Below are 56,732 nucleotides of genomic sequence, written 5' to 3' on the forward strand. Positions count from 1 at the left end.
CGCTCATGGTCAAGGCCGGCGTCCAGTGGGGGCTGTTCGGCGGGGCGATCGAGAACCTCGGCACCGCCGCACACCACGAGAAGTACATACCCGGCCTCATCAACCTGGACATCCTCGGCTGCTTCGCGATGACCGAGACGGGTCACGGCAGCGACGTCCAGAGCCTCGAGACGACCGCGACCTTCGACCCCGCGACGCAGGAGTTCGTCATCCACTCCCCGACGCCGTCGGCGCGCAAGGACTACATCGGCGGCGCCGCGGCACATGCCCGGGTCGCGGCCGTGTTCGCCCAGCTCATCACCAAGGGTGAGGGCCACGGCGTGCACTGCTTCATCGTCCCGATCCGCGACGAGGACGGCAACGACCTGCCCGGCATCACGACCTCCGACGACGGGCACAAGGGCGGTCTCGGCGCGGTCGACAACGGGCGCATCGTGTTCGACCAGGTCCGCATCCCGCGCGAGAACCTGCTCAACAAGTACGGGCAGGTCGACGAGGGCGGCACGTACTCCTCCCCGATCGAGAGCTCGAACGCCCGCTTCTTCACGATGCTCGGCACGCTGATCCGCGGACGCATCAGCGTCGGCGGCGCGGCCAGCGCAGCCACCGAGGTCGCGCTGAGCATCGCCGGCCGCTACGCCCTCAAGCGGCGCCAGTTCGGCCCGGATGCCGAGCACGAGGTGCTGCTGATGGACTACCGGATGCACCAGCGGCGCCTGCTGCCGCTGATCGCCAAGTCGTACGCCATGCGCTTCGCCCAGAACCAGCTCGTGGCCCGCATGGACCGGGTCCAGAGCTCGGAGGAGCCACCTCCCCCGCACCAGCAGCGCGAGCTGGAGAGCCGGGCCGCCGGCCTCAAGGCCGCCCAGACCTGGCACGCGACCAAGGCCATCCAGGAGGCCCGGGAGGCCTGCGGTGGCGCCGGCTACCTCGCCGAGAACCGCCTGACGACGCTGAAGGGCGACACGGACGTCTTCACGACGTTCGAGGGCGACAACCACGTGCTGTTCCAGCTCGTGGCCAAGGAGCTGCTGACGTCGTACGCGCAGGAGGTCGGCGGCCTCGACCCGGTGGGCATGGTCCGGTTCGCCGCGAGCACGGTCGCCGACGTGGTCAAGGAGCGCACCGCCGCGTCCCAGCTCATCCAACGGCTCATCGACGCCCGCCCGGGCAACAGCGACGACGACCACGACCTGCTGGACCGCGGCACCCAGCTCAACTTGTTCGAGGACCGCGAGCAGCACGTCCTGGAGACCGCCGCGCGACGCCTGCGCCGCGCCGGCAAGGACCCCGTCGAGGCCTTCGAGGTCTTCAACGCCGCGCAGGACCACGTCATCCGCGCCGGGCGCGTCCACATCGAGCGCATCGTCCTCGAGGCCTTCACCGCGGGCATCGCCCGGTGCGAGGACCCGGAGGCACAGGAGCTGCTGCGGGACGTCTGCTCGCTCTACGCGCTGTCCGCGATCGAGGAGGACCTGGCCTGGTTCATGGGCCACAACCGGTTGTCGGACACCCGCGCCAAGACCGTCACGGCCCTGATCAACGACCTGCTCGACAAGCTGCGGCCGCACACGCTGACGCTGATCGAGGGCTTCGGCGTGCCCGAGGAGACGCTCAACGCGGCGATGCTGCTGACCGAGTGAAGCCGGTCGCACGACCACGTCACACCCCCGCTTGGGGCCACCTTGCGGCCTTGACGATGTCTGGTTCACTGGGGAGCGCCGATAACAGCGGCCACCCACGATCCACCACCTCCAGGGGGAAACACACCATGAAGAATCTCTTGCGCTCAGCGGCCATCGCCGTCGCGTCCACCGCTCTGGTCGCCGGAGGCGCCACGGCCGCCACGGCCCAGGGCTCGTCGCCCGCCGCCACCAGCGCGTCCAACGTCTCGACCACGGCGAACGTGTCCACCGCCGTCGCGCCGTACCCGATCGACTACAAGTCCAAGATCCGCGTCAAGAAGGTCGGCAAGAAGCTGACGTTCCGCTTCACGGCCCGCTACCGCGATGACGCCGGCCGCCCGGTCGGCATCCGCAAGGTGACGCTGCAGGTCCTCAAGAAGGGCAAGTGGCGGACGCAGAAGAACGTCAAGCTGAACCGCAAGGGCACCGGCACGTACAAGCGCACCGACGGCAAGAAGCGCAAGTACCGCATGGTGATCAAGCCGACCAGCCTGTACCAGGGCGGTCGCACCGTCTCGGTCAAGATCTGACCTCGTAGCACCCGCGAGACCGGCCCCCGACCCGTATGGGTCGGGGGCCGGTCCCTTTGGTTGAGACACTGTGTTGCGACTCAGGGACGATCTGCTTGAATGTCGCCACGAATCCAACACCATCCAGGGGGAAACACCACATGCGAGCTCTGTTGCGCGCAGCGGCCGTCGCCGTTGCATCCACCGCCCTTGTCGCGGGCACCACGACGATGGCCTCCGCTGCGCCGGGTGACACCGCCACGGTGACCACCGCGGTCATCCAGCCCGTTGCGCTGAGCGGTTTCAAGAACTCCACGTCGACCTTCGTCCCCGGCACCTTCGCATATGCCGCGCCGGGCTCGACGTCCACTCCGTACGGCCTCAAGGCCAATGTCAACGTCAACGGCCGGCTGGTGGCTGCGGGCGTTCGCATCAACTCGAACGGCTTCTACTACGAGCGCGCATGGGGCGCCGGTGCCGTCACGCTGACCAACTTCACCCTGTCCGGGTACGACTCGCGTCCGGCCCCGCACCGTGGCGCCTACACCGACCGTCCGGTGGCGGGGGCGTCCAACGCCGTCCAGATCCGTTACGGCGTCGAGTACCGCTCGGGCCTCCAGGTGCGCAAGAAGGGCAAGAAGCTCACCTTCAAGATCAAGGCCCGCTACGTCGACAGCCGCGGCAAGAACGTCGGCATCCGCAAGGCGACCATCCAGGTCAAGAAGGGCAGCAAGTGGAAGACCCTCAAGAAGGTCAACCTCAAGAAGAACGGCACCAAGACGTTCACCCGCAAGGACGGCAAGAAGCGCTACTACCGCCTGGTCATCAAGACCACCAGCGTGTACGAAGGCGGGCACACCAAGGGTATGAAGATCTGACCTGAACCGACCGCTCCTCGCGCCGGCCCCTGACCCCTGCGGGTCGGGGGCCGGCGTCGTCCTGGACTGCGCGACAGCCCGTCTTGCGGCGCCGACCAGGTGTGATTCACTAGGGCCCAATTCATCACGATCCGGGGGAACAACGTATGCGTACATCCACTCTTGCCCGCGTCGGCGCCGTCATCACGGCCTCGGCGCTTGCTCTCAGCCTCGGCGCAGGGCCGGTCTCGGCCGCCGAGACCAGCACCGCCGCCGCGGCCGCCGCTCCCAGTGCGGCGCCGTCGGCCACCTCGTTCGGCACGACCTCGAACGTCGACGCAGCCGGTGTCATCACGGCGCTGCGGCTCGGCTCGGGCGTCATCACCGACCGCGCCACCACCCAGTTCCTCGGCAACGTCGCCGGCCAGGCGCCGAGCAACAACGTCCAGACCCAGGTCACGATCAACGGACGGGTCAAGGGACGGGTCATCCTGTACCCCGGCCAGGGCAATGGCGGCGTCGAGATCCCGCGTGGCTGGGGCTCCGGCAAGGTCCAGCTCGGCCCGACGTTCTTCTCCGACGGGACGGTCGACCAGAACCGCAGCAACGTCTTCTACGCCCGCAAGCACGTGACGTCGAAGGCCACGTACCCGCTGAAGATCCACCGTCGCAACAGCAAGGTGACCTTCAAGGTCTACGGCGTCAAGATCATCAACCCGTCGAACGGCAAGTACCAGTCGGTCAAGCGGGTCAAGCTGCAGCGCTCCAAGGGCGGGAAGTGGCGCACCGTCAAGAACATCAAGCTGAACTCCAAGGGCAACGGCTCGTACAAGATCACGAACCGGACCAAGTACCGCTACCGCCTGTACATCACGCGCTCGGCGACGCAGGAGAAGTTCTCGACCCTGAAGACGGGCAAGATCTGATCCGCAGCACTGCCTGATCGCAGGGCCCTCGTCCTCTCGGGACGGGGGCCCTCGTGGTTGGCGGTGCGGACGGATCTTTCTGCCTTTCGGTAGCTCCGGCAGCGCGAACGTCGAAAGATGCGTCCCCCGCGGGGTCAGGCGAAGTCGCCGGCGGCGGAGCGCAGGTGGCGCAGGAGCTCGTAGGCCTGGTCCTGCTGCTCGGGGGTCATCCCCGGCACGGCGAAGTCGATCGCGTTGATCGCCGCGGTGGCCTCGGCCATCACCCGCCGACCCTCCGGGGTCAGCTCGGCGAAGGTCCGGCGGCGGTCCTTCTCGTCCGCGACCCGGCGCACCAGACCCTGCGACTCCAACCGGTCCATCGCATTGGTCACCGAGGTCGGGTGGACCATGAGCCGCTCCCCGATCTTGCTCAGCGGCAGCTGACCGGTCGCGCTGAACGACAGCAGCACCAGGACCTCGAAACGGGCGAAGGTGATGCCGAGGGGCTTGAGCACGGCGTCGAGCTCGGAGCTGATGAGCTGCTGGACGCGCATGATCGAGGTCGCGAACCGCATCGAGGTGGGATCACCGATGCGCTTGGACCAGATCTCCCCGGCTCGCTCGATCGGGTCGAACTCGAGGCGGGGTGCGTCGGACATGCGCCCATCGTAGGGGGCGGATGCCGAGGGGTGGCAATTAGTTGGACATGCGACTATTTTAGATCCAAGTAATTTGCTGCCGCCGACGTCGGAGGACCTCATGCCCCAGAACGACCTGCACGTCCCCGTCAACCCGGTGCGCTTCGTGACCGCGTCCGCCCTGTTCGACGGACATGACGCCTCGATCAACATCATGCGGCGCATCTTCCAGTCGCAGGGCGCCGAGGTCATCCACCTGGGCCACAACCGATCGGTCAAGGAGGTCGTCGACGCCGCGATCGAGGAGGACGTCCAGGGCATCGCTGTCTCGTCCTACCAGGGCGGCCACGTCGAGTACTTCGAGTACCTCGTCGAGTCGCTGCGCGAGCAGGGCGCCGGCCACATCCACGTCGTCGGTGGTGGCGGCGGCGTCATCGTCCCCGAGGAGATCACCCGGCTGCGCGGCAGCGGCGTGACGATCTTCTCTCCCGAGGACGGCCAGCGACTGGGCCTGGTCGGCATGATCAACTCGGTCGTCGCGGACTGCGACTTCGACCTGACCTCGCTGGGCGAGCTGGACCTGGATGCTGTCGTCGCCGGCGACCGCGCCGCGATCGCCCGTGCCATCACCCACGCCGAGGCAGGCTCGCTGACCGACGCCCAGCTCGAGCGCATCCGCGCTGCCGCCGCGACCCACTCCTCCCCCGTGCTCGGCATCACCGGCACCGGCGGATCAGGCAAGTCGTCGCTGACCGATGAGCTGGTGCGCCGCTTCCGTGTCGACCAGCAGGACAAGCTGCGCATCGCGGTCATCGCGGTCGACCCCACCCGCCGGCGCGGCGGCGGCGCCCTGCTCGGCGACCGCATCCGGATGAACTCCCTCGACGGTGAGCGTGCCTACTTCCGCTCGTTGGCGACCCGCGGCTCGCACGAGCTGCCCGAGACGCTCGCCGATGTCATCGACGTCATCAAGGCGGCCGGATTCGACCTGGTCATCGTCGAGACGCCCGGCATCGGGCAGGGCGATGCGGCGATCGTCCCGTTCGTGGACTCCTCGATGTACGTCATGACGCCGGAGTTCGGCGCCGCCTCGCAGCTGGAGAAGATCGACATGCTCGACTTCGCCGACACCGTCGCGATCAACAAGTTCGAGCGCCGCGGGGCCAAGGACGCCCTGCGGGACGTCGGCCGGCAGATGGTGCGCAACCGCGAGGCCTTCGGCAAGAAGCCCGAGGACATGCCGATCTTCGGCACCTCGGCCGCGACGTTCAACGACGACGGTGTCACCGCGCTGTACCAGCACCTGCGCGACACCCTCGGCGAGCAGGGGCTGCCGGTCGAGGACGGAATCCTGCCGCACGTCGACGTGCGCTTCTCCAGCGGCATCCAGCAGGTCGTGCCGACCGATCGCGTCCGCTACCTGGCCGAGATCACCGAGACGATCCGCGGGTTCCACGCCGAGACCGAACGGCTGGCCGACGCCGCCGACCGCGCCCAGCGTCTCGAGCTCACCGCGGCCGAGCTCGCCGACGCCCAGCTCGACGGCGCGAGCGTCGACGAGCTGCTGACCGCCGCCAGGAAGGCCGTCCCGCACGAGATCTCCGACCAGATCGCAGCGTGGCCGGCCGTCGTCGAGTCGTACTCCGGCGACGAGCAGGTCGTGAAGGTCAGGGACAGGGAGATCCACACCCAGCTGACCCGCGAGACGCTCTCGGGCAACAAGGTCCCCCGCGTCTCGCTGCCGAAGATGACCGGCCACGGCGAGCTCGTGCGCTTCTGGCGCCGCGAGAACCTGCCGGGCTACTTCCCGTACACGGCCGGCGTGTTCCCGTTCAAGCGGGACGGCGAGGATCCCGCCCGCATGTTCGCCGGCGAGGGCGACCCGTTCCGCACCAACCGCCGCTTCAAGTTGCTGTCCGAGGACGGCGACGCGACCCGCCTGTCGACGGCCTTCGACTCGGTGACGCTGTACGGCCGCGATCCCGACCCGCGTCCGGACGTCTACGGCAAGGTCGGCACGTCCGGCGTGTCCGTCGCGACGCTCGAGGACATGCACGCCCTGTACGACGGCTTCGACCTCGTGTCGCCGTCGACCTCGGTCTCGATGACGATCAACGGGCCCGCGCCGACCGTGCTGGCGTTCTTCCTCAACACGGTCATCGACCAGCAGGTCGACAAGTTCCGCGAGAAGGAGGGCCGCGAGCCGTCCGAGACCGAGTACGCCGAGCTGCGCTCCTACGCCCTGCAGAACGTGCGCGGCACCGTGCAGGCCGACATCCTCAAGGAGGACCAGGGCCAGAACACCTGCCTGTTCTCCACCGAGTTCAGCCTGCGGATGATGGGTGACATCCAGCAGTACTTCATCGACGAGGGCGTGCGGAACTTCTACTCCGTCAGCATCTCGGGCTATCACATCGCCGAGGCCGGGGCGAACCCCATCAGCCAGCTGGCGTTCACGCTGTCCAACGGCTTCACGTACGTCGAGTCGTACCTCGCCCGTGGCATGGACATCGACGACTTCGCACCGAACCTGTCGTTCTTCTTCTCCAACGGCATGGATCCGGAGTACTCGGTGCTGGGCCGCGTCGCCCGCCGCATCTGGGCGATCGCGATGAAGGAGAAGTACGGCGCGAACGACCGCTCGCAGAAGCTGAAGTACCACGTGCAGACCTCCGGTCGCTCCCTGCACGCGCAGGAGATGGACTTCAACGACATCCGCACGACGCTGCAGGCACTCATCGCGATCTACGACAACGCCAACAGCCTGCACACCAATGCGTACGACGAGGCCGTCACGACCCCGTCGCAGGAGTCGGTGCGCCGCGCGCTGGCGATCCAGCTGATCATCAACCGCGAGTGGGGCCTGGCGATGAACGAGAACCCGTTGCAGGGCTCGTACATCATCGACGAGCTGACCGACTTGGTCGAGAAGGCCGTGCTCGCCGAGTTCGACGCGATCAACGAGCGCGGCGGTGTGCTGGGCGCGATGGAGACCGGCTACCAGCGCGGACGCATCCAGGACGAGTCGATGCTCTACGAGCACAAGAAGCATGACGGGTCGCTGCCGATCATCGGCGTCAACACGTTCCGCCGCCCGGTCTCCGAGGGCGAGGAGGAGCACACCGTCGAGCTCGCCCGGGCGACCGAGACCGAGAAGGAGTCCCAGCTGGCCCGGGTCCGCGCCTTCCACGACGCGCACTCGAGCGAGGCGGCCGAGGCACTGGATCGCCTGCGGCTCGCGGCGATCAACCACGAGAACGTCTTCGCGGTCCTGATGGAGGCGGCGCGGGTCTGCTCGCTGCAGCAGGTCACCGAGGCATTCTTCGAGGTCGGCGGGCAGTACCGGCGCAACGTGTGACCGTGCCCCGGTCTGACCGCGTGAGCGTCAGACCGGGGAAACGGGGTACAAGGCCCACCGGGTCGCGGACGGTCCGCCCGGACCGTGATGGAGCGGCCGGAGGGAGAACAACATGTCCGACATCGACTGGTGGGTCTGGCTCATCATCGCGCTCGTCGCGGTGGCCGTCATCGCGGGGCTCGTCGCAGCCTCGAAGGCGGCGAGCCGCAAGAAGGAGCAGGAGCGCATCCGGCGGGAGGACGAGCAGCGCGAGAAGGCTGCGCTGCTGCGTGAGGACGCCAAGCAGACCAGCGTCGACATCAAGCGCCGTGAGGCCGAGGCGCTGGCCGCCAAGGCGGACGCCGAGGAGGCGCGCCTGGCCGCCGAGGAGCTCGAGCGCAAGGCGGAGGCGCACCGCGCCGAGGCCGACAGCACCCGCAGTGCCGTCGACGAGCGACTGATGGAGGCCGATCGCATCGACCCGGACGTCCAGGTCGACGCCGACCGCAAGGCCGACGCCAAGGATGTCCGCAGGACCGACATCCCCGACGACGGCCGCCACCGTCAGTGACGCCTGCGGTCAGGCCCGCTTCGGGAACTGACTGAAGTCGGGGGTGCGCTTGGCCTTGAAGGCCTCGCGCCCCTCCTGCGCCTCGGCGCTGCCGTAGAACAGCAGGTTGGCGTCGTGCGCGAGCTGCTGGATGCCCGCATATCCGTCCTCGTGGGCGTGGAAGCTCAGCTTCGAGAGCCGAAGCGCCCACGGGGACAGCTGCAGCATCTCGCGGCACCACTGCACGGTCTCGGCCTCGAGATCGGCCAGCGGGACGACGGTGTTGACCAGGCCCATCTCGAGGGCCGTCGGCGCGTCGTACTGACGGCACAGGAACCAGATCTCCTTGGCCTTCTTGGGGCCCACGAGATCGGACAGGATGCTCGCGCCGTAGCCGCCGTCGAACGAGCCGACCCGCGGCCCGACCTGGCCGAAGATCGCGTTGTCGGCCGCGATCGTCAGATCGGCCACCAGGTGCAGCACGTGGCCGCCACCGATGGCGTATCCGGCGACCATCGCGACGATCGGCTTCGGGCAGCGGCGCATCTGCACGTGCAGGTCGGTGACGTGGAAACGCCCGGTTGCGTTCGCATCGGTCTTGTAGCCACTGTCGCCGCGGACCCGCTGGTCGCCGCCGGAGCAGAAGGCCCGGTCGCCGGCGCCGGTCAGGATGATGACGCCGACCGACTCGTCCTCGCGGGCCTCGTCCAGGGCGTGCGACACCTCGATGAGCGTCTGGGGGCGGAAGGCGTTGTGCACCTCGGGACGGTTGATCGTGATCTTCGCGATGCCGTCCTCGGTCGTCGCGTAGAGGATGTCCTCGTAGTCGCCAGAGGGGGTCCAGGTGATGTCGGCGGTGTCAGTCATGGGCTCATTGTCTCGCAGCCTCGTCGTCGTGCCGGCGCAGGTGCCGGCCGATACCGTGGGCTCATGGCGACACCCGAGTTCATCCTTGCCCTGCGCGAGAAGGTCGGGACCGATCCGTTGTGGCTCTCGGGTGTCACGGCCGTCGTCGTGCGCGGTGACGACCTGTTGCTCGTTCGCCGCGCCGACAACCAGGAGTGGACCCCGGTCACCGGCATCATCGACCCCGGCGAGGAGCCGGCGGTTGCTGCCGCCCGCGAGGTGGTCGAGGAGGCGGACGTCCATGCCGTCGTCGAACGCCTCGCCTGGGTGCACGCCACCGGCATGCGCACCTATCCCAACGGCGACCGGACCAGCTACATCGACATCGTGTTCCGGTTGCGGTGGGAGTCCGGCGAGCCCCGTCCCGCCGATGGCGAGAACACCGAGGCGCGCTGGTTCCCCCGCGACGCACTGCCGCCGATGTCGCGCGACACCGCCCAGCGCATCGAGGCGGCGCTGGACCCCGAGCCCGCGGCGCGATTCGTCCCCTTCGACGACTGACCACCTCCCCGACCCCTGCAGGAGAGATCATGACCGACCCCCTCGACCGATGGCACGAGATCGTGCGGACGCAGGACGCGAGCCTCATCGGCCCCCTGCTGGCCGATGACGTCGTGTTCCGGTCCCCGGCCGTCCACACCCCGCAAGAGGGCCGCCCGGTGGTCACGGCCTACCTGACGGCCGCACTGACGGTGCTCGGCCCGGGCCTGACCTACCACCGGCAGTGGCGCGAGCCGTCGTCGGCGGTGCTGGAGTTCACGACGCAGATCGACGGGATCGACGTCCACGGCGTCGACGTCATCGAGTGGGACGACGAGTCGCGCATCGTCGACTTCACCGTCATGGTCCGCCCCGTGAAGGGCCTGCAGATCCTGATCGAGCGCATGGGCGCCGAGCTGATGAGGGGCCAGGCATGAGCGTGCCCACCTACGAGCAGGTGACCGAGCTGCCGGCACAGACGGTCACGGTGGTCCCGTCGGAGTACATCGACGAGAACGGCCACATGAACATCGGCCGCTACTTCGAGCTGGGCGGACGTGCCCTGTGGGACCGGTGCATCGACGAGCTCGGGATGGACGAGGACTACCTCACCGCGCGGGGCATGTCGACGTTCACCGCCGAGCACCACCTGCGGTACTTCGCCGAGATCCTGCAGGGGCAGGAGGCATCGGTGCACGTGCGGCTCATCGCCCGCTCCGACAAGGTGCTGCACGGCACGTCGCTGATCGTCAACCGCACCACCCGCCGCTTGGCCTGCACGATGGAGTTCACCGTGATCCACATCGACATGGGCACCCGCCGCCCCACGCCCTTCCCCGAGGACGTCGCGGGCCTGCTCGACACGGCCCTCAAGGCCGACGACCTGGCCTGGCCCGCACCGGTGTGCGGCGCGATGGGCGTCCGGGCGCCGTGAAGGACGATCTCGGCCACCCGGTCGACACCGCCGGCCCGGTGCGCCGGGTCGTGTCGCTCGTGCCGTCGCTCACCGAGGCGATCGCCGCGACCCGGCGGGACGCGCTGGTCGGGGCGACCGACTGGTGCACGCATCCGGCCGACCTCGACGTCGCCCGGGTCCGGGGCACCAAGAATCCCGACCGGTCGGCGGTCGTGGAGCTGGCACCCGACCTGGTGATCGCCAACCGCGAGGAGAACCGCGAGCTGGACATCACCCGGCTTCGCGAGGCCGGTATCCCGGTGTGGGTCACGGTGATCGAGACCGTCGACGGGGCATTCGCCTCGATGCGGCGGATGTTCACCGAGGCGCTGGGCTGGGACGTCCCCGGGTGGCTGGACGAGGCCGAGCAGGTGTGGGCCGCACCCGCCCGCGTCGACGGGCGACGGGTCGCGATCCCGATCTGGCGCGATCCGTGGATGGTCGTGGGGGCCAGGACGTTCACCGGTGACCTGGTCGAACGGCTCGGACTCGTCAACGTCTTCGGTGACCCGGGGGTGAATCCCCGCCAGGAACGCTATCCCCACGTCGAGCTGGCCGACATCGACGCCGACATCGTGCTGTTGCCCGATGAGCCCTACGTCTTCACGGCCGACGACGGACCGGAGGCGTTCGCCGCCGACACCCGGCTCGTGCCCGGACGCTCACTCACCTGGTACGGGCCGTCGATGGTGACGGCCCGTACCGAGCTGGAAGCGCTGCTGGGCTGAGCTCAGCGGTTCGTGAAGGCCTTGACCAGCCGCTGCGCCTCGTCACCCATCACCAGCGACGCGATCGTGGCGGACTCGTCCGCGCCCTGCTCGGGCCCCGTGGCGTCCCACGAGCCGCGCAGGAGGCGACGGGCGTGGCCGAGAGCCGTCGGAGCCGAGTCGGCCCAGGTCCGGGCGATCTCGTCGACCCGCGTCTCGACCGCGTCGTCGTCGACGACCGAGGTCACGAGCCCCCAGTCGAGCGCCTCGTCGGCACTGAGCACCCGCCCGGTCAGCGCGAACTCGAGCGCCCGCTGTTGCCCGACCGCGCGGGGAAGGAGATAGGAGACGCCGCAGTCGGGAGTCAGGCCGATGCCCGGATAGGCCATCACGAACTTGGTCGCCCGCGAGGCGATGATGACATCGGCGCTCAGCATGACGGCCAGGCCCGCACCGGCGACCGCACCCCGCACCCCGGCGACGACGGGCTTGGGCAGGTCGGCCAGATCGCGCAACCCGCCCTCGAGCACGTTCGCCAGCTCGAACAGGTAGGCGCCGGGGTCGTCGGACCCCAGGAAGGACGTCACGTCGCCGCCGGCGCAGAACCGCTTGCCCTCGGCGGTCAGCGTGATGGCCCGCACCTCATCGGCCGACACCGCCTCGACGGCGAGGGCCAGGTCCTGAGCGGTCGGCAGGTCGAAGGAGTTCGACTGCTCAGCACGGGACAGGACGATCCGTCCGATGCCGTCGACGATCTGGTGGGTCACTGCGGCCATCTGGCGCCTCGCTTCGTGAAAGGGGTGGACGGGCCCACCCTAGGCGCCCCGTACCTACCGGTCGTCGCGAGGCAGGGACTGCGCGGCAGCCTGCTTGGCCGCCTTCTTCATCGCTGCCTTCTTGCCCGGCCGGATGTCCGACTGCGCCTCCAGCACCGTCGGCTCCAGGGCCACGACCGGCGGCGTCTCACCGACGATCGCGTTGTGGCTGCCGCCCATGAGGTACTTGGCCGCCAGGTTGGTGAGTGTCGCGAAGCGGTTGCGGTTGCCCAGCAGCGTCGCGACGTGCAGACCGACCCAGATGATCCACGCCGGGAAGCCCGTGAGCCGGGGCATGAACTTGATCTCGGCGACCGCCGACGAGCGGCCGATCGTGGCCATCGTGCCCTTGTCCTTGTACTTGAACGGCTTGGGCAGCGACTTGCCGGCGGCCTGGGCCTTGATCACGTCGGCCACGTGCTTGCCGCCCTGGAGTGCGGGCTGCGCCAGCTGCGGCAGCGGCTCGTCGGGGTTGACCGCGATGTCGCCGATGGCGAAGACGTCCTCCAGGCCACGGACGCGCAGGTGCTCGTCGACCTCGATGCGACCTCCCCGGCCCTGGGGCACCGCCCAGTCCTGGACCGCCCCGTGGGCGGTGATGCCGGAGGCCCACACCACCATGCCGGCAGGCAGGAACTCCTGCTCGCCGGCGTGCTCGACGACGACGCCGTCGCGACGGACCTCCTTGACGGCCGTCTCCAGCCGCAGCTCGACGCCGCGCTTCTCCAGCGACTTCTTGGCGTAGTCACGCAGCTTGGGATGGAAGGGGCCCAGCACGTGGGGCATCATCTCGACCAGCGTGATGTGGATGCGCCGGGTGTCGAGCTCGGGATAGGTCGTCGGCATGTCGTTGTTGCGCATCTCGGCGAAGGCTCCGGCCGTCTCGACGCCCGTGGCGCCGCCGCCGACGACGATGATGCGCTGCTCGCTGTCCTGGCCGTTGATCGCGGCATTCTCCAGGCCCGCGAACATCCGGTCCCGCACGGCGAGCGCCTGCGAGCGCCGGTACAGCGGCATCGAGTACTCGGCAGCTCCGGGGATGCCGAAGAAGTTGGCTGTGACGCCCACCGAGATCACGAGCTTGTCGTACTTGACGTCCAGACCACCCTCGAGGTGCAGGGTCTTGGTGTCGTGGTCCATCGAGGTGACGGTGCCCTTGAGGAAGCGGACGTTGCTCTGCTTGGCGCGGACCGCGCGCAGGAACCAGGTGATGTCGCCGGGGTTGAGGCTGGCGGTCGCGACCTGGTACAGCAGCGGACTGAAGGTGTTGTAGTTGTGGCGGTCGATCAGGGTCACGTCGACATCGGCGCGCTTGAGCCGGCGGACTGTCGCGATACCGCCGAACCCGCCTCCCACGACGACGACGTGGGGGCGCTTCGTGACTGATGCGGGGCTGACTGACATACCGCCAGTCTAGTCCTCGCCGCCACGGCGGCACCTCGCGGGAGCACCCCCTGGCAGCCGTTCAGCTCCTGGCGAACCAGGCCCGCGCTTCGGGCTTTCGCAGCTGGACCAGGCACACGATCGTGGCGACCGTCCACGGCAGTCCGAGCGGGAACCCGATCACCGAGACGATGAGGCCGACGACCGTCACGACGAACAACGGAACCCCGCCGGCGCGGCGCTTCATGAGCACCCGGATCGAGGCGAGCAGGCCGGCCGCGCCGATCACCACCGCGATCGAGGAGAGCACCGTGATGAACCGCAGTGCGGTGTCGAAGTCGTCCTCGGAGCCGCTGACCATGTCAGCGCCAGGACCGCCCTGCTCCATGACGGTGTCGTAGTCGACGCCGCCGACGAGAATCACCAGCAGCATGAGCGCCGACAGCCCGGCGGCCACGATCGAGCCGATGAACGTGGTCCACACCGCGATGTTGACCGGCTTCGGGAGGGGCTCGTGCCCCGGGGTCCACTGCGTGTGGCCCGGCGGCGTGGCTGCCTGGGTGAAGGCCGCCGGCTGCTGGCCCGGGTACGGCGAGGGAGGCAGCGGCGCGGGGGCAGCCTGATCGCCGCCGACGGCGGAGGGATGAGGCGGTCCGGCGAGAACCGGCTCGGGGGCCGGCGGGGCCTTGGGTGCCGGGGGCTCGTGCCCGGCCAGGGTCCGGAAGTACGTGCGGATCTCTCCGGTCCACAAGCGGATCGTGAACACGACCGCGAGGGCGCCGATCATGGCGAACACGAACGTCCCGCCCAGGCCGCCGAGGAAGGTGACGACGCCGGAGAAGCCGATCGCGACCGTCGCGCCGACGCGGCTGGACCGGTGCCCGCGTGCGGTGTAGATGGCGAACACCAGGCCGCACGCTGCGAGCACCGCGATCACGGAGAGCAGCCCCTTGTAGAAGGTCTCCGCTCCCGGCTCGCTCAGCCCCGCGTCGCGCAGCGCCCCGAGCACGCCGGAGAAGTCGGCCGCCCGGTTCTCACCATTCCACGAGGAGACGAGCGTCAAGGCGCGGATCGCCATGATGACCGAGAGCGCGCCGAGGTAGACGCACGCTCCGGTCAGCATGGGCGGACGCCTCACGGCGGGGTCACTCACCATGGTTCTTCTGACGCTGACGCTCGTTCATGCCGCCTATGGAACCATGCGCGGGCAAGTGGTGACCCCGCCGCCATCGGGCTAGGCGCGCTGCACGGTGAGCTCGTCGGCGTCAGGGACCCGGTCGACCACGACCGTGTCACCGTCGCGTACCTCTCCTGCCAGCAGGGCCCGGGCCAGACGGTCGCCGATCGCCTGCTGGACCAGCCGGCGCAGCGGCCGTGCACCGTAGGCGGGATCCCAGCCGGTGAGGGCCAGCCACTCCCGCGCGGCCGGGGTGACGTCCAGCGTGATCCGGCGCGACTGCAGACGCTTCGCGACTGCGTCGACCTGCAGGTCGACGATGTGCGCCAGCTCCTCGGTGCCCAGTGCGTCGAACAGGACGATCTCGTCGAGCCGGTTGAGGAACTCGGGCTTGAACGAGGCGCGCACGACGTCCATGACGGCCTCCCGCTTGGCGGCCTCGTCCAGCGTGGCATCGGTCAGGAACCGGGAGCCCAGGTTGGACGTCAGGATGAGGATGACGTTGCGGAAGTCGACGGTACGACCCTGGCCGTCGGTCAGGCGTCCGTCGTCGAGCACCTGCAGCAGGATGTCGAAGACCTCGGGGTGGGCCTTCTCGACCTCGTCCAGCAGCACGACCGAGTACGGGCGACGCCGCACGGCCTCGGTGAGCTGACCACCCTCGTCATAGCCGACGTAGCCCGGAGGAGCACCCACCAGACGGCTGACCGAGTGCTTCTCGGAGTACTCGCTCATGTCGATGCGGATGATCGCCCGCTCGTCGTCGAACAGGAACTCCGCGAGCGTCTTGGCCAGCTCGGTCTTGCCGACGCCGGTCGGGCCGAGGAACAGGAACGAGCCGGTGGGCCGGTCCGGGTCGGAGATGCCGGCGCGGGAGCGGCGCACGGCGTCCGAGACGGCCTTCACCGCATCGCGCTGGCCGATGAGCCGCTTGCCCAGCTCCTCCTCCATGCGCAGCAGCTTGCCGGTCTCGCCCTCGAGCAGCCGTCCGGTCGGGATGCCCGTCCAGGACGCGACGACCTCGGCGATGTCGTCGGCGCCGACCTCGTCCTTGACCATCGGGGGCTCGCTGCCGGGTCCGCCGGCAGCCTCGGCCGCCTGCGCGTCGGCCAGCTGACGCTCCATCGCGGGGATCTCGGAGTAGAGCAGGCGGCTGGCCTGGTCAAGATCACCCTCGCGCTGGGCGCGCTCGGCCGCGACGCGCACCTCGTCGATGCGCTCCTTGATGTCGCCGACCGCGTTGAGGCTCTGCTTCTCGGTCTCCCACCGCTGCTCCAGCGCGCGCAGGCTCTCCTGCTTGTCGGCGAGCTCGACGCGCAGCTTCTCGAGGCGCTCACGGCTCGCGTCGTCGGACTCCTTGGCCAGGTGCAGCTCCTCCATGCGCAGACGGTCCACCGCGCGGCGCAGCTCGTCGATCTCGACAGGGCTGGAGTCGATCTCCATGCGCAGGCGGCTGCCGGCCTCGTCGATCAGGTCGATCGCCTTGTCGGGCAGCTGGCGGCCCGGGATGTAGCGGTCGGACAGCGTCGCGGCGGCCACGAGGGCGGCGTCGGAGATCGCCACCTTGTGGTGCGCCTCGTAGCGCTCCTTGAGCCCGCGCAGGATCGCGATGGTGTCCTCGGGCGACGGCTCGCCCACGAAGACCTGCTGGAAGCGGCGCTCCAGCGCGGGGTCCTTCTCGATGCGCTCTCGGTACTCGTCCAGGGTCGTCGCGCCGATCATCCGCAGCTCTCCGCGGGCCAGCATGGGCTTGAGCATGTTGCCGGCGTCCATCGAGCTGTCGCCGCCGGCACCGGCACCCACCACCGTGTGCAGCTCGTCGATGAAGGTGATGACCTGGCCCTCGGACTCCTTGATCTCCGTCAGGACGGCCTTGAGCCGCTCCTCGAACTCGCCGCGGTACTTCGCGCCCGCGACCATCGCGGCGAGGTCCAGCGAGATGAGCCGGCGGCCGCGCAGCGACTCGGGGACGTCGCCGGCGACGATGCGCTGCGCGAGGCCCTCGACCACGGCGGTCTTGCCGACGCCGGGCTCGCCGATCAGCACGGGGTTGTTCTTGGTGCGGCGGCTCAGCACCTGCACGACACGACGGATCTCGCTGTCCCGGCCGATGACCGGGTCGAGCTTGCCCTCGCGGGCGACGGCGGTCAGGTCGACGCCGTACTTCTCCAGGGACTGGTAGGTGTCCTCGGCATCCGCGCTGGTCACCCGCGACGTCCCGCGGACGGCGGCGAAGGCGGCCTGCAGCGCGTCGGGCGTGGCGCCCTGCTGCTCCAGGAGCGCCTGCGCCGGGGAGGTGACCGTGGCGATGCCGACCACGAGGTGCTCGCTGGAGACGAAGTCGTCGCCGAGCTGGTCGGCGAGGTCCTGGGCGCGCTGCAGCACCTCATGGCTGGAGCGGCTCAGGCCCGGGTTCTGGACGCTGGCCCCGGCGGCACGCGGAAGGGCACCGATGGCCGACTCGAGACCGCTCACGACCGACTGGACGTTGACCCCGGCCGCCTGCAGCAGCGGGCCGGCGGTGCCGCCCTCCTGGGTCAGCAGAGCCTGCAAGAGATGTGCCGGTTCGACGGCGGGGTTGCCCGCCGCTGCGGCGGACGAGATCGCGCTCCCCAGCGCCTGCTGGCTGCGGGTCGTGAACTTCGCAAGGTCCATGTTCGTGCTCCTGACTCAAGGGGGTGACGCCAGGTACAACATTACTGAAGTTGAGTCCATTCCTGTCAACTTTGCTGAGTTCGTTCCTCAGTATCCGGAGAAGTAATCCGTCCGGACCGAACGGCACCGCCTCGCCAGACCCGGGCGCACCGCATTGACCATCGCGGGCGGGCCCGAGACGTACGCATGCCGGCCGGCCAGGTCGGGCACCGCCTCGGCAATGACCTGCACCGACAGGATCGGCGCCGCCACGAACGTCCACGCTGCAGGGAGCCGGTCGGGGCGCTCGGGGCAGACCAGCACGACCCGCACGTCGGCGAGCTCGTCGGCGTACGGCACCTCGGCGGCCGAGGACACGCCGAGCACCAGGACCACGTCGCGGTCGGGGCCGTGCCGCAGCTGGCTCAGGAAGGGTGTGATGCCGATGCCCCCGGCCACCAGCAGCAGCGGCGTCGCCGGATCCGCCGGCAGCACGAAGTCGCCGCCGATGCCGGTGCCGTGCACCCGCGACCCCGGCTCGAGCTCCAGCAGCGCCCGCTTGAACGTCGAGGCCCGATCGGGGACGCGCAGCATCACCGCGACCCGTCCGTCGTCGGCCGGCGGGGAGCTGATGCTGAACGTGCGCCGCGTGCCCCGTCCGTCCGCCCCGGCGTGCGGCACCGTCAGCTCGACGTACTGCCCGGGCACGAACCGCACCGGACGCCGCGGCCGGAAGACCAGCTCGTGGGTCTCGGGCGTCACCCGGCGCGTCGTCTCCAGCTCGAGCGTCACTCCCGTGCGGCGCGCCAGCGCGAAGGCCACCAGGTTGCCGATCAGCAGCGACAGCTCCGGGCTGATCGCGAAGACGCCCAGTGCCGGCGGGGTGTCGGTGAACCAGCCGATCCACATCGGATAGGCGAACAGCACCCCGGTGACCGCGGCGACGACCAGCTGCTGGCGGCGACGAGGCGGCAGCGTCAACGGCTCGCTGAGCATGAAGCCGGCCAGGAACACGATGGGATACGAGTACGCCACCAGCTTCAGCACGTCACCGAACGGCTGCCCGGGTGGGGCGAGGTCGAGCAGCCGGGCGCCCACCAGCACCCCGGCCACGGCGATGAACACCAGGGCGACGTCCAGGCGCCTGGTGCGCCACAGCACCAGCAGCGCGCCCACGACCACGAACGGGAACAGCCGCTCGGTCGCGGCGGTCTGCCAGATCGCGTTGATGGGCTCCTGCCGGCCGACCACGTCCTGGCCCACGACGACGAGGAATGCGCCGGCCGCCGCCGGGTTGAAGATGTGCCGCCCACGCCAGGCCAGCACGTACTTGGAGGCATTGGCCAGCGCGGCGGCGAGCGCGAGCCACACCAGGTTGCCGGTGTCGATCGAGGGCAGCGGGACGAACAGGAAGAACAGCAGCAGCGCGGTGATGACCGCCGACTCCCCGTGCGGCGTGACCCGCCAGGCCAGTCCCAGCAGCCGGTTCGACCCGTAGGACGCGACGAGCAGCACGAGCAGGCACACCAGGTTGTCACCGGTCGAGAGACCCTCGATGACACCGGTCGCGGTGAACAGGCAGAAAACCGCCACGAGCACCGCCAGGACGATCGTGACCAGCCGGTACGTCGTGACCGCGCCGAGCCGGCGATCGAGCAGGTCTCGGACCATCGCGATCATGTGAACACCTCTCCGGGGAAGCCGGGCGACCACTCGACCCGGCCGTCGGCGTGCATGCGGACGAACTCGTGCGGGAACCGGTCCACCAGGACGCCCGGGTCGGTCAGGAAGTGGGCCGTCGCCAGACCGTCCGCCCGCATGCACGACCCGGGCACGAGCGTCCATGTGGCGATGACATCGTCGGTCGGCCGCCCGGTGCGACCGTCGAGCACGTGGTGCAGACCGTCGCCCCAGGCCCGCCGGTTGGTGGCCGACGCGCACAGCGCGTCGCCAGGGCCCACGTCGGCGACCCCGATCGCGCGGCTCGGGTCGAGCGGATGCTCCAGTGCGACGCGGATGGACGAGGTGCCCTCGTGCCGCAGGTCGCCGCTCGCGTCCACCGTGAGCTCCTCGCTGTGGGTGCGCACGATGCTCGCGACGAGGTCGACCAGCAGGCCCTTGCCGGCCGCTCCGACGTCGATCAGCAACGGCTCGCCGGTGCGCAGCACGGGTGCGGTGAACTCGACGGACGACCAGTCCGGGACGCCGGCCGGTGCTGCCACGGCGACCAGCGAGTAGTCGGCGTCATATCCCAGGTCGGCCAGCGCCCGGCCGACCAGCGGGTTCACGGCGCCGTCGGTGGCGTCGTCCAGCTCGTCGTAGAAGCCGAGCAGCTGCGCGGCCTCCGCGGGCAGCACCCACTCACCGGCGCCGGCCGCGACGGCGGAGACCATCGAGTCCGGCCGGAAGCGCGACCACGTGCGGTCGAACTCCTCGATCCGGTCCAGCACGGCGGACTGCACGCCGGGAGCCAGCGGCACCGCGGTGTCGATCTGCCACGCGGTGCCGATCGCGTCGAATCGCCAGGTGGGCACGGCTAGACGCCGGCTTCGCCCTTGATCGACTCGATCGCCTCGTTGAATCCCTTGGAGGTCAAGGACGAGCCCGCGACCTTCTGGACGTCTAAGTCGTCCAGGCTCTTGCCGACGACCTCCTTGGCGACGCCGCCGGCGAACTTGGTCTGGAACTGCTTCGACTTGGGATCGGTGGCCTCGGGGGTGACGGTGACGTCGGAGATCTTGCCGCCGCTCAGCGTCAGGTCGACCTTGACCGTCGACTGACCGCCGGGATTGACGTAGGTGCCCTCCGCCTCGTAGTTCCCGTCGGCGTAGCCGGCCTCCTCGTTGCCCGCGTCCGGGGTCTCCGCGGTGTCGGCCGGGGCGTCCGTGCTCGGCGCCGGTGAGCTCGGGGTGCTGGACGTCGACGCGGAGTCGCCATCGCTCGCGCTCGACCCGCACGCCGCGGTCATCAGCAGGACAGAGGCCGCCGCGGCTGCGGAGAGCATCTTCTTGTGGGCTGGGAGATTCATCGGTCGGGCTCCTGATGGCTCGGCATGATGGATGAAGTTTCAACTGGTAGAACGGGCGGCTCAGCCGTCGAGTTCCCGCAGCTCCGCCAGGGCGCGGGTCGCCGCATGGAAACCGCCCATGCCGTGGACCCCACCACCCGGCGGCGTCGATGCCGAGCATAGATAGAGCCCCTTGACGCCGAGCGAGTAGGGATTGGGCGACATCCGCGGCCGCATCACCAGCTGCCACGGGTCGTTGGCACCGCCGGCGATGTCACCGCCGGCGTAGTTGGCGTTGTGGGCCTCGAGCTGCGCCGGGGTGGTCACGGTCCGGGCGACGATGCGATCGCGGAAGCCCGGGGCGAAGCGCTCCACCTGGTCGATGACGGCCTCGGTCGCATCACCGGTGAAGCCCGTGGGCACGTGCGCATAGGCCCAGACCGGGTGGATGTCGCCGGACGAGCGCCCCGGGTCGGCCAGGTACTGCTGGCACAGCAGGACGAACGGGCGCGCGGGCATCCGGCCGGCGTGCACCTGCCGCTCGGCGTCGACGATCTGCTCCAGCGTCCCGCCGACGTGGACCGTGCCGGCCTTGCGGGCCCACTCGTTGGTCCACGGCACGCTGCCGTCGACCGCGAAGTCGACCTTGAACGCGGCCGGACCGGTGCGCCACCGCCGCAACGGCCGCGCCACGCGGGCGGGGATCTGGCTGCCCGCGACGTCCAGCACCGTCGCCGGCGTGGTGTCGAACATGACGATGTCGGCCTGCGGCAGCTCGGTGACCCGGTGACCCGTCTCGATCCGCCCCCCGTGCTCGACGACGTCCGCCGCCAGCGCCGCGGCGATCGCGCGCGATCCCCCCTGGGCCACCGGCCAGCCGTACGCGTGGCTCGTCATGGCGAACATGAGCCCCAGCCCGCCGGTCGTCGGTCTGGTCAGCGGGTGGCTCGCGTGGGCGGCCAGTCCGGCGAACAGCCCGCGCGCCTCCTGGGTGTGCCAGCGGCGCGCGATCCACGACGCCGGCTGCATCGCGCGCAGGCCGAACCGCGCCAGCAGGACCGGATGACGGGGCACATGGATGATCGGTCCGAAGATCTCCCCGATCAACTCGTCGGCGTGCTCGGCGAGCGGCTCGAACAGGCGCCGCCAGGCGGGCCCGTCCCGGCCGAGCAGGTCGACGGTCCGGTCGAGGTCGCGGAACAGCACCCCGGCCCGTCCACCGTCGAGGGGATGGGCCGCGTCGACCTCGGGCCACAGCCACCGCAGGCCGTGCCTCTCCAGGCCGAGGGAGGCGAAGAAGGGTGACGCGACGCCCGTCGGATGCGTGGCCGAGCAGATGTCGTGCAGGACGCCGGGGACGTTGAGCTCGGCCGATCGGGTGCCGCCGCCGATCTCGTCCTCCGCCTCCAGAACCGTCACGGCGACCCCGGCGCGGGCCAGGACCACGGCCGCCGCGAGCCCGTTGGGCCCCGAGCCCACCACCACCGCAGAGGTCATAGGCTCAACCTAGTGGCAGCCTCCGGGACCGAGTCGCTGTGACTTCGGTCACGCATCCCCCGATCACATCGCAAGACGAATATACGATTCTTGCGGCCGGGGTTTAGGCTTGCCTATTGACACATGTTTCCCTCCCCCCAGGAGCAGTGAATGAGCAGGCAGTTGCGAGTCGCCGTGATCGGTGCCGGTCCGGCGGGCATCTATGCCGCGGACATCCTGACCAAGTCCGAGGTCGATGTGACCGTCGACATCCTTGATCGCGATCCCACCCCGTTCGGCCTGATCCGCTACGGCGTCGCGCCCGACCATCCCCGCATCAAGGAGATCGTCAAGGCGCTCAAGCGAGTGCTGTCCAACGAGGACATCCGCTTCTTCGGCAACGTCAACTACGGCGCCGACCTCAAGCTCGACGACCTGCACCAGTTCTACGACGCGGTGATCTTCGCGACCGGCGCGCGCGCCGACCGCGACCTGGCGATCCCCGGCATCGACCTGCGCGGCTCGTTCGGCGCCGCCGACTTCGTCTACTGGTACGACGGTCACCCCGACGCACCCCGCGAGTGGGACTTCCAGCCGCACGCCAAGTCCGTGGCCGTGCTCGGCGTGGGCAACGTCGGCCTCGACGTGGCCCGCATGCTGGCCAAGACCGCCGACGAGCAGCTCGTCACCGACATCCCCCAGAACGTCTACGAGGGCCTCAAGGCCAATGCCGCCGAGGACATCCACGTCTTCGCGCGCCGCGGCCCCGCCCAGGTCAAGTTCACTCCCATGGAGCTGCGCGAGCTGTCGCACTCGCCCAACGTCGACGTCATCGTCCACCCGGAGGGCTTCGAGCTCGACGAGGGCTCGATGGACTCGATCCGCGCCTCCAAGTCGGTCAAGCTCGTCGTCGACGTGCTGCAGAACTACCTGGCCAAGGAGCCGACCGGCGCCGCCCACCGCATCCACATCCACTTCTGCCAGAACCCCGTCGAGGTCCTCGGCGAGGACGGCCAGGTCGTGGGACTGCGCACCGAGGTCACCGAGCTCGACGGCACCGGCAACGTCCGCGGCACCGGCGAGTTCATCGACTGGCCGGTCCAGGCCGTCTACCGCGCCGTCGGCTACCGCTCCGACAACCTGTCGGGCATCCCGTTCGACAACAACACCGCGACCGTCCCCAACGACGGCGGCCGGGTCATCGACATCGACGGCTCGGCCCTGCCCGGCGCCTATGTCACCGGGTGGATCAAGCGTGGACCCGTCGGCCTGATCGGTCACACCAAGTCAGATGCCGCCGAGACCATCCGCCTGCTCCTGGAGGACGTCGACACGCTCAAGGCGCCGGCGCACCCGGCCCGCGAGGACGTCGACGCGTACCTGGACGGTCGCGGCATCGAGTACACGACATGGGCCGGGTGGGAGAAGCTCGACCAGCACGAGATCGAGCTCGGCGAGGCCGCCGGCCGCCCCCGCATCAAGGTCGTGCCCCGCGAAGAGATGGTCCGCGTCTCGCGCAGCTGACGCACTGACGAGAGAATCTGGGTTGGTCCGCACTGGTGCGGACCAACCCAGATTTTTTTGTCCCCCGCCACCGAGCCGTGGGGGGCGAATCGGGTTAACGTCCTGAAATGACCGTCGCCCAGGTGCGGGATGTCGCCGCTCGCGCGGGCGTCTCCCCTGCCACCGTGTCCAATGCGATGAACCATCCGGAGAAGGTCTCCCCGCGCACCCTGGCGCGGATCCAGTCGGCGATCGACGAGCTCGGGTACATCCGCAACGATGCGGCGCGGCAGCTGCGAGCGGGCACGAACCAGGCGATCGGCATGCTCCTGCACGACATCGCCAACCCGTTCTTCACCGACGTGGCAGGCGGGGTCGAGGACGTCCTGCTCGCCGGTCAGCGACCGCTCATCCTGGGCAACAGCTCCCAGGATCCCCGCCGGGAGACCACCTACCTCGACCTGTTCGAGCAGCAGCGGATGTCCGGTGTGCTGATCGCTCCCGTGGGGGACGTCCTCGGCCGGCTCAGACGCCTTCGGGACCGCGGCACCCACGTCGTGCTGGTTCACCCGACGACCCGGGCCGACGAGTTCTCATCGGTCGCGATCGACGACCAGATGGGCGGCCGCATCGCGACGGAGCATCTGCTGGAGACCGGCCGCCGTCGCATCGCCTTCATCGGCCCCACCGCGAACCCGGCGCAGATCGGCCACCGGCTCGCCGCCGGACGCACCGCGGTCGAGACCCACGGCAGCGGCGAGATCGTCCTCGTCGCGACCGACACGATGAGCGCCGCGGCCGGCAGCAGCGGTGCCGAGCAGCTGCTGGCGCTGCCCACCAAACAGCATCCCGACGCGATCTTCGCCGCCAACGACCTGGTCGCGCTGGGGGTTCTGCAGGCGCTGACCGTGCGCGGCGTCAAGGTGCCCGACGACATCGCGATCATCGGCTACGACGACACCGACTTCGCCGCATCCGCCGCGATCCCGTTGTCGTCCGTACGCCAGCCGGCGCGCACGATGGGCTCGATCTCGGCCTCGCTGCTGCTCGACGTCGTCGCCGACCCAGCCGCGTCCCGCGTCCAGCACATCACCCTGCAGCCCGAGCTCGTCGTCCGCCGCTCGACCAGCGGATAGCCCCGCCGCCGGAGGGACGGGAAAATCTGGTTTGGTCGGACCCGTCGCGGACAGGACCAGATTTTCCCGTCCACCCACAGGGACGTTCGCGGGGCGCGCCGTCCACAGGCGGGATGCGGTCACTGGTGGTGCCGGCGCGCGGGGCAGCACGGTCGGGACATGAGCCTCCCAGACCCCTCCGCCTGGCCGGCCGACCTCACCCTCCAGGCCGGCGTGCTGACCCTCCAGCAGGCCCTCACCCTGGTGAGCCGGCACACGCTGTACCGGCTGGTCGACCAAGGCATCTGGTCGAGCCCGGCCCGCGGCGTCTTCGTCACGCACAACGGACCGCTGACCGCAGTGCAGCGCGACTGGGTCGCGCTGCTCGCGGCCCCGCCGGGCTCGGTGCTCGGCGGGTTGACCGCCTTGGCGCACGACGACTTCGACGTCTTTCGGCACGCGGACGATCCGCCCGTCGTCGTGGCCAGGATGGGCGCCTCGCCGAACCGCTACGCCGACGTCGAGCTGCACTGGTCGATCTACCTCGACTCGCGCGACGTCCACCCGCTGCGGCTCCCGCCCCGGACACGACCCGCGCGCAGCGTCATCGACGCCGCCTCGTGGGAGGACGATGAGCGCCGCGCACGCGCGATCGTCCTCGCGGCGGCCCAGCGCGGGGTGGTCAGCGCGCGGACCCTCCGGGAGGCACTCGTCCGCCGGGGCGCATGCCGGCACCGGGCGCTGATCGTCGAGTCGTACCTGGACGCTGCCGGCGGCATCCAGTCGCTGCCGGAACGCGACTTCGACCGCATCCGCACCGAGATCGGGCTCCCGTCACCGGATCGGCAGGCGCCCATGCGGCGGTCGGACGGCCGCTACTACCTCGACGTGTGGTGGCGAGCGCACAACCTGGCCGTCGAGGTGCACGGCATCCCCCACATGCGGATGGAGAACTGGGACCGGGACCTGCTCCGGCTGAACGAGATCTCGATCCGCGGGCCCCGCACCCTGGTGTTCAGCTCGTACGCGATCCGCCGCCTGGCTCCCACCGTCAAGGACCAGCTGCGCCGGATGACCGGTGGCGGGACGGGAGAATCTGGTCTCGTCTGACCCGTTGCTGACGGAACCAGATTTTCCCGTCCCACCCGATGGTTCCGGACGAAACCAGATTCTCTTGTCAGCGGCCCTGGATGTTGCACAAGAGGTCGTGCTTGGCGTCGTCCTTGGGCGGGTGCAGGGGCAGGCGGGGCTGGCCCTCGCGGGCGCGGAGGCCCTCGATCAGCAGCGCCAGGTACCGGCGCCACAGGTCGGGCTGGTCGGTGGTCGTCATCGAGCTGAGGACGAACAGCTGCAGGCCGACGTCACCGGCGGCGATGTCCGGACGCAGCGTGCCGTCGGCCTGGGCACGCTCGATCATGGTCTCGATGGCAGCCCGCAGCCGCTCGACGCCCACGGCGCACAGATCGGCCTTGGGCAGCTGCGCCAACGCTTCGGTGAGCCCACGATCGGCGACCTGCCGCTCCAGGGCCTGCTCCAGGAACCAGCCGATCCCCTCGAACGAGTCGGGACGAGAGATCGCCTCCTCGGCGATCGCGACGATCTCGTCGACGCGGGACTCGAACAGTGCCTCGATCAGCTCGGCACGCTCCGGAAACCGGCGGTAGACCGTGCCGACGCCGACACCGGCCCGGCGGGCGATCTCGTCATATCCCGCGTCAAGGCCGTGCTCGGCGAAGACCTCGGCTGCGGTCCGCAGGATCAGCTCGCGATTGCGCGCTGCGTCGCGGCGCAGCGGCCGCTCCGCGTCAACGCACTCCTCGGTGATCATGGCGACATGCTACCCGGAACGGAAAGAACTTTCCGATTAGTGCGACATGTCACAGCTCATCCGGAAGACACTCTCCGGTTTTGCGTCTACCCTTATTCGGAACAGACTTTCCACTTTTTGACCCTGGAGATCCCATGGCTGAGGCCTTGACAGCCGACGAGCTGTCACCCGGTCGGGCGCAACCCGCCGCGACGACCGACAACCCCCATCACGCGACCCGCTGGTTGATCCTGGCGGTCATCGCGCTGGCGCAGCTGATCGTCGTCCTGGACGCGACCATCGTGAACATCGCGCTGCCGACCGCCCAGGAGGCGCTCGGGTTCTCCAACGACAGCCGCCAGTGGATCGTGACGGGCTATGCGCTCGCCTTCGGCTCCCTGCTGCTGCTCGGCGGACGCCTGAGCGATCTCCTGGGACGTCGGCCGATGTTCATCACCGGCCTGATCGGCTTCGCCGCCGCGTCGGCCGTCGGCGGCGCCGCGCAGAACTTCGAGGTCCTGGTCGGCGCCCGCGTGGCCCAGGGCGTCTTCGGCGCCGTGCTGGCCCCGGCCGCGCTGTCCCTGCTGACCGTGACGTTCACCGACGCCAAGGAGCGGGCCAAGGCCTTCGCGATCTTCGGCGCGATCTCCGGCGGCGGTGGAGCGATCGGCCTGATCCTCGGCGGCGCGCTCACCGAGTACCTGTCCTGGCGCTGGGTCATGTACGTCAACGTCCCACTGGCGGTCATCGCCGTGATCGGTGCCGCGCTCCTGCTCAAGAAGCAGCCCCGCTCCGCAGACGCCAAGGGCATCGACGCCCCCGGCAGCCTGCTCGTGATCGCCGGCCTCGGCTCGTTCGTCTACGGCCTGGCCAGCGCCGAGTCCGACGGTTGGTCCAGCGCCACGACGCTGATCTGCGTCATCGCCGGCCTGACGCTGCTCGCGGTGTTCGCGGTCGTGGAGTCCCGGGTCAAGAACCCGCTGCTGCCGCTGCACATCATCTGGGACCGCAACCGCGGCGCATCGTTCCTGGTCGTCGCCTTCGTCGGCATCGGCCTGTTCGCCGTGTTCCTGTTCCTGACCTACTACGTCTCGCTGACACTGGGCTACACGCCGCTGAAGACGGGCTTCTCGTTCGTCCCGATGATCCTGGGCATCATGGCCACGGCCACCGGTTCGGCCGGTCTCGTCGCGCGCATCGGCCCGAAGATCCCGGTGTTCGTCGGCATGCTGCTGGCCGCGGTCGGCATGGTCCTGTTCGCCCAGCTCGAGGTCGACAGCACGTACGCCGCGCACATCCTGCCCGGTCTGGTCATCACCGGCCTGGGCATCGGCCTGTCGATGGCACCTGCCTTCAGCGCCGCGACGTCGGGCGTCGACGCCGAGCACGCCGGAGTCGCCTCGGCATCGGTCAACACGTTCAACCAGATCGGCGGGTCGATCGGCACCGCGGTGCTGAGCGCCTTCGCCGCGACCGCCACGACGGACTACCTGACCGGCAAGGCGCCGTCCCAGGCCAACCAGGCGCTCGCCGCCGTCCACGGGTACACCACGGTGTTCTGGTGGGCCGCCGGCGTCTTCGTCGTCGGTGCGCTCCTGTGCGGGGCGCTGTTCCGCCCCGGGCCCGTCGCGGTCAACCCGGACGCCCCCGTCGTCGGCCACTGAGCTCGGAGCACACGGCATGTCCACGCTGACCGGCGATCGGCAGAGCCCGACCCGCGCGACGATCTCCTCGTCGCGCGGGTCGCGGACGTCCGGGGGCCTGCGACGCACCGGCGCCGCGATCGCGCGCCGGTTGCTGGGGGCGCGTGGGCTGCAGGAGATCGCGCTGCTCGCGAGCCTGTGGATCTTCTACTCGCTGTCCCGGCTGGTGGCCGCCGACGACCTGGTGGCCGCCCGGGGTCGGGCCGCGGACGTCGTGCACATCGAACGGTACGTGCACCTGGACATCGAGGCCTGGCTCAACAACGCCCTGACGCCCGTCACGCAGATCGCCGTGCCGATGTCGTTCTGGTACGCGACGCTGCACTACGTCGTGACGCCGGCCGTCCTGGCGTTCATCTACTTCCGGCACCGCAGCGAGTACACCCGGGTCCGCAACGCCATCGTGATCGGCTCGGCGATCGGCCTGGCCTGCTACCTGGCCTTCCCGACCGCTCCCCCACGGCTCATGCCGGGCACCGAGTACCTCGACGCGCTGGCGCACACCGCGTCATTCGGCTGGTGGGGCGGGGACGCCTCGGCGCCCGCCGGGCTGGGCCACATCACCAACGAGCTCGCGGCGATGCCCTCGCTGCACGTCGGCTGGACGGTCTGGGTGGCCTGGGCGGTGTGGCGGCACACGAACCGGGCCGGCAAGATCCTGGCCAGCCTGTACGTCGCCGGCACGACCTTCGTCGTCGTGGCAACCGGCAACCACTGGGTCCTGGATGCCGTCGCCGGTGCGGCGGTCGTGGTCCTCGGCATCGTCGCGTCGGGCCGCATCGCGGCGTCCCGACGCCGGCAGTCAGCGCAGACCACCCCATGACCCGGGTCATCCTCGGCTTCCTGTTCGCCCTCGCCGAGTCCGGGCTCGGACTGGGAGCCGTGGTGCCCGGCGAGGTGGCCATCTCGGGCCTCGCAGCGGGCCTCGACAGCACGATGGCGCTCGTCGCCCTCGGGGCCGCGGTCGCCGCGGGCGCGGTCGCCGGCGATCACATCGGGCTCGTGGTGGGCCGGCTCGGTGGTGGCCGCCTGCGCGAGTCACGCCTCATCCACCGCCTGGGCATCGACCGCTGGGACAAGGCGGCCGGCCTGATGCAGCGTCACGGCTTCTGGGCCGTCCTGGCCAGCCGGCTGCTGCCGGTGGTCCGCACGGTCATGCCGGTCGTCGCCGGCGCGGCTGGTCTGCGGTACCGGTTGTTCCTGTTGGCGTCGGTGATCGGCGCAGCGGGCTGGTCGGCCGTGTGGGTCGGCGCGGGTGCCGGCATCGGCGCGTCCGGTGTCCTCGATCATCCCTGGATCATCGCCGGCCTCGCGGTGGTCGCGGCGCTGGTCATCGGCGTCCGGCAGGTCCTCAAGCGGCGGGCGCGGCGACGCGCCACCGACCCCGCCGTGGTCCTGACCTATCAGGACGCCTGACGGATTTTCGTGGTGGTGGGGCTCCGAGATACTATGACGTCCTACGATTTTATTTGGACGTCCTAGTATCTGGGAGACGGCATGAGCGGTATTGAGAAGGTCGGCGTCATCGGCGGCGGGCTGATGGGCTCGGGCATCACGGAGGTCGCGGCCCGGGCGGGCCTGGACGTCATCGTGATCGAGATCAGCGACGACGCGGCGAAGGCTGCGGCCGAGCGGGTCGAGGGATCGCTGCGCAAGGCGGAGTCCCGCGGCAAGATCGAGTCCGCCGAGGTCACCGCCGTCCTGGAGCGCATCCGCTTCGAGACCGACCTGGAGACGCTGGCCGACCGCGATCTCGTGGTCGAGGCCGCCTCCGAGCACGAGGAGACCAAGCTCGAGCTGTTCCGCAACCTGGGTCGCATCCTGACCAAGGACGACGCGATCCTGGCGTCGAACACCTCCAGCATCCCGATCGTGAAGCTCGGTGCCGTCTCGGGCCGCGCCCACCACGTCATGGGCGTCCACTTCTTCAACCCCGCCCCGGTCATGCAGCTGGTCGAGCTCATCCCGTCGCTCACGACGTCGTCCGAGACGCTGGACCGGATGCGCAGCTGGGTCACCACCGACCTGGGCAAGAAGCCGATCGACGCGACCGACCGCGCCGGTTTCGTGGTCAACAGCCTGCTGGTGCCCTACCTGCTGTCCGCGATCCGCATGTACGAGGCGGGCTACGCCTCGGCCGAGGACATCGACCGCGGCATGGTGCTGGGCTGCGGCCACCCCATGGGCCCGCTGGCCCTGTCCGACCTCATCGGCCTCGACACGATCAAGGCGATCGGCAAGTCGATGTACGACGAGTTCAAGGAACCCCTCTACTCCCCGCCGCCGCTGCTGGACCGCATGGTCGACGCAGGACTGCTCGGCAAGAAGTCCGGCCAGGGCTTCTACGGCTACGAAGGACGATGACGATGACTGCTGAAGACATGTTCGTGCTCTCCGAGGAGCACCAGGCGATCCGCGCGGCCGTGCGTGCCGTGGCGGAGAACAAGATCGCGCCGTTCGCGGCCGATGTCGACGCCCAGCCCCGCTTCCCGCAGGAGGCTGCCGATGCCCTGCTGGCGTCGGACTTCCACGCGCCGCACGTCCCCGAGCAGTACGGCGGAGCCGGCGCGGACGCCCTCGCGACCGTCCTGGTCATCGAGGAGGTCGCCCGCGTCGACGTCTCGGCCTCGCTGATCCCCGCGGTCAACAAGCTCGGTTCGCTGCCCGTGCAGATCGGCGGCAGCGAGGAGCTCAAGGCCAAGTACCTGGGCAAGCTCGCCCGTGGCGAGGGCGGGTTCTCGTACTGCCTGTCCGAGCCCGACGCTGGTTCTGACGCGGCCAACCAGAAGACGATGGCTGTGCGCGATGGCGACGACTGGGTACTGAACGGCGTCAAGCGCTGGATCACCAACGCCGGCGTCTCGGAGTACTACACCGTCCTGGCGCAGACCGATCCCACCAAGCGCACCAAGGGCATCACGGCGTTCGTCGTCGAGAAGTCCGACGAGGGCGTCTCGTTCGGCGCCCCGGAGAAGAAGCTCGGCATCAAGGGCTCCCCGACGCGCGAGGTCTACCTCGACAACGTGCGCATCCCCGGCGACCGCATCATCGGCGAGGTCGGCGAGGGCTTCTCGATCGCGATGAAGACGCTCGACCACACCCGCGTCACGATCGCGGCCCAGGCCGTCGGCGTCGCGCAGGGCGCACTGGACTACGCGCTGGGCTACATCCAGGAGCGCAAGCAGTTCGGTCACCCGATCAGCGACTTCCAGGGACTGCAGTTCATGGTCGCCGACATGGGCATGAAGATCGAGGCCGCCCGCCAGCTCACGTACGCGGCCGCAGGTCGCTCCGAACGCGGCGACAAGGACCTGACGTTCTTCGGCGCCGCCGCCAAGGCCTTCGCCTCTGACACCGCGATGCAGGTCACGACCGATGCCGTGCAGCTGCTCGGCGGGTACGGCTTCACCGCCGACTACCCGCTCGAGCGCATGATGCGCGACGCCAAGATCACCCAGATCTACGAGGGCACCAACCAGGTGCAGCGCGTCGTCATGGCACGTCAGCTGCTCGCCGGGATCCAGTCCAAGCTCTGACCCCGTCAGGCAAGGAGAACGGCGTCGGGCCCCTGGGCCCGGCGCCGTTTTGCCATCTGCGTCGGCCCGCCAGCAGTGGCGTCATCTCGCCCGATGCCCCACAGTGGCAGGTGAGCCCATCATGAGGAGCGGACCATGAGCACTCGACCAGTGGTTCTCGGCGACGACGGCACCCGCGGCGCGACTCTGGAGTTCGCACTCGCCGAGGCGCGGCGTCGACATGCGCCGCTCAAGGTGGTGCACTGCGCCCCGACCCCGCTGGATCCCACCGACGTCATGCCCAGCGAGGCCCTGTCGCGCGAGCTGTTGGCCGCCGGCCAGGAGGTGCTGGACGGCACCCGCCAGCTCATCGAGCAGCGCGCCGCCGAGCTCGATGTCGAGTACGTCCTGTCCGACCGGGCGCCGATCGAGTTCCTGCTCGAGGAGTCGGAGACGGCCCAGCTCCTGGTCACCGGCATCGACGACATCCCGTGGTACGACCGGCTGTTCGGCGGAGCCGTCGCCACCTATCTCTCGGCCCACGCGCTGTGCCCGCTGGTCACCGTGCCCAAGCAGCTCGACGAGAGCCAGCAGCACGAGGGCGTCGTCGTGGCGCTGGACGGCACCTCAGGAGCGCGACCGCTGCTGTCGTTCGCCTTCGAGGTCGCCCAGGAGTGGGGCGCGCCCCTGCACGCCGTGCGGATGGTGCCCGTGGGCGCCACGCCCGACTACCACGAGATCGCCCGTGCCAATCTCAGCGAGGTCCTCGCCGGCTGGGCCGAGGACTACCCGGACGTGCGGGTCGATCAGGAGGTCATCGTCTCGCAGCCCAGTGCGGGCGGCATCGCCGCAACCCGCCGCGCCCAGCTCGTCCTGGTGGGTCGCTCGGGCAAGCACGGGATGCACCGTCCCACCGCGGCCAGCCTCGTGCGTCACGCGGCCTGCCCGGTGGCCGTCGTCCCACTGGATCCGCCGACCGCTCCGTGACCTGGCACTAGTGGTCGACGATGGCCTTGACGACGTCCAGTCGCGCGGCCCGGCGGGCCGGCACCACCGCGGCGACGACGCCGACCAGGACGGCGACCACGACGAAGACCGCAAGACGCGTCCACGGGATCGCGAGATTCGCGATGCCCTCGTCGGCGACCACGCGTTGCAGGACGAACCCGAACAGCAGGCCCAGTGCGATCCCGAGGAATGCACCCAGTGCCGCGATGGCCACCGCCTCGAGCCGGATCATGCGTCGCAGCTGGGACCGGCTCAGACCCACCGCCCTCAGCAGGCCCACCTCACGGGTCCGCTCCACCACGCTCAGCGCCAAGGTGTTGACGATCCCCAGCGCCGCGATGACGATGGCGAGCCCCAGGAGCGCGTAGACGAGGTACAGCACCTGGTCCACCTGGCTGCGTTGCGACTCCGAGTACTCCTCCTGGGTCTGGACCGTGACGGTCGGGTAGTCGAGCGTCGCGGTCTCGAGGGCCTTGCCGACGGCGGCCTTGCGCGCTCCCGGAGCGGCGTCGACGACGATCGCGGTGTCGGTGCGTGGGATGTTCGCCGCGGCGAGGGTGGAGAACGGGATCAGCGCCTCGCCCAGCAGATAGTTCGACTCGTAGATCCCCGTGACCCGGGAGCGGACGGTCCCGGACGCGAACCTCAACGGCACGACGTCCCCCGGTCGCGCGCCGAGACTGCGGGCCAGGTCCTGCTCGAGCGCGATCTCGCCGGCGCCCACGGAGGCTCTCCCCCGGACGAAGTCGAGGGGGATGATGTCCTTGAGGGCGGCCAGATCGGTCGCCGACACGGACAGCGTGCTGTCGCCGATCTTGGCCGTGACCATCTGGGTCTCGGCGATCTTTCCCACGCCCGGGACCTCGGCGATCTGCTGGCCCACCGTCGGTGAGAACGGCTGCAACAGCGCGTTGGACACCAGGAAGTCGCTGGAGAACTGGTCCTTGACCGTGACGTCGATGGACTTGCTCATCGACGCACCGAGGATCGACATGGTGGTGACGAGGGCCAGCCCGATCATGAGGGCCGAGGAGGTGGCCGCCGTCCTGCGGGGGTTGCGGATCGTGTTCGTGGTCGCGAGCTGACCCACCGCCTTGAACGCCCGCCGGTAAAGGGCCCCGACCGGCCGCATGAACGGGACGGCGAGCACCGGACTGGTCAGGGTGGCGGCGATGATCAGCGCCAAGGCACCCGCCCCGACGGCCACCAGGTTCCACGTCCCGCTCCCGGTCAGCCCGAGGGCGAGCAGCACCGCTCCGCAGCCGAGCAGGATGATCCCCGCCACGAGACGACGCCGGCCCGATCCCTCGGGCACCACCGCCTCGTCACGCATCGCCGCGACCGGCGACACGCGGGATGCGCGCCGCGCAGGCAGCCAGGCCGCGACCATCGTGACCCCGATCCCGACGACGTAGGAGACCACGACGGTGCTGACCGAGAGCGTGATGCTGGTACCGGACAGGTCGAGGCCGAAGTTGGCGAAGACCGCCCGCAGCAGCGCGGCGAGCCCCAGGCCCAGCCCGAGCCCGGCTGTCGACCCGACGACACCGACCATCGCCGCCTCGATCAGCACCGAGCGGCTCACCTGGCGGCGGGATGCGCCCAGGGCGCGGAGCAGGGCCAGCTCTCGACTGCGTTGCGCGACGAGGATGGCGAAGGTGTTGACGATCAGGAAGCTGCCGACGACCAGCGCGATGCCGGCGAACACCAGCAAGAAGGTGTTCAGATAGCCAAGGATGGTGTCGATGATCGCCTTGGTCTGGTCGATGACCTTGTCCCCCGTGACCGCCTGGACGCCGTCGGGAAGCAGCGGTCGCACCGACCGGACGAGCTGCTCCTGGCTTGTGCCGGGGGTCGCGGTCAGCGAGATCGACGTGAAGGCGTCCTGGCCGCCCAGGAACAGGTCCTGGGCGGCCCGCGTGTCGAACAGCACCAGGGTCGCACCGGCCAGCCCGCCGCCGGCGAACTCCGCGTAGCCGACCAGCTCGGCGGTCACCCGCGGGGTCGACCCGGTCGTGATCATGGGCACCGTGTCGCCGATGGCGTAGCCCGCCTTGCGCGCCGACCGCTCGTCCAGGGCGATCTCACCGGACGCCGTCGGCGCTCGGCCCGAGGAGATCGTGATGGCCTGGTCGCCGGCCACGTTCGGCGCATCGGTGTAGTTCAGGGACAACGTCGGCGCCCCCGAGCCGCCGAGGAGCTTGCCGTTCTTCTTGACGATGAACAGCCCCTGGCTCTCCACGTTGCCATCGGCTCGCGCCACGCCCTTGGTGCGAGCGAGCCGATCGGCCAGCGAGGCCGGCAGCGTGCGCGAGTCCGCATCGTCCCCCATCTGGGCGGAGGCACCGAACGTGATCGGGCGGACGAGGCCGTCGGACGCCGAACCGCCCACGATGTTGTCGAAGCTGTTCCCGATCATCGCGGTGAACGTCAGGGAGCCGGCCAGGAACGCCACGCCGAGCACGATCGCGGACGCGCTCAGCACCAGCCGGATCTTGCGCGCGAAGACTCCCCGCAGGGTGAAGCGGAGCATGTCAGACGTCCACGGGGTTGCGAGGCTGCAGGGCCGCCATCCGTTCCATCACGAGCTGGGTGGTCGGCGACCGCAGCTCTCCCACGATCTTGCCGTCGCGCAGGAAGATGACCCGGTCGGTGTACGAGGCCGCGATCGGGTCATGGGTCACCATGACGACCGTCTGGCCGAAGTCGGTGACGCTGCGGCGCAGGAATGCGAGGATCGCCGCGCCGGCCACGGAGTCGAGATTGCCCGTGGGCTCATCCGCGAACACGATGGACGGCCGCCCCATCAGCGCGCGGGCACACGCGATGCGCTGCTGCTGTCCTCCGGACATCTCTGCCGGGCGGTGAGCCAAGCGGTCGCGGATGCCGACCGCGTCGACGACCGTGTCGTACCACTCGCGGTCCGGCTTGCGTCCGGCGATGTCCATCGGCAGCAGGATGTTCTCCTTGCCCGTCAGCGTCGGGATCAGGTTGTACTCCTGGAAGACGAATCCCACCTGATCCCTGCGCAGCCGCGTCAGGCCCTCGTCGTCGAGCGTCGAGATCTCGGTGTCCCCGATGTACACCGAGCCGCTGGTCGGGGTGTCCAGCGCCGCCATGCAGTGCACGAGGGTGGACTTGCCCGATCCCGACGGACCCATGACGGCGGTGAACTCGGACGCGGCGACGTCGACGGTCACGTCGTCGAGCGCATGGATCGCTGCGTCGCCGCGACCGTAGACCTTCGAGGCGCCGACGGTGCGAGCCGCGACGGCCCCTGGGGTGGTCCCTGTGGAGTGCATGTGGTCCTCGATGCTGGCTGGGCGGTCCGGACGGCGCGGTGGGTGGCCGCTGCGAGCCCCCAGACTGCTCGTGACGACTCCGGAGCTGCAGCGACGCTGGCCCCCGAAAGCCGAGACGAACGGCCCTGTTCAGGAGCCGCCCGGACAGCGACGCGGGAGCGGTGCCTGGATTATCTCCGGGGTCGTTGGCCGTGTCGAGCGTCCTGCGTCGGGTCAGTTGGGGTTGACGCAGCCGAACAGGTCGTAGGCGAAGTCCGAGTCGGCCAGGCCGTCCGCCCACGCGGTCCACCCCGGATCGGCCGGCGGCTGGATGTCGAAGAACGGTTGCGCGTTGGCTCCGAGCGGGGCGAGCGGCTTGCCGTCACCGTCGAGCACCACCCACACCGGGCCCAGGGCCCCCTGGAACCCATCGGTGACGTCGTCGTCCCGGATGAAGAGCTTGATGAGGAGCACCATGACTCGTTCGGCGCCGAACTGGCGCTTGGCCTCGGGGATCGGGGCGGTGGCACCCTTCACGAAGTCGAAGTGGTCGTGAATCGTGTCGCCGTCCTTGAAGCCGGTACGGGCCTTAGACATGATCTCGGCGACGACGGCCTTGTCGGCCGGGTCACAGACGGGCTCGTCCTCGTCCGCCGAGGACGAGTCGCAGGCGGACAGCAAGAGCAGGGCCGCAATGCATGCCGCGCCGGCGCGAGAGCGGATGCTCACGACTCGTCCCACGTGAAATCGCTCGCGACCAGATCGAAGTCCTCGGCCATGTAGTCCTCGAAGAGTCCGTCGAAGCCGATGCACCGGACGAGGAGGATCCGTCCGGTCTCGGGGTGGGCGAGGGCATACGTCACGACGTCCTGCGAGCCTTCAACCGTCTCACGATGGCGGATGATCGCGTACCCGCTCTCGTGCTCGAGCGGGTCACCCTCCATGTCGAGCCGAGCACGCAGGCCGTCGACCGAGGCGTCGCCGCGCGACTGGTCCGCGGGCCAGATGAACGCGATCGCCGTCCGGGGCGTCGAGTCGGGACGCAGAAGCAGGGTCTCACCACCAGCGGCCCGCAGCGACTTCACCCACGCACCGGCATCCGGGTGCCAGTCGGACACCTGATCCCGCGCGGCGGCAACCGCGGCCGGGTCGTCGAGCTGTGCCTTGACCCAGCTGCCCGGCAGAGCGAATCGAATCGATGGGGGCGGGCTCGTCCCACCCTCGGGCGAGCCCGTCCCACGTTCCGGTGAGATCCGCCCACTGTCCGGCGAGCTCGTCGTACCCACCGGCAAGGACGAGCCGCAGCCGGACAGCAGCACCAGGCCGACGATGCATGCGGCACCGGCGCGAGACCGGATGCTCACGCCTCCTCCCGCACGAGGTCGCGCGAGGGTCGATGCCCCGTTGCGACGCCCAGACGGGTGTCAGCGAGTACCCCATCGGCATCAACGGGCAGATTCATGGACGGAGGCTAGCAGCAATTCAAGTCGACCTGTCCCGAAGTGACCGCCGTCCCGGGGCACGCCGGGCTCACGATGTCCTGCGTGCCGGGGGACGGCATGTGGACCTTGGTCCGGCGGCGGGCTCTTGGCACCGTGGCCAGTGTGTTGGATATCCATGCAGATGATGTGAAGACCACCGTCGATCCCGCCCATTACCGCGAGGTGATGGGCCACTACCCGACGGGCGTCGCGGTCGTGACCGCGATGATCGACGGCGAACCCGTCGGCATGGTGGTGGGGACGTTCAGCAGCGTGTCGATGGATCCGCCGCTGGTGGCGTTCATGCCCCAGACGACGTCGCGCACATGGGCCCGCCTGGCCACGGCGGACGCCTGGTGCATCAACGTGCTGGCACACGACCAGCTGGCCCTGTGCCGCGCGATGGCGATTCCGAGCGACGACAAGTTCGCCTCGGTCGACTGGCAGCCGTCCGTCCTCGGGGCCCCCGTGCTGACCGATGCGGTCGCCCACGTGCACTGCCGGCCGCACGCCAACGTCGAGGCCGGCGACCACACCATCGCACTGTGCGCGGTCGAGGCGATGGACGTGGCCCGCCCCGTCACACCCCTGCTGTTCTTCCAGGGCGGGTACGGCGGTTTCTCCCCCGCCGGGATGGCCGCGAAGGCCGATGCGGACCTGATCGCGGCCGTCCGCCTCGGCGACCGCGCCCGCGGGCACGTCGAGGCGCTGGCCCGGACGCTGGCCTGCGAGGCCGCCGCCCTCGTCGCGGTCAGCCCCGACGAGCTGACGACCGTCGTGAGCGCGTACGGCGGCACCGCCACGATGGTCGAGCCGATGGGGCACCGCGTGCCGCTCATCCCCCCGATCGGCGAGGCCTATGTCGCAGGCGGGACGCCCGAGACGATCGATCACTGGTTGTCCAAGGTCGCACCGAACGATGCCGACCTGGTCGACTGCTACCGCGCCCGCCTGGCGTCGGTGAACGAGCACGGCTACGCCATGAGCATGGTCGGCCCGGGCGCCCGCGCCGACTACGAGCGGCTGGGAGCCGCGCTGGCCGAGTACGCCTCCGGCGAGCTGACGCCCGCCCGTGAGCGTGCCGTGCGGTCGGTGCTGGCCGAGACGCGCCACTTCTTCGAGGACGTCGACCTGTCACCCGATGAGATCTACGACGTCGGCGCGATCGTCGTCCCGGTGCACGGACCCGACGGCCACGTCGTCATGGTGCTGCGCGCGACCCAGCTGCCGGCCGGGGTCACCGGGCGGGTCGCGGCCGGCTGGGTGCAGGAGCTGCGGCACGCCGCGCAGGCCGTGGCCCGCGACCTGTCCGTCGGGGCCGGCGCCGTCCGCGCCCAGGACTACCGCGACTGGTACGACAGCGACTTCCCGCTCTGAGACCGGCGGGCGGGCCTCACCCAAGGGGCCTCCGACCGGTTCCGGACATGACAGGAGCGCCGCCCGACGATCTCGTCGGGCGGCGCTCCTGATGTCACTGGGCCAGCTGGTGCACGATTCCCGGCGGGCGGTTCTTCGCCTCGGGATCAAGCTTGTGGCCCCAGATGGCGGGGGTGCCGTACGTGTACGGCACCCAGTCGCCGCCGACCTCGACACCGTCGTAGCCGATCTCGATGTTGAACTGCGAGGGCGTGGCGCAGTAGAAGCTGAACGTCTTGTCATTGGTGTGCCGGCCCAGGCTCAGGGTCAGCGGGACGTCCATCTCGTCGAGCATGTCGTAGGCGGTGCCCACGTCGTCGATCGACTTGACCTGCAGCATCAGGTGGTTGAACACGCCGACACCCGGGGGGCACTGCCCCAGCGCGAGCGTGTGGTGGCGTGCGTTGACGTGGTAGAACCGGGCGTTGAGCTGACCCGGGACGATGATCTTGTCCGACAGCTGGAAGTCCAGGACGCCGGAGAAGAAGGCGTGACCGGCTTCGATGTCGGGCATCATCAGCAGGACGTGGCCCAGACCCTGCGAGCCGGTGACGAAACCGGAGCTCGCCCGGCCCGGCCGGAACGTCGCGGGGTAGAAGTGCTGACCCCACGTGATCTCGTGCGGGAAGCCCCACGGATCGGTGAAGGTCACCAGCCGGTTGACGTTGCGCTGCTCGGCCAGCTCGTCGCTGCCGCGCACGGCGCGGACACCGGCTGCCTCGAGCTTTCGCACGACGACGTCCAGGTCCTCCTCGTGGTCGACCGCCCAGCCGAAGTACGCGACCGAGTCGGTCTCGGCGGGGTGGATCTGCAGGCGCCACGCGGCGTCGTCGACGCGCAGGCGGACCGATCCGTCAGCGCCGTCCTCGGCGAGCTCGGCGCCCAGGAACTGGGTGCCGAAGCGGCGCCAGTCCTGCGTCCGGGGCGAGTTGACCCCGAGGTAGGCAAGGGACTTGATCATGGTGGTGCTCCTTGGGGTGGGGTCAGACGTACAGGGCCGGAGATGCTTCGCCGCCGAGATCATCGGTCGACCAGCCGGCGTAGATGTTCTCCGCGACATTGCAGATGTGGCTGAGCGCGACCTGCAGGTCACGCCAGTAGCGCTCATTGGGGAAGTCCTTGCGGATGCCGCTGGCGCCGCTGATCTTGTAGAGCCGGTCGACGGCGTCGGCGCACCGACGCGAGGCCCGCACCTGGTCGCGCCGGAAGGTCAGACGCTGGCTGCGGCTGAGCTCGCCGCCGGCCGACACATGGTCGAAGACCTCCGCGACCGATGTCAGCAGGTGCGAACGGCTGGCCGCGACATCGGCCGAGGCCTCGCCGAACACGATGAGCTGGTTGACGTCGGTGCGTGCGGTGATGCCGTCGGCGGAGACCCGCTGGGCCATGTAGTCGCGGTAGACCGCGATGGCGCCCTGCGCGATGCCCTGGGTGCCGGCCGCGATGGCGGCCGAGAAGATCAGCGGGAACTTCATCCGGTACAGGGGGTTGCCCTCCTGCCGGTGCTCGTACCCGCCGGCGATCATCGTGCCGGCCTCGACGACGCGATAGTCCGGGATGAACACATCGGTCATCCGGACGTCCTTGGAGCCGGTGCCCTCCAGGCCCATGACGTTCCAGGAGTCCTCGACGATCTCGTAGTCCTTGCGCGGGATCACGAAGTGCCGGATGTCGGGCGGTGTGCCGACCTGCCCGGCCGCATCCACGACGATGCCGCCCAGGATGACCCACTCGGCGTGGTCGGTGCCGGTCGAGTACGGCCACTGGCCGGTGAACAGGAATCCTCCGTCGACCGGGGTCGCCCGGCCGAAGGGAGCGTACGGCGAGGCCGTCCACGTGTCGGGGTCCTCGCCCCAGATCTCCTCCTGCAGGCGCGGGTCCATCATCGCGATCTCCCACGGGTGGACGCCCACGACGCCCGAGACCCATCCGGCCGAGGGCGATGCGATGCCCACGGCCATGACCGCCTCGAGGAAGTCGTTCGGGTGGGCCTCGTAGCCCGAGTACTCCTTGGGCTGCAGCAGCCGCACCAGCCCGGTGCCCCGGATCGCGTCGACCGTGCGATCGGTCAGGCGTCCGAGCTCGTCGCTGGGCCGGGCCTCCCCGCGCAGGACGTCGGCGACCTTGCTGACGTTGTCTGTCACCTCGTGCATGTGTGCTCCTCGTGTGCGGCGTCCGGCAGCTGCGCCGCGCCAGGGGTGGGAATGATCCGAGCCGCCGAAGCGCCTGAAGCGATCACTACAGAGAAGGTAGATCCGTGTGGCGTGCGCCACAACGAGCCTGTTCCGGGCAGTGGCACGACGCCGGCGCCGGTCATGCGGTGCGGGAGCGGTCCCGCACGATCTTGGCCAGGGCGACGGCCACGACCAGGCCGGCTCCGTAGAAGACGTTCTGGATCCAGCCGGAGTAGCCCAGCAGCTGCAGGCCGAAGATGCCGGTGGTCAGGAAGTAGATCGCGATCATCGTGCCGATCGGGTTGAACGCGCCCGGCTGCACCACGGCCGTGCCGAGGAACACCGCGGCCAGCGCCGGCAGCAGGTAGGTGCCGGACGTCGAGGAGTCGAAGCCACCGACGGTCGCGACCAGGATCAGGCCGGCCAGCCCGGCGAGCACCCCGGCGACGACGTAGGCGCCGAAACGCACCCGCTGGACCCGGATGCCCGCGAGCCGCGCCACCTCACGGTTGGCGCCCACGAAGATCATGGAGCGACCCAGCGGTGTCCAGGCCAGGACGTACGCCAGCACGACCGCGAGCAGGATGCCGTAGTAGAAGGAGACCGGCATGCCCAGCACCTCGCCGATCGACAGCCGGGCCAGGCCCTCGCTGCGCACCGACACGATCGTCGATCCGGAGACCGCCTGGGCGATGCCCGTCAGCAGGGTCGCCATGCCCAGCGTGACGACGAACGACGACACGTCGAGCACCACCACGAAGAAGGCGTTGACGACGCCGGCCAGTACCGCGGCGCCGACGCCGAGCACACAGGCCAGCACGATGTTCATGCCGTGCACGCCCGCCAGGACGGGGATGATTGTCGCGCTGATGCCCATCATCGAGGCCACCGACAGGTCGAACTCGCCGACGACGAGGGTCACCAGTGCCGACATGGCCAGGAAGACCAGCACCTGCTGTGAGCCGAAGATCGACGAGAACGTCCCGCTCGTGCCGAAGGTGTCGGGAACCTGCGAGTAGAAGTACAACGCCATGAGCGCCCACACCCCGATCAGGGCGTACTTCGACAGCAGCGTGTGCACGATCGCGCGACCGCGGCTGCGGCCCGGATGAGGTGTCAGGGACGGCTGGTCGGTTGACGGCGCCGCGGGGGCTCCGTCGCTGATGATCCTGTCGGCGGTGTCCTGGTCGCTGACGACGCCGGCCACTGCGGCCTGCGGACGGGTGGCTTCAGCCATGGAGGGCTCCTGCGGTCGTGGGGACTGAGTAGGTCGCCTCGAGGACGTCCTCGGGGTCTCGGGTGTGCAGCTCGTGCGGCGGTCGGCCCGGGTGCAGGACGAGGATCCGGTCGCAGATCTGGGTCAGGTCGGTCGGCTCGGTGCTGACCAGCAGGACGCCGCGGCCGGCGGCCGCGGCATCGCAGATCGCCCGCAGGAGATCCGACCGCGCCCCGACGTCGACCGCCTGCGTCGGCTCGTGCAGCACCAGCAGGTCCGGGTCGGTGGCGAGCCACTTGGCGAACAGGACCTTCTGCTGGTTGCCGCCGCTGAGCTCCTTGACCAGCGCGGCGCCCGAGCTGGTCTTGATGTCCAGGCCGGCGATGGACCGCTCGGTGAGCTCGTCCTGCCAGCCCCGACGCACCAGCCACGGGCGTCCGCGGCGGCGGATGTTCGGCAGCGTGAGGTTGTCCCGCACGCTGAGCTCGACGGCCAGCCCGTCGCGCACGCGGCGCTCGGGCACCAGCGCGATACCCGCGGCCAGGGCCCCCGCCACGTCGCAGGTGGCCAGATCGATCGTGCCCGATGCGGTGGTGACGGTCCCGCCCGTCGGGGCGGCCGCCCCGGCGAGCAGATAGGGCACCTGCTCGAACCCGGTTCCCGGCAGGCCGGTCAACCCCACGACCTCACCGCGCTGGACCGTGATCGACAACGACCCGCCGTCGACCGGCAGGTTCTCGATACGTGCCGCGACCTCCGACACCGGGGCCTGGAGGTGTCGGTCGACCGCCCCGACCGCCTTGCCGAGCATGAGCCCGGCCAGCGACGCCTCGGTCAGCTCCGACGTCGGCACTCCCGCGCCGGCCACGCGGCCGTCGCGCAGCACTGTCACCCGGTGGCTGAGCGTCAGCACCTCCTCGAGGTTGTGGCTCACCATCAGGACGGAGGTACCGGTGGCGACGACACGGTGCAGCAGCTCATGGATCCGCAGCAGCTCGTCACGCGGCAGGGCACGGGTCGCCTCGTCGAGGATCATGACGCCCTCCCCGGACACCGTGCCGCGCAGCGCGCGGGCGATCGCGACGCCGGCGCGGTACGACGGCGGCAGCTCACCCACGGTCGCTCGTGGCGAGACCGGGATCTGGAGCCGTTCGAGCAGCTCGGCCGCGACGGCGTCCTGCCGCTTCCAGTCGATGCGCCGGGTCAGACCGGAGCGGGCGAACCCGCCGACGCCGATGTTCTCGCTGACCGACAGGTGGTCCAGCAGGCCCATGTCCTGGTGGACCACCGAGATGCCCGCGGCCTGCGCCGCCCGCCACTGCACCGGCAGGGCGAGCGGCCGGCCGCCGACCGACAGCGTCATGCCGGAGTCGGGCGAGTGGTAGCCGGTCAGGATCTTGACCAGCGTCGACTTGCCCGACCCGTTCTGACCCACGAGTGAGTGGATCTCCCCCGGCTGGACCACGAGGTGAGCATCGCTGAGCACCGTGGCAGGACCGAAGGTCTTGCTCGCGTTGCGTGCCTCCAGCCGGGGGGCCGTCATTACTTCACGCCCCACGCGGTGCGGAACGCCTGCTTGAACTCGCCGCCGCCGAACCAGTCGGGCGTGAAGTACGCCTTGTCGGTCAGCTCCAGCTCACCGATGTTGTCGGGGTTGAAGTCGCGCGTGACCATCGCGTCGGCCTTCTGGACCTCGTCGCCGGCGAGCAGCTGCATCAGGGCGTTGGCGTACTTCCAGCCCTCGTAGATCACCGGGGTGCCGAGATCGGAGATCTGCTGCCCGTCGCGGACGCGCTGCAGGCCGGCCAGGTCCGAGCTGGACGAGACGACCTTGACCTTGTCGGCCAGGCCCGCGGCCTGCAGGCCTTGCATGGCCGGCGGGACGAAGCTGTCGACCGGCACGATCATCGTGGTGGTGTCCTTGTTGGCGACGAGCGCCGAGCTGACCGCGGAGGGCAGCTTGTCGATGTTCGCGGTCGTGAAGTCGGCGGTCGCCACACCGCAGCTCGGGCACAGCTGCTTGAACTTCTTGATGCCGGCATCGCTGGCGCTGCGCGTCGTCGTGGAGTCCATCAGGCGCAGCCACAGCACATTGGTGGCCGCCCCGCCGTGGGCCACGGCCGCCTCGCTCATGGTCTCGTACAGCTTGCTGACCCGGCCGGTGTTGTCGTAGAACGCCAGGGTGTCGTCGGACGTGCGTCCGCCGCTGGGGGCGACACCGCCCACGACGACCGGGACGCCCCTCTTGGCGAGGGCGTCGAAGGCCGTGCCGGCCATCTCGTAGTCGATGAACAGCGAGATGACGGCGTCGGCGCCCTGGTCGCCGGCCTGCTTGAGGCAGTCCGCGACCGAGCTCGGGTTGAACTTGCCGTCACAGATCGAGACCGAGGCGCCCAGCGGCTCCAGCGCGTCCTCGACGCCGATGGCGACACCGTGGATCACCGGGATGTTGTCGCCCAGGGGGATGACGGTGACCTTCTTGCCCTTCAGGTCGACGGGCTTGGACAGTGCCGGCTCGGCGGGGTACTCGGTGACCGGCTTGCTCAGCGCGGCGATCGTGTCCTTCGCAGCGGCGATGCCGGCCGCGCTGTCCGCATCGGAGCCGTCGTTCCCGGCCTCCTGCTCGGAGCCCTGCGCGCACGCGCCGAGCATCGCGAACGCGGCGACCGCGGCGGCGACGGCCACACGGGGCCTGGTGGTGTGACGAACAAGTGCCATGGACGTTCCTTCTGCCGTGCCGTGAGCCCGATGGCCACGGCGGGATGGGTCCGAGATTGCGGTGCCGGTGCACGAGAGCCGGGAGACCGGTGTGCGTCCGGTTCGCTGACCATGACCAACAGTGCGGTGGGTCACACAGCGTTTCGTGCCGCACAGCGGGACACCCGCGGGCAGATCGCCGGATCGGGCCGCCGTTCCACTGGGAAGAACGCAGCAGTCGCGCAGCAGCGGCCGTCTCCGGGAGGGTGCGGCCATGAGCGAAGCGTTGCGCGATCCCCGCCCGACCCAGGAGAAGCTGTCCCGACGTGGCCTGCTGACGCTGGGCGCCCTCACGGCGACCGGGCCCCTGGTGACGGACCTGTACCTGCCGGCCCTGCCCGATCTCGCGCGATCGATGGGCACCTCGGAGGCAGCGGGGCAGCTGACGATGTCGGTCTGTCTGGTGGGTCTCGCGCTGGGACAGCTCGTCGCCGGACCCCTGAGCGACCGGATCGGCCGGACCGGGCCCCTGCGGTGGGGTGTCCTGATCCTGGTCGTGACGTCGTTCCTGTGCGCGGTCGCCACCAACATCGTCCTGCTGCTGGTCCTGCGGCTCGTGCAAGGGCTGGCCGGCGCCGCGGCGCTGGTCATCGCCCGCGCGATCGTGCGCGACGTGTACGACGGGGCCCGCGCCGCGAAGGTCTACTCCGACCTGATCCTGGTGATGGGCCTGGCCCCCGTCATCGGGCCTGTGCTCGGCGGACAGCTGCTCACCGTGACCGACTGGCGCGGGATCTTCGTCCTGCTCGGCGCCATCGCGAGCCTCCTGCTCGCTGCGTGCTGGTGGTGCCTGGACGAGACCCATCCGCCGGAGGTCCGCGCCGCGGCGCCGTCGCACCAACGCGCCCTGCGGACATTGCTCGCTGATCCGCACTTCCGCTCGTTCATGGCGATCACGGCGCTCCTGGGCATCGTGCTGTTCACCTACATCTCGATGAGCTCGTTCGTGCTGCGCAACGACTTCGGGCTGGGGCCGGTGGCCTATGCGCTGACCTTCGGCGCCAATGCGGTCGGCATGATCATCGGCAGCCAGGTCGGTGCCCGGCTGGTGGCCCGGACGGGCCCGGCCCGCATGCTGCGGGCCGGCCTGCTGCTCATCGCCGCGGCCACGACATCGCTCGCCATCGCCTTCGCGCTCGACGCACCGCTGGCCGTCCCCCTCGTGGCCCTGTGGCTCGTGCTCGCCGGTCTCGGCATGTCGATGGGAAGCTGCACCTCGCTCGCCCTCGGGCCACATGCCGGCCGGGCGGGATCGGCAGCAGCGCTCCTGGGCACCAGCCAGTTCCTGTTCGGTGCGGCGATACCGCCGCTGGTGTCCGTGGGTGGCACGTCCGGCGAGGTCATGGGCATCACGATGGCCGCGGCAGGCCTCGGCAGCCTGCTGGCCCTGCGGGTGGCCCTGCGCAGGTCGTAGCGGCGGTGCCGCGACCAGCGGCGCCGAATAGGATCGGACCTCGTCACCGAGGCCCCTGCCAGTGGAGTGGAGCGATGCCCCGAAAAACCCAGCGCGTGCACGAGCAGGGCCAGGCGTCGCGCCACGCCATCCTCGACGTCACCCTGCGCATCGCCGGCGAGCGAGGATACGTCGGAACCACGCTGGGCGATGTCACCCGAGCCAGCGGGCTGTCGGCGAGCTCGATCTACTGGCACTTCCACAGCAAGGACGAGCTGCTCGCCGACGCCCTCGAGCACGGGTACCGCCGGTGGGTCGCCGTCGCGCCACGGTGGGCCGCACTGGACATCGCCCGGCCGCGTCGCGAGGCGCTGCTGCAGCAGCTGCGCGCCGTGTCGGCCGGCCTCGACCAGGAGCCCGGCTTCTGGCGCATGGGCCTCCTGATCGCGCTGGAGACCGGTCCGGCGGTGGGTGCGCTGGCCCGCGACCGGTTCCTGCAGGTGCGCCGGGCCGCCCTCGACCAGCTCGAGGTCTGGTGGGCCAAGTCGCTGGCCACCGACGGCCCCGCGCACCTCGACCCCGGGCACGCCAAGGCCATGGCCCTGCTGACGATGGTCACGATGGACGGCTACTTCCTGGCGCACGAGTCGGACCGGGAGACGGACGTGGAGCCGGTGCTGCGCGCCCTCGCCACAGGTCTGGACGCGGCCGCGCAGGCCCTGACCGCGGGCGCCGCCTCCAGCGCCACCGCCGCTCCGGCCTGGCGCACCCCGTCCGCCCCTGACGGGCAGGAGACCGAGCCGGTCGATCCCGGAGGCCGGGAGGGGGGCCGGCTGCGCCTGCTGCAGGCGGCGGCCGAGGTCGCCGCCGAGAGTGGCTACGAGGGCGCGACGATCTCGCGGATCTGCCGGCACGCCGGGGTGTCGGCCAGCTCGCTGTACTGGCACTTCGCGGACAAGGACGATCTCATCGGCGCGGTGATCGAGGACTCGTATCGCGCCTGGTTCGCCGCCCAGCCCGCCTGGCTGCCCGTCCGGGCCGGAGCGAGCTGGGAGACCGAGGTGCACCGCTACCTGTCGGTCAGCCTGCGCAGCCTGACCGCCCGGCCACCGTTCCTACGCATCGGCCACCTCCTGCTGCTGCTTCGGCGCGACGACCCGCCCCGGGCCAGGGCGACGTTCATCGCCGTCCGCGACAGCGCCGAGCAGACCAGCACCGAGTGGTTCACCGCCGCGCTGGGACCCACCGTCGGCGCCGGGGTGCCCGCCGTCATGTCCCGCCTGATGCTGCTGTCGTCCGACGGCCTGTTCTTCTCCAACCAGATCGACGTGCCCACCTGGGACGTCGAGCTGTTCATCGACCTGGTCGTCACGATGCTGGCCGCCGCGCAGGAGCCGGCGTGACCGCACGCCTGGACCGGGACGCTGCCACAGCGGTCGCGGACACCGCCCTCGCGGAGGCGGCCTCCCGTGGCCTCCGAGTCTCGGTCGCCGTCGTGGACGAGCGGGGGCACGACCTCGTGGTCGTCCGGGGCGATGGCGCCGCGTGGTTCACGCCCGGCGTGGCCCGGGCCAAGGCCGCGACGGCCGCGGCCATGGGCAGGCCGACGAGCGATCTCGCCGATCTGCGCGAGGCGCATCCCGAGCTGCTCGACCTTCTCGCCGGGCAGGTGGCCCACCCCCTGACGACACTGCCCGGCGGTCTGCCGCTGATGGCCGACGGCCGGTGCGTCGGGGCGGTCGGGGTCAGCGGGGCGCATCCCGATGACGACGTCGCGTGCGCCGCGACCGCTGCCGCTGCCGCCTCCTGACCACGGCGCACCCGATTTTCCGTCCAGTGGAAATCTTTTCGTCATCTCCTCTTCCCGTTCCCTGTATCGAGCGTTACATTTAGGAAACCGTGATCCCCGTCACGCTCGTACGCCAGGAGGACGCATGACCATGCTCGACACCGCCCCGACGCCGGTCGAGGCCGACAGCAGCACGACACCCTCGGTCATGAAGGCCCTCCTGCTGCTCGATGCCTTCCGCGGCGCCGGGCCGACCGTGGGCGTCAGCGAGATCGCCCGGCGCGCCGGGGTGTCCAAGTCCACCGCCTTCCGCCTGCTCGCCCACCTGGAGCGCGGCGGCTACGTCGAGCGTCACGGCACCGACTACTGCCTGGGCCGCCACCTGTTCGAGCTCGGCAACAGCGTGCCGATCTGCCTGCCGCACGGGCTGCGCGACGTGGCCGCTCCCCTGCTCGGCCAGCTGTTCACGCGCACCCAGAAGGTCGTGCACCTGGCGGTGCTCGACGGCACCGAGGTGGTGTACGTCGAGAAGCTGCACGGCCCGGGCGCCGTCAACGTCGCCACGACGGTCGGCGGGCGGATGCCGGCGTCCTGCTCATCGCTGGGCAAGGCGATCCTGGCCTTCAGCGACCGCGAGACGATCGGCCGTGTCCTGCGCAGCGGGCTGCCCCGCCGGACGGCCTACTCGATCGCGGACCCGGCACGACTGCTGCAGGAGCTGGGGCGCGTCCGGGCCAAGGGCGTCGCCTTCGACCGCGAGGAGATCCAGCTCGGGCTGGTCTGCGCGGCCGCCCCGGTGCTGCGTGACGGTCGCGCCGTCGCGGCGGTCTCGGTCAGCGGCCAGGCGCTCGGGTTCAACCCGGAATCGATCGCCGCAGAGGTGCACCGGACGGCCGATGCGATCTCCCGCGCGTTCGCGGCCTGACGGGCCCGACCGGGGGCCGGGCCCGTCAGGCCGGTCTCACCAGCCGAAGGGCTCGACCTCGAGACCGAACAGGTCGTCGCCGTAGGCCTTGTACAGCGGGTGCGCGACATTGCACATGTGATTCATCCCGGCGTGCAGGTCACGCCAGAAGCGCTGCAACGGCTGGCTGTGCTGCAGGGCGGCGCCGCCGGCGTTCATGAACAACCGGTCAATCGCGTCGACCGACCGGCGCACCGCGCGGACGCTGTTGCGACGCACGACCACGCGCTGCTCGCGGGTGATCGTCCCGCCCGCTGCGGCGATGTCGTACAGCCGGTTCCAGTCGTCCAGCACCTGCACGCGGCCGGCCGACACATCGGCGGCCGCCTCGCCCAGGGCGATCATCTGCACCGGGTCGGACACGGCCTTGGGGCCCCGGCCCGTCACCCGGGCCCGGGTGAAGTCGACGAAGGCGCCCAGCGCGCCCTCGGCCATCGCGAGCGTGGCCGCGTTGATCGCCGCCGGGAAGATCGTGCCGAACGGCAGCTGGTAGAGCGGATCGTCCCGCCCGACCTCCTCGGCCTGGATCCCGTTCTGGAAGTTCGACGGCTTGTTGACCCGGTAGTCGGGGATGAACGCGTCGACGACCGACACGTCCTTGCTGCCCGAGCCACGCAGCCCGATGACGTCCCACGAGTCGTGGTGGATCGTGTAGTCCGAACGCGGCAGCACGAAGTTGTGCGGCTCCGGGTCGAGCACCGCACCGTCATCGTCGACCATCAGGCCGCCGAGGATGATCCAGTCACAGTGGTCGGTGCCTGAGGAGAACGGCCAGCGGCCGCTGAAGCGGTAGCCGCCCTCGACCTTGCGGGCCCGCCCGATCGGGGCGTAGGGCGATGCGATCCAGGTGTCCGGGTCCTGGCCCCACAGCTCCTCCTGCAGCCGCTTGTCCCACTGGCCGAGCTGCCACGGGTGGATGCCGACGACACCGGAGACCCAGCCGGCCGAGCCGCACAGCGACCCGACCTTCAGGACCGCCTCGAAGAACTCGACCGGGTGCGCCTCGTCCCCGCCGTACTCGCGCGGCTGGAGCATACGGATGACACCGGTGTCGCGCAGCTGCTTGGCGGACTCGTCGGTGAGCCGCCCCAGCGCCTCGCTCTGGGCCGCGCTGTTCGCGAAGACCTCGGCCGCCTCGTCGACGCGCCGCAGCGCCTCACTCATCGCCGCGCCCTCAGTTGTTCTGGACGAAGTCGGCCACGAGGCGGTTGAACTCCGCCGCGTGCTCGATCTGCGCCCAGTGACCGCAGCGGTTCAGCAGCACGAGCCGCGAGTCGGCGATCATCGAGACCAACCGCATCGAGTGCTCGAAGTGGACCACCCGGTCATCGCGACCGTGGATCAGCAGGCTGGGCGCGGTGATGCCGCAGACCTCGGCGGGCGTCGCCGGGCTCGAGACGGGACCGCGACCTGCGGCCATGCCCTTGAGAAAGTTCTCGAGGTGGTCAGGACGTGACAGCGCGGAGTCGGACCGCAGCTGCGACAGCTCGTCGGTGGCGAACTCGGCCGAGAACGTCATGATGTCGACGAGCTTCTTCATGGTCTCCGGCGTCGGGTTGCGGTAGCCCTCGAAGAGGATCTTCAGCCCTTCGCTGGGGCCGTCACCGGGACCGAACATCGTCGGCAGCTCCAGGAAGCTGCCCGGTCCCATCGTAATCAGGTGGGAGACGCGGTCGGGGTACCGGGCGGCCACCGCGAGACTGATCATGCCGCCCATCGAGTTGCCCACCAGGGCTGCCTTCTCGATGCCGAGCTCGTCCATCATCTCGATGACGGCGTCGGGGTGGTCGTACCGGTCCGACGGCGCCGAGTCCGAGCGGCCCCAGCCCGGGGCGTCCCACGCGATGACGCGGAAGTGCTCCGAGAGCGGGCCGATGTTGGGGCGGAAGTTGCTCCATCCCGTGGCGCCGGCGCCGCTGCCGTGCAGGAGGATCACGGGGTGCCCCTCACCGGCCTCGTTGTAGTGCAGCTTCCAGCTCTTGGTCTGGACGTAACGGCTGGTGCCTTCTTCGGTCAGCTCGACGCTCATGGGTGCTCCTGGGTCCAAAGGGTGTGTGCGACGCCGAGGTGTGGCGTCGTCCGGTGAATTCAAGCCGCTTCGGCGCGAGGTTCCTCGTGCCTCGTGCCGCGGAGCGGGACGTGACCTGAGGTGTGCGGGGCACCGCGGTGCCAACCTTCCGGTACACCACGAACCGGAGATCCTCATGCCTTTCGACGTCACCTCGCTGACCGGGGTCGGCCCCGCGCCCAGCGCCCACGAGCGACGGCTCGCGCTGCGCGCCCGGCTCGCGGCCGGCTCCCCGCTGGTCCTGCCGGGCATCACGGACGCGCTCGGGGCCCGGCTGGTGGAGACCTCCGGATTCGGTGCCGCCTACGCCACCGGCGCAGGCCTGGCCAATGCCCAGTACGGCGTGCCGGACCTGGGCCTGATCTCGCTCGGCGAGGTGGCCGACCAGGTGTCCCGGCTGACCGAGTCGACGCATCTGCCGCTGGTCGTCGACGCGGACACCGGGTACGGCGGACCGCTGGCCACGATGCGCACGATGCGCATCCTCGAGCGCGCCGGGGCCGCCGCGATCCAGCTGGAGGACCAGGAGATGCCCAAGCGGTGCGGCCACTTCGACGACCACGCGCTCATCCCGATGGGGCACATGCAGACCAAGATCGCCGCAGCCCTGGAGGCGCGGACCGACGACGCCCTGGTGCTGATCGCCCGCACCGACGCCCGCAGCGTGGACGGGATCGACGCCGCGATCGAGCGGGGCCACGCCTACGCCGAGGCCGGCGCCGATGTGTTGTTCGTGGAGGCTCCCCGTTCGGTCGACGAGCTCGAGCGGGTCGGCCGCGAGCTGAAGGGCACCCCCCTGGTCGTCAACGTGGTCGAGGGCGGCAAGACGCCCCAGCTCGAGCTGCAGGAGTACGTCGACCTGGGCTTCTCGGTCGTCCTGTTCGCGAACTACCTGATGCGCTCGATGATGGCCGCGGGCCGCGAGGCCCTGACGCACCTGGCGGCGCACGGCGAGACCGCCTCACGGGCCGGCCGGATGGCGACCTGGACGGAGCGCCAGCAGCTGTTCAACCTGCCCGCGTTCACGGCGGCGGAGGCCCACTACGACCAGCCGTGGACGGGCCGATGATCGCGGGCCTGCCCTACCAGCACCACCTCCCCGAGCACGTCGGCGTGCTGGTGCTCGGCTCGGGCCTGGCCGGCTGCGCTGCCCTGCTCGCCGCCGCCGAGGCCGGCCAGTACGCGGTGATGCTGGAGAAGACCGCCGACATCGGCGGCTCGACCGTCCGGTCGGCGGGCCTGTCCGCGTTCGCCGGCACGGACGAGCAGGCGGCACAGGGCCTCGACGACTCGGTCGAGCTGCTGCGCCAGGACCTGCTCGAGACCGGGCGGCACGCCCAGGACGAGGCCCTGGTCGATCTGTACTGCGAGCACCAGATGGACACCTACCGCTGGCTGAAGGGGCACGGCGTGCGGTACGGGCAGGTGCACGCGGCCTCGGGCCAGTCGGCGCCGCGCTCGCACCCCACGGACACGACCGGCATGCTGATCCGCCTGCTCACGGCCGCGGGACGGCTGGGCGCCCGCCTGCTGACCAGCACCGCCGCCCACCGCATCGTCCGCGAGGACGGCCGGGTCGTGGGAGTCGAGGTCGTGACGACGACCGGCGACAAGCAGCTGGTCCGCGCCGATGCCGTCGTCATCGCGACCGGCGGCTTCTCGCGGAGTCCCGAGCTGCTGACGCGCTTCGCCCCCCAGATGCAGCACGCCCTGCACGCGGGCGGTCCCGGGTGCACCGGCGACGGGATGCTGATGGCCTGGCAGCTCGGCGCAGGCATCGTCGACACCCCGTACGTCAAGGGCACCTACGGCATCTACCCCGAGCCCCATCCCGACGAGGACGGCACCGGCATCCTGGCGGTCTACAAGGGCGCGATCGCAGTCAACCGGGACGGCCGCCGCTTCGTCGACGAGTCACTGCCCTACAAGCAGATCGGCGATGCCGCGCTCGTCCAGCCGGGCGTCACGACCTGGCAGGTGCTCGATGCGCAGGTCATGGCGCAGTCCAACGACGAGGTGCCCATCTACGAGTTCGCCGGACGCGAGCGCGCCGGGATGCTGCTGCGCGCCGACACGATCGACGAGCTGGAGCGGGCGATCGGCCTGCCCGACGGATCGCTCGTCGCGACCGTCGCGGAGTACAACGCGGCCATCATCCACGGCGAGCCCGATCCCCTGGGCCGGCGGCACCTGTCGGGCCGGGTGGGCACTCCGTTCGCGCTGGACCACCCTCCGTACTTCGCCCATCCGACCGGGACCGTCGTGCTGGCGACCTACTGCGGACTGACGGTCGATCCGCAGATGCGGGTCCTGGACGTGTTCGGCGAGCCGATCCCCCGGCTGTACGCGGCCGGCGAGGTCATCGGCGGATTCCACGGCGCCGGCTACATGACCGGCACCTCCATCGGCAAGTCCGGCATCTTCGGCCGGATCGCCGGCAACCACGCAGCAGCAGAGGACAGTGACCTGCCATGGTGACCACCCCCTTCGACCTCACCGGACAGGTCGCCCTCGTGATCGGCGCCGCCTCCGGCGGCCTCGGCGAGCGCGCCGCGCAGGCGCTCGCCGGGCACGGCGCCACGCTGGCCGTCGCGGACATCGCGGCCCGCGCCGACGACCTGGCCGGCACCGCGGCGGCCACCTCGGCCTCGGCGCACGCGGTCGACGTCACCGACGAGGCGTCAGTCGCCGCACTGTTCTCGGCGGTCGCCGAGCAGCACGGCGGTGTCGACATCGTGGTCAACGCCGCCGGCGTCATGCTGCGCAAGCCGTACGACCAGACCACGCTGGAGGAGTTCGAGCACGTCGTGCGCGTCAACCTGACCGGCACCTGGCTCGTCGGCCGCGAGGCCGGGCGGGCCATGACGGCGCGCGGCGGGCCGGGACGCATCGTCAACCTGACCACGGTGTACGCCGAGCGCGTCGGTCCCGTCCCGGAGTCGGCGTACTACGCCTCCAAGGCGGGCGTCGCCAACGTGACCCGCGCGCTGGCCGCCGAGCTCGGACCCCTCGGCATCACCGTCAACTGCCTGGCGCCCGGCGTCTTCTACCCCACCCAGATGACCGCGGCCCTGGGCGCCGATCCCGACCGGCTCGCCTGGTTCGCCGGTCGCACGATGCTCGGCCGCCTCGGCGACCCCGAGCACGACTTCGCCGGCCCGCTGCTGCTGCTCGCCTCCCCCGCCTCCTCGTACATGACCGGCCAGGTCCTGTACGTCGACGGCGGATGGTCCGCCTGGTGACCTCCCCTCATCTCCCCACCAACGAAAAGGAAATCCCCATGACTGAACGTCGCAAGGCGCTGCTGATGCTCGACTACCAGGTCGCGCTGTGCGAGGAGGGCCCGCACCTGCGCATGCCTCCGCTGGCCGCGCAGGTCGCCGAGCGCGGTGTGCTCGAGACCGCCCGCACGGTGCTCGAGGCCGCCCGTGCCGCGGGCTGGCTGGTGGTCCACGTGCGGCTGGCCTTCGATCCCAGCTACGTGCTGCGCACCAACCGGCTGGCGCGCTTTGACGCCTACCCCGACCAGCAGGCGATGCTCGCGGACTCGCCCGAGGCGCAGATCGTCGCCGCAGTCGCGCCGGCACCCGGCGAGCCGGTCGTGGACAAGGGATGCGTCGACCCCTTCGTCGGCACCCCACTGCTCAACGTCCTGGCCGCCGAGGGCGTCGGCGAGGTCGTGCTGGGCGGCGTCGCGACCAACCTGGTCGTCGAGTCGGCAGCACGCCACGCCAGCGACGCCGGTCTGCAGGTCACCGTCGTCGAGGACATGTGCGCCTCGTTCCGGCCGGACTTCCACGAGTTCTCGGTGCAGAACATGCTGCCGATGTTCGCCACGATCACCTCGTCGGACGCCCTGCTGAAGGACCTGGCATGACCGTCCACGAGTACGACGTGGTCGTGGTGGGTGCCGGCGTGGCGGGATTGTCCGCCGCGTGCGCCGCCGCGGAGTCGGGCGCTCGTGTCGCGGTCGTCGACCGGGCACCGGAGGCCGAGAGCGGCGGCAACACCCGGTACACCGAGGCGTTCTTGCGCATGGGCTCGCTCGACGAGGTGGCCGACGGCCTCGAGGACACCGTGGTCGACGACTTCATGGGCCATCCCGATCCGAGCGTGGTGAACGAGGCGGCGCTGGCCCACGACCGCCGGTCGGCGCTGTACCGGGCCCACCACGTGGTGGATCCGGACTACGTCGCCGAGCTGGCTGCCCGGGCACCCGAGACCCTGGCCTGGATGGTCGGGCACGGCATGCGCTTCGACGCCCTGCCGACCCCGTTCCTCACGACGTCCACGACCCGCATGGCCCCGGTCGGCGGCGGCCTGGCGATCCTCGAGACGATGGGCAAGGCGGCGCGCGGACTGGGCGTCGAGTTCCACTTCGAGACCACCGCCCGGTCGCTGCTGACCAGTGCCGACGGCGTGGTCGGCGTGCTGGCGAAGGGTCCCGGCGGCGCGGTCCGCCTGTACGGCCGGGTCGTCCTGGCCTCGGGCGGCTACCAGGGCAACAACGAGCTCATGGCCCGCTACCACGGTGATCGCGCGATGACGACGCGCCCGGTGGCCCGCGGGGGCAACTTCAACAAGGGCGAGGGCCTGGAGATGGCGCTGGCGGTGGGCGCCGCAACGGCCGGCAACTTCTCCCTGTTCCACGCCGAGCCGGTCGACCCGCGCTCCGGCGAGCCCGAGGCGGCCATCTTCTGCTTCCCGTACGGCATCTTGGTCAACACCGACGGCAACCGCTTCGTCGACGAGGCCCGGGGGCCGATCGACGCCTGGTACGAGCGGACGACGCGTGACATCCAGGCCCAGACCCGCGGCATGGGCTGGGTCGTGCTGGACCAGGGGTCGCTGCGGGTGCCGAACATCGGATCGGGCATCCGCACCGACCAACCTCCGGTGCGCGGCGCGACGATCGCCGAGCTCGCCGTGCGGATGGGCGTCCCCGCCGCGGCGCTCGAGGCCACCGTGGAGGCGTACAACGCAGCCTGCCCCGAGGGCCACTTCGATCCCCTGGTGCCCGACGGGCTCGCGACCCGCGGACTCGTCCCGGCGAAGTCGAACTGGGCGCAGCCCCTCGTCGAGGGACCGTTCGTGGCGTACCCGATCATGGCGGCCAACGTGTTCACCTTCGGTGGCCTCAAGACCACCGCGGCGGCCGAGGTCGTCGACCGGGACGGCTCAGCGATCCCGGGCCTGTGGGCGGCCGGCGAGATGACCGGGCTGTACTACTCCAACTACACCGGTTCGACGTCTGTCCTGCGCGGTGCGGTCTTCGGTCGAATCGCGGGGGCGGCCGCGGCCCGGGTGGGAGTGCCCACATGAGGATCTGGCACCAGAGCTTCACCGTGCTGGACGACGTGCCGCACTACCGCGACGCCCTGCACCGGCACCTGGATGCCCACACGTCGGCCGGCACCACGGTCGAGCTGCACGGCATGCGGGCGGGCACCTATCCATCGGACTACCCGGGGACCCACATCGGGCACGCCTACCTGTCCGGCCTGCACAAGGAGCAGTTCGT

Annotated in this window: 52 protein-coding genes (2 of these 52 cut by a window edge); 30 read left to right on the top strand and 22 right to left on the bottom strand. The window is 70.2% G+C overall.

Annotated elements, in window-relative coordinates; all coding sequences use genetic code 11:
• The 4 genes from NQV15_RS16315 to NQV15_RS16330 form a co-directional block, all read left to right on the top strand.
• A protein-coding gene (locus NQV15_RS16315; RefSeq protein ID WP_232403964.1) for an acyl-CoA dehydrogenase family protein crosses the window boundary here: on the top strand, nt 1-1,643 show its 3' portion. The gene continues 265 nt to the left of window position 1, outside the view; the window shows 1,643 of its 1,908 coding nt (coding positions 266-1,908); its start codon lies beyond the left edge, outside the window; the stop codon is at nt 1,641-1,643.
• Between the two features lie 128 nt (nt 1,644-1,771).
• Nucleotides 1,772-2,215, top strand: coding sequence for a hypothetical protein (locus NQV15_RS16320; protein WP_232403965.1), 444 nt, complete (start codon nt 1,772-1,774; stop codon nt 2,213-2,215).
• A 140-nt stretch (nt 2,216-2,355) separates the two neighbouring features.
• Nucleotides 2,356-3,072 carry a hypothetical protein gene (locus NQV15_RS16325; RefSeq protein WP_232403966.1) on the top strand — a complete coding sequence of 239 codons (717 nt, stop codon included), beginning with the start codon at nt 2,356-2,358 and terminating at the stop codon, nt 3,070-3,072.
• A gap of 146 nt (nt 3,073-3,218) precedes the next feature.
• Nucleotides 3,219-3,977: a hypothetical protein gene (locus tag NQV15_RS16330; protein ID WP_232403967.1), complete on the top strand. Its 759-nt coding sequence runs from the start codon at nt 3,219-3,221 to the stop codon at nt 3,975-3,977.
• Nucleotides 3,978-4,111: 134 nt separating this feature from the next.
• Here NQV15_RS16330 and NQV15_RS16335 read toward each other — a convergent pair whose 3' ends face one another.
• Nucleotides 4,112-4,615: a MarR family winged helix-turn-helix transcriptional regulator gene (locus tag NQV15_RS16335; protein ID WP_232403968.1), complete on the bottom strand. Its 504-nt coding sequence runs from the start codon at nt 4,613-4,615 to the stop codon at nt 4,112-4,114.
• A gap of 100 nt (nt 4,616-4,715) precedes the next feature.
• Here NQV15_RS16335 and icmF point away from each other — a divergent pair, with 100 nt between their 5' ends.
• Nucleotides 4,716-7,952 (top strand): fused isobutyryl-CoA mutase/GTPase IcmF, encoded by a 3,237-nt coding sequence (gene icmF, locus NQV15_RS16340; RefSeq protein ID WP_232403969.1) that lies wholly within the window; start codon nt 4,716-4,718, stop codon nt 7,950-7,952.
• 112 nt (nt 7,953-8,064) lie between these two features.
• Entirely contained in the window at nt 8,065-8,502 is a 438-nt protein-coding gene (locus tag NQV15_RS16345; protein WP_232403970.1) for a hypothetical protein, read from the top strand.
• Nucleotides 8,503-8,511: 9 nt separating this feature from the next.
• Here NQV15_RS16345 and menB read toward each other — a convergent pair whose 3' ends face one another.
• A complete protein-coding gene (gene menB / locus NQV15_RS16350; RefSeq protein WP_232403971.1) occupies nt 8,512-9,348 on the bottom strand; it encodes a 1,4-dihydroxy-2-naphthoyl-CoA synthase in 837 nt (278 codons plus the stop codon).
• Between the two features lie 63 nt (nt 9,349-9,411).
• Between menB and NQV15_RS16355 the strand changes: the two genes are divergently transcribed.
• The 4 genes from NQV15_RS16355 to NQV15_RS16370 are packed head-to-tail and all read left to right on the top strand — an operon-like array spanning nt 9,412 to nt 11,550.
• Nucleotides 9,412-9,888, top strand: a complete 477-nt coding sequence (locus NQV15_RS16355; protein ID WP_232403973.1) for an NUDIX hydrolase — start codon at nt 9,412-9,414, stop codon at nt 9,886-9,888.
• 29 nt (nt 9,889-9,917) lie between these two features.
• Nucleotides 9,918-10,304 (top strand): nuclear transport factor 2 family protein, encoded by a 387-nt coding sequence (locus NQV15_RS16360; protein ID WP_232403975.1) that lies wholly within the window; start codon nt 9,918-9,920, stop codon nt 10,302-10,304.
• A complete protein-coding gene (locus NQV15_RS16365; protein ID WP_232403976.1) occupies nt 10,301-10,801 on the top strand; it encodes a thioesterase family protein in 501 nt (166 codons plus the stop codon). Before NQV15_RS16360 ends, NQV15_RS16365 begins: the two co-directional genes overlap by 4 nt.
• On the top strand, nt 10,798-11,550 hold the full coding sequence (locus NQV15_RS16370; RefSeq protein WP_232403978.1) for a helical backbone metal receptor: 753 nt from the start codon (nt 10,798-10,800) through the stop codon (nt 11,548-11,550). The genes NQV15_RS16365 and NQV15_RS16370 overlap by 4 nt, the downstream gene beginning before the upstream one ends.
• 2 nt (nt 11,551-11,552) lie before the next feature.
• Here NQV15_RS16370 and NQV15_RS16375 read toward each other — a convergent pair whose 3' ends face one another.
• The 8 genes from NQV15_RS16375 to NQV15_RS16410 all read right to left on the bottom strand — a co-directional run bounded on the left by NQV15_RS16375 (nt 11,553) and on the right by NQV15_RS16410 (nt 22,042).
• The gene (locus NQV15_RS16375; protein ID WP_232403979.1) at nt 11,553-12,305 is read right to left on the bottom strand and encodes an enoyl-CoA hydratase/isomerase family protein; all 753 of its coding nucleotides are present in this window, start codon (nt 12,303-12,305) and stop codon (nt 11,553-11,555) included.
• 54 nt (nt 12,306-12,359) lie between these two features.
• The gene (locus NQV15_RS16380) at nt 12,360-13,748 is read right to left on the bottom strand and encodes an NAD(P)/FAD-dependent oxidoreductase (protein ID WP_232403982.1); all 1,389 of its coding nucleotides are present in this window, start codon (nt 13,746-13,748) and stop codon (nt 12,360-12,362) included.
• A 61-nt stretch (nt 13,749-13,809) separates the two neighbouring features.
• Nucleotides 13,810-14,850 (bottom strand): hypothetical protein, encoded by a 1,041-nt coding sequence (locus NQV15_RS16385; protein ID WP_232403984.1) that lies wholly within the window; start codon nt 14,848-14,850, stop codon nt 13,810-13,812.
• A 111-nt stretch (nt 14,851-14,961) separates the two neighbouring features.
• Entirely contained in the window at nt 14,962-17,559 is a 2,598-nt protein-coding gene (clpB, locus tag NQV15_RS16390) for an ATP-dependent chaperone ClpB (protein ID WP_232403987.1), read from the bottom strand.
• Between the two features lie 87 nt (nt 17,560-17,646).
• Nucleotides 17,647-19,218 (bottom strand): FAD-dependent oxidoreductase, encoded by a 1,572-nt coding sequence (locus tag NQV15_RS16395; protein WP_232403989.1) that lies wholly within the window; start codon nt 19,216-19,218, stop codon nt 17,647-17,649.
• Nucleotides 19,215-20,072, bottom strand: a complete 858-nt coding sequence (locus NQV15_RS16400) for an FAD:protein FMN transferase (RefSeq protein WP_232403991.1) — start codon at nt 20,070-20,072, stop codon at nt 19,215-19,217. Before NQV15_RS16400 ends, NQV15_RS16395 begins: the two co-directional genes overlap by 4 nt.
• 2 nt (nt 20,073-20,074) lie before the next feature.
• Nucleotides 20,075-20,566, bottom strand: coding sequence for an FMN-binding protein (locus tag NQV15_RS16405; RefSeq protein WP_232403993.1), 492 nt, complete (start codon nt 20,564-20,566; stop codon nt 20,075-20,077).
• Between the two features lie 60 nt (nt 20,567-20,626).
• On the bottom strand, nt 20,627-22,042 hold the full coding sequence (locus NQV15_RS16410) for a phytoene desaturase family protein (protein WP_232403995.1): 1,416 nt from the start codon (nt 22,040-22,042) through the stop codon (nt 20,627-20,629).
• A 150-nt stretch (nt 22,043-22,192) separates the two neighbouring features.
• Between NQV15_RS16410 and NQV15_RS16415 the strand changes: the two genes are divergently transcribed.
• The 3 genes from NQV15_RS16415 (at nt 22,193) to NQV15_RS16425 (ending at nt 25,749) form a co-directional block, all read left to right on the top strand.
• The gene (locus NQV15_RS16415) at nt 22,193-23,545 is read left to right on the top strand and encodes an FAD-dependent oxidoreductase (protein WP_232403996.1); all 1,353 of its coding nucleotides are present in this window, start codon (nt 22,193-22,195) and stop codon (nt 23,543-23,545) included.
• 107 nt (nt 23,546-23,652) lie between these two features.
• Nucleotides 23,653-24,660 carry a LacI family DNA-binding transcriptional regulator gene (locus NQV15_RS16420; protein ID WP_232403997.1) on the top strand — a complete coding sequence of 336 codons (1,008 nt, stop codon included), beginning with the start codon at nt 23,653-23,655 and terminating at the stop codon, nt 24,658-24,660.
• A 159-nt stretch (nt 24,661-24,819) separates the two neighbouring features.
• Nucleotides 24,820-25,749, top strand: coding sequence for a hypothetical protein (locus NQV15_RS16425; protein WP_232403998.1), 930 nt, complete (start codon nt 24,820-24,822; stop codon nt 25,747-25,749).
• 67 nt (nt 25,750-25,816) lie between these two features.
• Here the strand turns inward: NQV15_RS16425 and NQV15_RS16430 are convergent, their stop codons facing one another.
• On the bottom strand, nt 25,817-26,467 hold the full coding sequence (locus tag NQV15_RS16430) for a TetR/AcrR family transcriptional regulator (RefSeq protein ID WP_232403999.1): 651 nt from the start codon (nt 26,465-26,467) through the stop codon (nt 25,817-25,819).
• Nucleotides 26,468-26,601: 134 nt separating this feature from the next.
• On the opposite strand from NQV15_RS16430, the gene NQV15_RS16435 reads away from it, so the two are divergent.
• The 6 genes from NQV15_RS16435 to NQV15_RS16460 all read left to right on the top strand — a co-directional run bounded on the left by NQV15_RS16435 (nt 26,602) and on the right by NQV15_RS16460 (nt 32,651).
• On the top strand, nt 26,602-28,110 hold the full coding sequence (locus NQV15_RS16435) for an MFS transporter (RefSeq protein WP_232404000.1): 1,509 nt from the start codon (nt 26,602-26,604) through the stop codon (nt 28,108-28,110).
• Between the two features lie 16 nt (nt 28,111-28,126).
• A complete protein-coding gene (locus tag NQV15_RS16440; RefSeq protein ID WP_232404001.1) occupies nt 28,127-28,972 on the top strand; it encodes a phosphatase PAP2 family protein in 846 nt (281 codons plus the stop codon).
• Nucleotides 28,969-29,565, top strand: a complete 597-nt coding sequence (locus NQV15_RS16445; RefSeq protein WP_232404002.1) for a DedA family protein — start codon at nt 28,969-28,971, stop codon at nt 29,563-29,565. Before NQV15_RS16440 ends, NQV15_RS16445 begins: the two co-directional genes overlap by 4 nt.
• A gap of 90 nt (nt 29,566-29,655) precedes the next feature.
• Nucleotides 29,656-30,513 carry a 3-hydroxybutyryl-CoA dehydrogenase gene (locus NQV15_RS16450; protein WP_439647528.1) on the top strand — a complete coding sequence of 286 codons (858 nt, stop codon included), beginning with the start codon at nt 29,656-29,658 and terminating at the stop codon, nt 30,511-30,513.
• A gap of 2 nt (nt 30,514-30,515) precedes the next feature.
• Entirely contained in the window at nt 30,516-31,685 is a 1,170-nt protein-coding gene (locus NQV15_RS16455; protein WP_232404004.1) for an acyl-CoA dehydrogenase family protein, read from the top strand.
• A 135-nt stretch (nt 31,686-31,820) separates the two neighbouring features.
• Complete coding sequence (locus NQV15_RS16460) at nt 31,821-32,651, top strand: universal stress protein (protein ID WP_232404006.1); 831 nt, start codon at nt 31,821-31,823, stop codon at nt 32,649-32,651.
• A gap of 7 nt (nt 32,652-32,658) precedes the next feature.
• On the opposite strand, the gene NQV15_RS16465 is transcribed toward NQV15_RS16460, so the two are convergent.
• The 4 genes from NQV15_RS16465 to NQV15_RS16480 all read right to left on the bottom strand — a co-directional run bounded on the left by NQV15_RS16465 (nt 32,659) and on the right by NQV15_RS16480 (nt 37,317).
• The gene (locus tag NQV15_RS16465; protein ID WP_232404007.1) at nt 32,659-35,205 is read right to left on the bottom strand and encodes an ABC transporter permease; all 2,547 of its coding nucleotides are present in this window, start codon (nt 35,203-35,205) and stop codon (nt 32,659-32,661) included.
• Nucleotide 35,206: 1 nt separating this feature from the next.
• Nucleotides 35,207-35,974 (bottom strand): ABC transporter ATP-binding protein, encoded by a 768-nt coding sequence (locus NQV15_RS16470; RefSeq protein ID WP_232404008.1) that lies wholly within the window; start codon nt 35,972-35,974, stop codon nt 35,207-35,209.
• A gap of 213 nt (nt 35,975-36,187) precedes the next feature.
• Complete coding sequence (locus NQV15_RS16475) at nt 36,188-36,682, bottom strand: hypothetical protein (RefSeq protein WP_232404009.1); 495 nt, start codon at nt 36,680-36,682, stop codon at nt 36,188-36,190.
• The gene (locus NQV15_RS16480) at nt 36,679-37,317 is read right to left on the bottom strand and encodes a hypothetical protein (protein WP_232404010.1); all 639 of its coding nucleotides are present in this window, start codon (nt 37,315-37,317) and stop codon (nt 36,679-36,681) included. Before NQV15_RS16480 ends, NQV15_RS16475 begins: the two co-directional genes overlap by 4 nt.
• Nucleotides 37,318-37,581: 264 nt before the next feature.
• Here NQV15_RS16480 and NQV15_RS16485 point away from each other — a divergent pair, with 264 nt between their 5' ends.
• Nucleotides 37,582-38,811, top strand: coding sequence for a flavin reductase family protein (locus tag NQV15_RS16485; RefSeq protein WP_232404011.1), 1,230 nt, complete (start codon nt 37,582-37,584; stop codon nt 38,809-38,811).
• 94 nt (nt 38,812-38,905) lie between these two features.
• Here NQV15_RS16485 and NQV15_RS16490 read toward each other — a convergent pair whose 3' ends face one another.
• From NQV15_RS16490 to NQV15_RS16510, 5 genes are all read right to left on the bottom strand, one after another.
• Entirely contained in the window at nt 38,906-39,811 is a 906-nt protein-coding gene (locus tag NQV15_RS16490; protein ID WP_232403484.1) for a VOC family protein, read from the bottom strand.
• A 22-nt stretch (nt 39,812-39,833) separates the two neighbouring features.
• Nucleotides 39,834-41,003, bottom strand: a complete 1,170-nt coding sequence (locus NQV15_RS16495) for an acyl-CoA dehydrogenase family protein (RefSeq protein ID WP_232403486.1) — start codon at nt 41,001-41,003, stop codon at nt 39,834-39,836.
• A gap of 160 nt (nt 41,004-41,163) precedes the next feature.
• Nucleotides 41,164-42,261, bottom strand: a complete 1,098-nt coding sequence (locus NQV15_RS16500; protein WP_232403488.1) for an ABC transporter permease — start codon at nt 42,259-42,261, stop codon at nt 41,164-41,166.
• Nucleotides 42,254-43,783: a sugar ABC transporter ATP-binding protein gene (locus tag NQV15_RS16505; protein WP_232403489.1), complete on the bottom strand. Its 1,530-nt coding sequence runs from the start codon at nt 43,781-43,783 to the stop codon at nt 42,254-42,256. Before NQV15_RS16505 ends, NQV15_RS16500 begins: the two co-directional genes overlap by 8 nt.
• A complete protein-coding gene (locus NQV15_RS16510) occupies nt 43,783-44,958 on the bottom strand; it encodes a sugar ABC transporter substrate-binding protein (RefSeq protein ID WP_232403490.1) in 1,176 nt (391 codons plus the stop codon). Before NQV15_RS16510 ends, NQV15_RS16505 begins: the two co-directional genes overlap by 1 nt.
• A 253-nt stretch (nt 44,959-45,211) precedes the next feature.
• Between NQV15_RS16510 and NQV15_RS16515 the strand changes: the two genes are divergently transcribed.
• From NQV15_RS16515 to NQV15_RS16530, 4 genes are all read left to right on the top strand, one after another.
• Nucleotides 45,212-46,411, top strand: a complete 1,200-nt coding sequence (locus NQV15_RS16515; RefSeq protein WP_232403491.1) for a multidrug effflux MFS transporter — start codon at nt 45,212-45,214, stop codon at nt 46,409-46,411.
• Nucleotides 46,412-46,485: 74 nt separating this feature from the next.
• Nucleotides 46,486-47,793 carry a TetR/AcrR family transcriptional regulator gene (locus NQV15_RS16520; protein WP_232403492.1) on the top strand — a complete coding sequence of 436 codons (1,308 nt, stop codon included), beginning with the start codon at nt 46,486-46,488 and terminating at the stop codon, nt 47,791-47,793.
• Nucleotides 47,790-48,200, top strand: coding sequence for a GlcG/HbpS family heme-binding protein (locus NQV15_RS16525; protein WP_232403493.1), 411 nt, complete (start codon nt 47,790-47,792; stop codon nt 48,198-48,200). Before NQV15_RS16520 ends, NQV15_RS16525 begins: the two co-directional genes overlap by 4 nt.
• Nucleotides 48,201-48,324: 124 nt before the next feature.
• Entirely contained in the window at nt 48,325-49,104 is a 780-nt protein-coding gene (locus tag NQV15_RS16530) for an IclR family transcriptional regulator (protein ID WP_232403494.1), read from the top strand.
• Nucleotides 49,105-49,140: 36 nt separating this feature from the next.
• On the opposite strand, the gene NQV15_RS16535 is transcribed toward NQV15_RS16530, so the two are convergent.
• Together NQV15_RS16535 and NQV15_RS16540 are read right to left on the bottom strand one after the other, a co-directional pair.
• Complete coding sequence (locus NQV15_RS16535) at nt 49,141-50,307, bottom strand: acyl-CoA dehydrogenase family protein (protein ID WP_232403495.1); 1,167 nt, start codon at nt 50,305-50,307, stop codon at nt 49,141-49,143.
• A 10-nt stretch (nt 50,308-50,317) separates the two neighbouring features.
• Nucleotides 50,318-51,172 carry an alpha/beta fold hydrolase gene (locus NQV15_RS16540; RefSeq protein ID WP_232403496.1) on the bottom strand — a complete coding sequence of 285 codons (855 nt, stop codon included), beginning with the start codon at nt 51,170-51,172 and terminating at the stop codon, nt 50,318-50,320.
• A 175-nt stretch (nt 51,173-51,347) separates the two neighbouring features.
• Here NQV15_RS16540 and NQV15_RS16545 point away from each other — a divergent pair, with 175 nt between their 5' ends.
• The 6 genes in view from NQV15_RS16545 to NQV15_RS16570 are tightly spaced (at most 38 nt apart) and all read left to right on the top strand, a layout consistent with a single transcriptional unit that may run on beyond the window.
• Nucleotides 51,348-52,280: an isocitrate lyase/PEP mutase family protein gene (locus tag NQV15_RS16545; RefSeq protein WP_232403497.1), complete on the top strand. Its 933-nt coding sequence runs from the start codon at nt 51,348-51,350 to the stop codon at nt 52,278-52,280.
• Nucleotides 52,265-53,689, top strand: coding sequence for an FAD-dependent oxidoreductase (locus tag NQV15_RS16550; RefSeq protein ID WP_232403499.1), 1,425 nt, complete (start codon nt 52,265-52,267; stop codon nt 53,687-53,689). Before NQV15_RS16545 ends, NQV15_RS16550 begins: the two co-directional genes overlap by 16 nt.
• A complete protein-coding gene (locus NQV15_RS16555) occupies nt 53,683-54,453 on the top strand; it encodes an SDR family NAD(P)-dependent oxidoreductase (protein ID WP_232403501.1) in 771 nt (256 codons plus the stop codon). The genes NQV15_RS16550 and NQV15_RS16555 overlap by 7 nt, the downstream gene beginning before the upstream one ends.
• A gap of 38 nt (nt 54,454-54,491) precedes the next feature.
• On the top strand, nt 54,492-55,088 hold the full coding sequence (locus tag NQV15_RS16560) for a cysteine hydrolase family protein (RefSeq protein WP_232403503.1): 597 nt from the start codon (nt 54,492-54,494) through the stop codon (nt 55,086-55,088).
• A complete protein-coding gene (locus NQV15_RS16565; protein ID WP_232403504.1) occupies nt 55,085-56,533 on the top strand; it encodes an FAD-dependent oxidoreductase in 1,449 nt (482 codons plus the stop codon). The genes NQV15_RS16560 and NQV15_RS16565 overlap by 4 nt, the downstream gene beginning before the upstream one ends.
• Nucleotides 56,530-56,732 carry the beginning of an aspartate/glutamate racemase family protein gene (locus NQV15_RS16570; RefSeq protein ID WP_232403505.1) on the top strand. It continues 601 nt past the right edge of the window, so only the first 203 of its 804 coding nucleotides appear in the window; it begins with the start codon at nt 56,530-56,532; the stop codon falls past the right edge of the window. Before NQV15_RS16565 ends, NQV15_RS16570 begins: the two co-directional genes overlap by 4 nt.

Source organism: Aeromicrobium wangtongii (assembly GCF_024584515.1).
Classification (GTDB): Bacteria; Actinomycetota; Actinomycetes; order Propionibacteriales; family Nocardioidaceae; genus Aeromicrobium; species Aeromicrobium wangtongii.

Bases quoted from the DNA above. Each gene is read 5' to 3' on its own strand.
- NQV15_RS16320 (WP_232403965.1), top strand. From the start codon at position 1,772: ATGAAGAATCTCTTGCGCTCAGCGGCCATCGCCGTCGCGTCCACCGCT.
- NQV15_RS16325 (WP_232403966.1), top strand. From the start codon at position 2,356: ATGCGAGCTCTGTTGCGCGCAGCGGCCGTCGCCGTTGCATCCACCGCC.
- NQV15_RS16330 (WP_232403967.1), top strand. From the start codon at position 3,219: ATGCGTACATCCACTCTTGCCCGCGTCGGCGCCGTCATCACGGCCTCG.
- NQV15_RS16335 (WP_232403968.1), bottom strand. From the start codon at position 4,615: ATGTCCGACGCACCCCGCCTCGAGTTCGACCCGATCGAGCGAGCCGGG.
- icmF (WP_232403969.1), top strand. From the start codon at position 4,716: ATGCCCCAGAACGACCTGCACGTCCCCGTCAACCCGGTGCGCTTCGTG.
- NQV15_RS16345 (WP_232403970.1), top strand. From the start codon at position 8,065: ATGTCCGACATCGACTGGTGGGTCTGGCTCATCATCGCGCTCGTCGCG.
- menB (WP_232403971.1), bottom strand. From the start codon at position 9,348: ATGACTGACACCGCCGACATCACCTGGACCCCCTCTGGCGACTACGAG.
- NQV15_RS16355 (WP_232403973.1), top strand. From the start codon at position 9,412: ATGGCGACACCCGAGTTCATCCTTGCCCTGCGCGAGAAGGTCGGGACC.
- NQV15_RS16360 (WP_232403975.1), top strand. From the start codon at position 9,918: ATGACCGACCCCCTCGACCGATGGCACGAGATCGTGCGGACGCAGGAC.
- NQV15_RS16365 (WP_232403976.1), top strand. From the start codon at position 10,301: ATGAGCGTGCCCACCTACGAGCAGGTGACCGAGCTGCCGGCACAGACG.
- NQV15_RS16375 (WP_232403979.1), bottom strand. From the start codon at position 12,305: ATGGCCGCAGTGACCCACCAGATCGTCGACGGCATCGGACGGATCGTC.
- NQV15_RS16380 (WP_232403982.1), bottom strand. From the start codon at position 13,748: ATGTCAGTCAGCCCCGCATCAGTCACGAAGCGCCCCCACGTCGTCGTC.
- NQV15_RS16385 (WP_232403984.1), bottom strand. From the start codon at position 14,850: ATGCTGACCGGAGCGTGCGTCTACCTCGGCGCGCTCTCGGTCATCATG.
- clpB (WP_232403987.1), bottom strand. From the start codon at position 17,559: ATGGACCTTGCGAAGTTCACGACCCGCAGCCAGCAGGCGCTGGGGAGC.
- NQV15_RS16395 (WP_232403989.1), bottom strand. From the start codon at position 19,218: ATGATCGCGATGGTCCGAGACCTGCTCGATCGCCGGCTCGGCGCGGTC.
- NQV15_RS16405 (WP_232403993.1), bottom strand. From the start codon at position 20,566: ATGAATCTCCCAGCCCACAAGAAGATGCTCTCCGCAGCCGCGGCGGCC.
- NQV15_RS16410 (WP_232403995.1), bottom strand. From the start codon at position 22,042: ATGACCTCTGCGGTGGTGGTGGGCTCGGGGCCCAACGGGCTCGCGGCG.
- NQV15_RS16415 (WP_232403996.1), top strand. From the start codon at position 22,193: ATGAGCAGGCAGTTGCGAGTCGCCGTGATCGGTGCCGGTCCGGCGGGC.
- NQV15_RS16420 (WP_232403997.1), top strand. From the start codon at position 23,653: ATGACCGTCGCCCAGGTGCGGGATGTCGCCGCTCGCGCGGGCGTCTCC.
- NQV15_RS16425 (WP_232403998.1), top strand. From the start codon at position 24,820: ATGAGCCTCCCAGACCCCTCCGCCTGGCCGGCCGACCTCACCCTCCAG.
- NQV15_RS16430 (WP_232403999.1), bottom strand. From the start codon at position 26,467: ATGATCACCGAGGAGTGCGTTGACGCGGAGCGGCCGCTGCGCCGCGAC.
- NQV15_RS16435 (WP_232404000.1), top strand. From the start codon at position 26,602: ATGGCTGAGGCCTTGACAGCCGACGAGCTGTCACCCGGTCGGGCGCAA.
- NQV15_RS16440 (WP_232404001.1), top strand. From the start codon at position 28,127: ATGTCCACGCTGACCGGCGATCGGCAGAGCCCGACCCGCGCGACGATC.
- NQV15_RS16445 (WP_232404002.1), top strand. From the start codon at position 28,969: ATGACCCGGGTCATCCTCGGCTTCCTGTTCGCCCTCGCCGAGTCCGGG.
- NQV15_RS16455 (WP_232404004.1), top strand. From the start codon at position 30,516: ATGACTGCTGAAGACATGTTCGTGCTCTCCGAGGAGCACCAGGCGATC.
- NQV15_RS16460 (WP_232404006.1), top strand. From the start codon at position 31,821: ATGAGCACTCGACCAGTGGTTCTCGGCGACGACGGCACCCGCGGCGCG.
- NQV15_RS16465 (WP_232404007.1), bottom strand. From the start codon at position 35,205: ATGCTCCGCTTCACCCTGCGGGGAGTCTTCGCGCGCAAGATCCGGCTG.
- NQV15_RS16470 (WP_232404008.1), bottom strand. From the start codon at position 35,974: ATGCACTCCACAGGGACCACCCCAGGGGCCGTCGCGGCTCGCACCGTC.
- NQV15_RS16490 (WP_232403484.1), bottom strand. From the start codon at position 39,811: ATGATCAAGTCCCTTGCCTACCTCGGGGTCAACTCGCCCCGGACGCAG.
- NQV15_RS16495 (WP_232403486.1), bottom strand. From the start codon at position 41,003: ATGCACGAGGTGACAGACAACGTCAGCAAGGTCGCCGACGTCCTGCGC.
- NQV15_RS16500 (WP_232403488.1), bottom strand. From the start codon at position 42,261: ATGGCTGAAGCCACCCGTCCGCAGGCCGCAGTGGCCGGCGTCGTCAGC.
- NQV15_RS16505 (WP_232403489.1), bottom strand. From the start codon at position 43,783: ATGACGGCCCCCCGGCTGGAGGCACGCAACGCGAGCAAGACCTTCGGT.
- NQV15_RS16510 (WP_232403490.1), bottom strand. From the start codon at position 44,958: ATGGCACTTGTTCGTCACACCACCAGGCCCCGTGTGGCCGTCGCCGCC.
- NQV15_RS16515 (WP_232403491.1), top strand. From the start codon at position 45,212: ATGAGCGAAGCGTTGCGCGATCCCCGCCCGACCCAGGAGAAGCTGTCC.
- NQV15_RS16520 (WP_232403492.1), top strand. From the start codon at position 46,486: ATGCCCCGAAAAACCCAGCGCGTGCACGAGCAGGGCCAGGCGTCGCGC.
- NQV15_RS16530 (WP_232403494.1), top strand. From the start codon at position 48,325: ATGACCATGCTCGACACCGCCCCGACGCCGGTCGAGGCCGACAGCAGC.
- NQV15_RS16535 (WP_232403495.1), bottom strand. From the start codon at position 50,307: ATGAGTGAGGCGCTGCGGCGCGTCGACGAGGCGGCCGAGGTCTTCGCG.
- NQV15_RS16540 (WP_232403496.1), bottom strand. From the start codon at position 51,172: ATGAGCGTCGAGCTGACCGAAGAAGGCACCAGCCGTTACGTCCAGACC.
- NQV15_RS16545 (WP_232403497.1), top strand. From the start codon at position 51,348: ATGCCTTTCGACGTCACCTCGCTGACCGGGGTCGGCCCCGCGCCCAGC.
- NQV15_RS16555 (WP_232403501.1), top strand. From the start codon at position 53,683: ATGGTGACCACCCCCTTCGACCTCACCGGACAGGTCGCCCTCGTGATC.
- NQV15_RS16560 (WP_232403503.1), top strand. From the start codon at position 54,492: ATGACTGAACGTCGCAAGGCGCTGCTGATGCTCGACTACCAGGTCGCG.
- NQV15_RS16565 (WP_232403504.1), top strand. From the start codon at position 55,085: ATGACCGTCCACGAGTACGACGTGGTCGTGGTGGGTGCCGGCGTGGCG.